Annotated in this window: 52 protein-coding genes, 1 other RNA gene and 1 pseudogene (2 of these 54 running past the window's edge); 8 read left to right on the top strand and 46 right to left on the bottom strand. The window is 43.0% G+C overall.

All coding sequences use genetic code 11. The features are described from left to right. Both V7K44_RS12860 and surE read right to left on the bottom strand, forming a co-directional pair. A protein-coding gene (locus tag V7K44_RS12860; RefSeq protein WP_334931955.1) for a hypothetical protein crosses the window boundary here: on the bottom strand, window positions 1-32 show its 5' portion. The gene continues 592 nt to the left of window position 1, outside the view; the window shows 32 of its 624 coding nt (coding positions 1-32); the start codon lies at window positions 30-32; the stop codon falls past the left edge of the window. 179 nt (window positions 33-211) lie between these two features. After that, on the bottom strand, window positions 212-892 hold the full coding sequence (gene surE / locus V7K44_RS12855; protein ID WP_334931953.1) for a 5'/3'-nucleotidase SurE: 681 nt from the start codon (window positions 890-892) through the stop codon (window positions 212-214). Between the two features lie 627 nt (window positions 893-1,519). Here surE and psb32 point away from each other — a divergent pair. Next, complete coding sequence (gene psb32, locus V7K44_RS12850; RefSeq protein ID WP_334931951.1) at window positions 1,520-2,257, top strand: photosystem II repair protein Psb32; 738 nt, start codon at window positions 1,520-1,522, stop codon at window positions 2,255-2,257. An 89-nt stretch (window positions 2,258-2,346) separates the two neighbouring features. On the opposite strand, the gene V7K44_RS12845 is transcribed toward psb32, so the two are convergent. The 4 genes from V7K44_RS12845 to V7K44_RS12830 all read right to left on the bottom strand — a co-directional run bounded on the left by V7K44_RS12845 (window position 2,347) and on the right by V7K44_RS12830 (window position 5,443). Then, window positions 2,347-2,730, bottom strand: coding sequence for a DUF4346 domain-containing protein (locus V7K44_RS12845; protein WP_334931949.1), 384 nt, complete (start codon window positions 2,728-2,730; stop codon window positions 2,347-2,349). Window positions 2,731-2,869: 139 nt separating this feature from the next. Then, on the bottom strand, window positions 2,870-3,352 hold the full coding sequence (locus tag V7K44_RS12840; RefSeq protein WP_334931947.1) for a pentapeptide repeat-containing protein: 483 nt from the start codon (window positions 3,350-3,352) through the stop codon (window positions 2,870-2,872). Window positions 3,353-3,416: 64 nt separating this feature from the next. Continuing rightward, a complete protein-coding gene (locus V7K44_RS12835; protein WP_334931945.1) occupies window positions 3,417-4,598 on the bottom strand; it encodes a GNAT family N-acetyltransferase in 1,182 nt (393 codons plus the stop codon). A 104-nt stretch (window positions 4,599-4,702) separates the two neighbouring features. Next, window positions 4,703-5,443 (bottom strand): RibD family protein, encoded by a 741-nt coding sequence (locus V7K44_RS12830; protein ID WP_334931943.1) that lies wholly within the window; start codon window positions 5,441-5,443, stop codon window positions 4,703-4,705. Between the two features lie 293 nt (window positions 5,444-5,736). On the opposite strand from V7K44_RS12830, the gene V7K44_RS12825 reads away from it, so the two are divergent. Further along, complete coding sequence (locus V7K44_RS12825) at window positions 5,737-7,854, top strand: ATP-binding protein (protein WP_334931941.1); 2,118 nt, start codon at window positions 5,737-5,739, stop codon at window positions 7,852-7,854. A 22-nt stretch (window positions 7,855-7,876) separates the two neighbouring features. Here V7K44_RS12825 and V7K44_RS12820 read toward each other — a convergent pair whose 3' ends face one another. The 3 genes from V7K44_RS12820 to V7K44_RS12810 form a co-directional block, all read right to left on the bottom strand. Beyond that, on the bottom strand, window positions 7,877-8,995 hold the full coding sequence (locus V7K44_RS12820) for a Gfo/Idh/MocA family protein (RefSeq protein ID WP_334931939.1): 1,119 nt from the start codon (window positions 8,993-8,995) through the stop codon (window positions 7,877-7,879). Window positions 8,996-9,111: 116 nt separating this feature from the next. Further along, entirely contained in the window at window positions 9,112-9,831 is a 720-nt protein-coding gene (rnc, locus tag V7K44_RS12815; protein WP_334931937.1) for a ribonuclease III, read from the bottom strand. Window positions 9,832-9,920: 89 nt separating this feature from the next. After that, window positions 9,921-10,103, bottom strand: a complete 183-nt coding sequence (locus V7K44_RS12810; protein ID WP_099104126.1) for a hypothetical protein — start codon at window positions 10,101-10,103, stop codon at window positions 9,921-9,923. A 127-nt stretch (window positions 10,104-10,230) separates the two neighbouring features. On the opposite strand from V7K44_RS12810, the gene V7K44_RS12805 reads away from it, so the two are divergent. Continuing rightward, a complete protein-coding gene (locus V7K44_RS12805; protein ID WP_334931935.1) occupies window positions 10,231-10,614 on the top strand; it encodes a hypothetical protein in 384 nt (127 codons plus the stop codon). Window positions 10,615-10,736: 122 nt separating this feature from the next. Here V7K44_RS12805 and rnpB read toward each other — a convergent pair. The 4 genes from rnpB to groL form a co-directional block, all read right to left on the bottom strand. Then, an RNA gene (gene rnpB / locus V7K44_RS12800) (RNase P RNA component class A) lies at window positions 10,737-11,157 on the bottom strand. Window positions 11,158-11,203: 46 nt separating this feature from the next. Then, on the bottom strand, window positions 11,204-11,902 hold the full coding sequence (locus tag V7K44_RS12795; protein ID WP_334931933.1) for a hypothetical protein: 699 nt from the start codon (window positions 11,900-11,902) through the stop codon (window positions 11,204-11,206). A gap of 65 nt (window positions 11,903-11,967) precedes the next feature. Then, entirely contained in the window at window positions 11,968-13,110 is a 1,143-nt protein-coding gene (gene corA / locus V7K44_RS12790) for a magnesium/cobalt transporter CorA (protein ID WP_334931931.1), read from the bottom strand. Window positions 13,111-13,390: 280 nt separating this feature from the next. Further along, on the bottom strand, window positions 13,391-15,064 hold the full coding sequence (gene groL, locus V7K44_RS12785) for a chaperonin GroEL (protein WP_334931929.1): 1,674 nt from the start codon (window positions 15,062-15,064) through the stop codon (window positions 13,391-13,393). A 156-nt stretch (window positions 15,065-15,220) separates the two neighbouring features. On the opposite strand from groL, the gene V7K44_RS12780 reads away from it, so the two are divergent. Then, a complete protein-coding gene (locus tag V7K44_RS12780) occupies window positions 15,221-16,303 on the top strand; it encodes an MraY family glycosyltransferase (protein ID WP_334931927.1) in 1,083 nt (360 codons plus the stop codon). A 62-nt stretch (window positions 16,304-16,365) separates the two neighbouring features. On the opposite strand, the gene V7K44_RS12775 is transcribed toward V7K44_RS12780, so the two are convergent. From V7K44_RS12775 to fabG, 3 genes and pseudogenes are all read right to left on the bottom strand, one after another. Beyond that, the gene (locus V7K44_RS12775; RefSeq protein WP_334932025.1) at window positions 16,366-16,635 is read right to left on the bottom strand and encodes a DUF4351 domain-containing protein; all 270 of its coding nucleotides are present in this window, start codon (window positions 16,633-16,635) and stop codon (window positions 16,366-16,368) included. 6 nt (window positions 16,636-16,641) lie between these two features. Next, a pseudogene (locus V7K44_RS12770) lies at window positions 16,642-17,235 on the bottom strand (Rpn family recombination-promoting nuclease/putative transposase); the annotation flags it as partial. 95 nt (window positions 17,236-17,330) lie between these two features. Continuing rightward, window positions 17,331-18,077 carry a 3-oxoacyl-[acyl-carrier-protein] reductase gene (fabG, locus tag V7K44_RS12765; protein WP_334931925.1) on the bottom strand — a complete coding sequence of 249 codons (747 nt, stop codon included), beginning with the start codon at window positions 18,075-18,077 and terminating at the stop codon, window positions 17,331-17,333. A 466-nt stretch (window positions 18,078-18,543) separates the two neighbouring features. On the opposite strand from fabG, the gene trxA reads away from it, so the two are divergent. After that, complete coding sequence (gene trxA, locus V7K44_RS12760; RefSeq protein WP_094352713.1) at window positions 18,544-18,861, top strand: thioredoxin; 318 nt, start codon at window positions 18,544-18,546, stop codon at window positions 18,859-18,861. Window positions 18,862-19,091: 230 nt separating this feature from the next. Then, window positions 19,092-19,256, top strand: a complete 165-nt coding sequence (locus V7K44_RS12755; protein WP_334931923.1) for a hypothetical protein — start codon at window positions 19,092-19,094, stop codon at window positions 19,254-19,256. Between the two features lie 366 nt (window positions 19,257-19,622). Here the strand turns inward: V7K44_RS12755 and V7K44_RS12750 are convergent, their stop codons facing one another. The 24 genes from V7K44_RS12750 to V7K44_RS12635 form a co-directional block, all read right to left on the bottom strand. After that, window positions 19,623-21,542, bottom strand: coding sequence for an iron uptake porin (locus V7K44_RS12750; protein WP_334932023.1), 1,920 nt, complete (start codon window positions 21,540-21,542; stop codon window positions 19,623-19,625). Between the two features lie 556 nt (window positions 21,543-22,098). Continuing rightward, window positions 22,099-22,608, bottom strand: coding sequence for a hypothetical protein (locus V7K44_RS12745; protein ID WP_334931921.1), 510 nt, complete (start codon window positions 22,606-22,608; stop codon window positions 22,099-22,101). A 232-nt stretch (window positions 22,609-22,840) separates the two neighbouring features. After that, entirely contained in the window at window positions 22,841-23,587 is a 747-nt protein-coding gene (locus V7K44_RS12740) for an isoprenyl transferase (protein ID WP_442940683.1), read from the bottom strand. A gap of 20 nt (window positions 23,588-23,607) precedes the next feature. Beyond that, on the bottom strand, window positions 23,608-24,546 hold the full coding sequence (locus tag V7K44_RS12735; RefSeq protein ID WP_334931919.1) for a ferritin-like domain-containing protein: 939 nt from the start codon (window positions 24,544-24,546) through the stop codon (window positions 23,608-23,610). A gap of 846 nt (window positions 24,547-25,392) precedes the next feature. Beyond that, window positions 25,393-26,787, bottom strand: coding sequence for a mercuric reductase (locus V7K44_RS12730; protein ID WP_334931917.1), 1,395 nt, complete (start codon window positions 26,785-26,787; stop codon window positions 25,393-25,395). A 161-nt stretch (window positions 26,788-26,948) separates the two neighbouring features. Continuing rightward, window positions 26,949-27,440 carry a hypothetical protein gene (locus V7K44_RS12725; RefSeq protein WP_334931915.1) on the bottom strand — a complete coding sequence of 164 codons (492 nt, stop codon included), beginning with the start codon at window positions 27,438-27,440 and terminating at the stop codon, window positions 26,949-26,951. A gap of 221 nt (window positions 27,441-27,661) precedes the next feature. Then, window positions 27,662-28,066 (bottom strand): DUF302 domain-containing protein, encoded by a 405-nt coding sequence (locus tag V7K44_RS12720; RefSeq protein WP_334931913.1) that lies wholly within the window; start codon window positions 28,064-28,066, stop codon window positions 27,662-27,664. Window positions 28,067-28,118: 52 nt separating this feature from the next. Beyond that, window positions 28,119-28,598, bottom strand: a complete 480-nt coding sequence (locus tag V7K44_RS12715) for a nuclear transport factor 2 family protein (RefSeq protein WP_334931911.1) — start codon at window positions 28,596-28,598, stop codon at window positions 28,119-28,121. Window positions 28,599-28,770: 172 nt separating this feature from the next. Beyond that, on the bottom strand, window positions 28,771-29,229 hold the full coding sequence (locus tag V7K44_RS12710; RefSeq protein WP_334931909.1) for a DUF6130 family protein: 459 nt from the start codon (window positions 29,227-29,229) through the stop codon (window positions 28,771-28,773). A 243-nt stretch (window positions 29,230-29,472) separates the two neighbouring features. Further along, on the bottom strand, window positions 29,473-30,468 hold the full coding sequence (locus tag V7K44_RS12705) for an alpha/beta hydrolase (protein WP_334931907.1): 996 nt from the start codon (window positions 30,466-30,468) through the stop codon (window positions 29,473-29,475). Window positions 30,469-30,598: 130 nt separating this feature from the next. Further along, entirely contained in the window at window positions 30,599-31,486 is an 888-nt protein-coding gene (locus V7K44_RS12700; protein ID WP_334931905.1) for an alpha/beta fold hydrolase, read from the bottom strand. A gap of 57 nt (window positions 31,487-31,543) precedes the next feature. Continuing rightward, window positions 31,544-32,194 carry an MOSC domain-containing protein gene (locus tag V7K44_RS12695; protein WP_334931903.1) on the bottom strand — a complete coding sequence of 217 codons (651 nt, stop codon included), beginning with the start codon at window positions 32,192-32,194 and terminating at the stop codon, window positions 31,544-31,546. Window positions 32,195-32,213: 19 nt separating this feature from the next. Beyond that, the gene (locus tag V7K44_RS12690; RefSeq protein ID WP_334931901.1) at window positions 32,214-32,963 is read right to left on the bottom strand and encodes an SDR family oxidoreductase; all 750 of its coding nucleotides are present in this window, start codon (window positions 32,961-32,963) and stop codon (window positions 32,214-32,216) included. A gap of 153 nt (window positions 32,964-33,116) precedes the next feature. After that, window positions 33,117-33,656: an SgcJ/EcaC family oxidoreductase gene (locus tag V7K44_RS12685; RefSeq protein ID WP_334931899.1), complete on the bottom strand. Its 540-nt coding sequence runs from the start codon at window positions 33,654-33,656 to the stop codon at window positions 33,117-33,119. A 145-nt stretch (window positions 33,657-33,801) separates the two neighbouring features. Then, window positions 33,802-34,227 (bottom strand): hypothetical protein, encoded by a 426-nt coding sequence (locus V7K44_RS12680; protein ID WP_334931897.1) that lies wholly within the window; start codon window positions 34,225-34,227, stop codon window positions 33,802-33,804. 108 nt (window positions 34,228-34,335) lie between these two features. Next, window positions 34,336-34,713, bottom strand: a complete 378-nt coding sequence (locus tag V7K44_RS12675) for an SDR family NAD(P)-dependent oxidoreductase (protein ID WP_334931895.1) — start codon at window positions 34,711-34,713, stop codon at window positions 34,336-34,338. Window positions 34,714-34,818: 105 nt separating this feature from the next. Then, a complete protein-coding gene (locus V7K44_RS12670) occupies window positions 34,819-36,396 on the bottom strand; it encodes a GMC family oxidoreductase (RefSeq protein WP_334931893.1) in 1,578 nt (525 codons plus the stop codon). A 227-nt stretch (window positions 36,397-36,623) separates the two neighbouring features. Beyond that, window positions 36,624-37,433 carry an alpha/beta fold hydrolase gene (locus tag V7K44_RS12665; protein WP_334931891.1) on the bottom strand — a complete coding sequence of 270 codons (810 nt, stop codon included), beginning with the start codon at window positions 37,431-37,433 and terminating at the stop codon, window positions 36,624-36,626. Window positions 37,434-37,738: 305 nt separating this feature from the next. Continuing rightward, the gene (locus tag V7K44_RS12660; protein WP_334931889.1) at window positions 37,739-38,299 is read right to left on the bottom strand and encodes a DsbA family protein; all 561 of its coding nucleotides are present in this window, start codon (window positions 38,297-38,299) and stop codon (window positions 37,739-37,741) included. Window positions 38,300-38,587: 288 nt separating this feature from the next. Further along, window positions 38,588-38,872 carry a hypothetical protein gene (locus V7K44_RS12655; RefSeq protein WP_334931887.1) on the bottom strand — a complete coding sequence of 95 codons (285 nt, stop codon included), beginning with the start codon at window positions 38,870-38,872 and terminating at the stop codon, window positions 38,588-38,590. A 244-nt stretch (window positions 38,873-39,116) separates the two neighbouring features. After that, on the bottom strand, window positions 39,117-39,746 hold the full coding sequence (locus V7K44_RS12650; protein ID WP_334931885.1) for a response regulator transcription factor: 630 nt from the start codon (window positions 39,744-39,746) through the stop codon (window positions 39,117-39,119). A gap of 8 nt (window positions 39,747-39,754) precedes the next feature. Continuing rightward, on the bottom strand, window positions 39,755-45,745 hold the full coding sequence (locus V7K44_RS12645) for an AAA family ATPase (RefSeq protein WP_334931883.1): 5,991 nt from the start codon (window positions 45,743-45,745) through the stop codon (window positions 39,755-39,757). A 68-nt stretch (window positions 45,746-45,813) separates the two neighbouring features. Then, on the bottom strand, window positions 45,814-46,179 hold the full coding sequence (locus V7K44_RS12640) for a transposase family protein (RefSeq protein ID WP_334932019.1): 366 nt from the start codon (window positions 46,177-46,179) through the stop codon (window positions 45,814-45,816). 118 nt (window positions 46,180-46,297) lie between these two features. Further along, window positions 46,298-46,507, bottom strand: coding sequence for a helix-turn-helix domain-containing protein (locus V7K44_RS12635; protein ID WP_334931881.1), 210 nt, complete (start codon window positions 46,505-46,507; stop codon window positions 46,298-46,300). A gap of 332 nt (window positions 46,508-46,839) precedes the next feature. Between V7K44_RS12635 and V7K44_RS12630 the strand changes: the two genes are divergently transcribed. After that, a complete protein-coding gene (locus V7K44_RS12630; protein WP_334931879.1) occupies window positions 46,840-49,248 on the top strand; it encodes a tetratricopeptide repeat protein in 2,409 nt (802 codons plus the stop codon). Between the two features lie 225 nt (window positions 49,249-49,473). Here V7K44_RS12630 and V7K44_RS12625 read toward each other — a convergent pair whose 3' ends face one another. Beyond that, window positions 49,474-51,021, bottom strand: a complete 1,548-nt coding sequence (locus V7K44_RS12625; protein WP_334931877.1) for a hypothetical protein — start codon at window positions 51,019-51,021, stop codon at window positions 49,474-49,476. Window positions 51,022-51,221: 200 nt separating this feature from the next. Between V7K44_RS12625 and V7K44_RS12620 the strand changes: the two genes are divergently transcribed. Then, the gene (locus V7K44_RS12620; RefSeq protein WP_334931875.1) at window positions 51,222-51,932 is read left to right on the top strand and encodes a Uma2 family endonuclease; all 711 of its coding nucleotides are present in this window, start codon (window positions 51,222-51,224) and stop codon (window positions 51,930-51,932) included. An 85-nt stretch (window positions 51,933-52,017) separates the two neighbouring features. Here the strand turns inward: V7K44_RS12620 and V7K44_RS12615 are convergent, their stop codons facing one another. The 5 genes from V7K44_RS12615 to V7K44_RS12595 form a co-directional block, all read right to left on the bottom strand. Then, on the bottom strand, window positions 52,018-52,203 hold the full coding sequence (locus V7K44_RS12615) for a hypothetical protein (protein ID WP_334931873.1): 186 nt from the start codon (window positions 52,201-52,203) through the stop codon (window positions 52,018-52,020). Between the two features lie 221 nt (window positions 52,204-52,424). Then, complete coding sequence (locus V7K44_RS12610; RefSeq protein ID WP_334931871.1) at window positions 52,425-53,615, bottom strand: RNA-guided endonuclease InsQ/TnpB family protein; 1,191 nt, start codon at window positions 53,613-53,615, stop codon at window positions 52,425-52,427. A 184-nt stretch (window positions 53,616-53,799) separates the two neighbouring features. Next, entirely contained in the window at window positions 53,800-55,791 is a 1,992-nt protein-coding gene (locus tag V7K44_RS12605) for an ATP-binding protein (protein WP_334931869.1), read from the bottom strand. Further along, entirely contained in the window at window positions 55,788-57,059 is a 1,272-nt protein-coding gene (locus V7K44_RS12600) for a DUF4255 domain-containing protein (RefSeq protein ID WP_334931867.1), read from the bottom strand. Before V7K44_RS12600 ends, V7K44_RS12605 begins: the two co-directional genes overlap by 4 nt. Window positions 57,060-57,344: 285 nt before the next feature. Then, window positions 57,345-57,671: the 3' portion of an EamA family transporter gene (locus V7K44_RS12595; RefSeq protein ID WP_334931865.1), read on the bottom strand. The gene runs 105 nt beyond the window's last position; only the last 327 of its 432 coding nucleotides appear in the window; the start codon falls outside the window, past its right edge; the stop codon is at window positions 57,345-57,347.

Here is a 57,671-nt window from a genome sequence, read left to right as displayed (position 1 = left end):
AGAGCGACAAGAACAATTTTGAGAAATTGCATATATTTCTCCTTTTTTGAAATTAGTGTTCAGTACCATTGAAACTTTACCAGATTTCAAATCCTTGAAAATTTCGATCGCGATCGCACCACATACCCATAAGATTAATTAATAGCCCTGCAAGCTCTCCTCAATATCCACTAAAAGGTGGTAGCAGTTAACTAGTGACTGATGGCCAATGTCAAACTCTTAACTGGGTGACGGCGATATTGCCAGAAAAACATACATCTACATCGCTGCCAGGAGTGCGATCGCGTTTGCCATATTCCCCTACATAATAAAAGTTATCGCCTTCAATTCGATAGTTCACGGGCAAAGGTTTCGTACAGGCTTGGCAAAATACTACATCAGGATCTGGTTCTCCTGGTTGCAGATGCGGCAGATTCACATTCCAGAAGCTTCCTGCCTCTAAGGGACGCTTGAGTAAATCCGCTAAAACTTCAGCAGTGAATTTGGCAGCCAGATCCCAATCAAAATCCTGTTTGGCTTTGCGATACTGAGAAATGGCAATTCCGGGAATCCCATGCATCGCGGCTTCTCGCACGGCGGCTACTGTGCCAGAAATATAGGCATCGACTCCCAAATTGCCCCCAGCGTTAATACCTGAAAGGACAAATTTGACATCTGCGGGAATTTGTGTTATTGCAATTCTCACACAATCAGCAGGAGTACCTGCGATCGCATATTCAGTCTCAGAACGTTGCTGGAGGTTGATAGCACGAGTGGTAGTAACTTGATGTCCACAGCCAGACTGATGATCGGCAGGAGCCGCGATAATAGAATTTTTGCCATTTACAGCTTTGAGCAGCGCTTGGATACCAGGGGCATCAATGCCATCGTCGTTAGTTAAAAGTATAGTCATGTATATATGATATTGATTTAGCTAAAATATCAGAAAAATGCAGATATCAACCATCACATAGACATTTATATAAACTAAATATGCCTTGTCTAGAACCCTTGTAGAGACGTAGCAGTATAACGTTTTGACATTCTTTTTCAGGCGTTGCTGAATCAAGGGATGATTCTTGTAGGTGGGCGACACGAGCGCCCTGAAATACAAGGGACGCTCATGTTGCCCATCCCACAAAACTAGCAAAATCATCCCGCAAATATGCAACGCCCTTTTTCACTCAGATGTCTAATGAGTACGTCAGGAAAAGCTACTCGCAGATATGAAAAAATATGGCGTTGCTGAACCAAAATATGAATCATACGATATGATTTCTAGATGGTTTGCAAATTCCGCCCTCAGCATTTGGGTTAATTCCCAAAATGGGCGGTATTTCCTGTCACTAGCAAGACAGTTAGTGTCAGGTTAATTGTTTGCACCTGCTCTCATAAGAATTTTGTGTAATCAAAAATCCCGTACAATATACATATTTGCTGGGAATATCAGAAATTTTACACTGAAGAAAATCGGGAACGAGGTGATTTTTGCAGTGGTTCTGTAGTATTTTTGGTGCAAGTCTGTCTTAGGGATCACACGATGAAACAGCTCCTCAAACAAGTTTTTAGCAGTCAAAGACACCTCATACGGCTAATTCTACCTTTGGTGACGGTTATTTTCGCAGCCTCGCTGTTTGCCACACCTGCTTCAGCCACAGGTGTATATCAAATACCTAGCCTGACAGCAGGAAATGACACCTGGGTTTTGGATCAAGGTGAAGTTATCAGCCGTATAAATGAAGGCAAGATTAGCAGCGCTTTTAAGGATTTGGCAAAGCAAACAGATAAGGAAGTCAGAATTGTTACTGTTCGCCGACTAGACTACGGCGAAACACCAGAAAGCTTTACTAAAGAACTGTTTGAAAAATGGTTTCCGACAAAAGCAGCCCAAGCTAATCAAACTTTATTGGTTCTTGATACAGTTACCAATGGTACCGCCATTATTACTGGGGATCAAGTCAAGCCAATTCTTACTGACTCTATTGCCGAGAGTGTAGCTACTGAAACAGTAAGTGTGCCGTTACGCAATGGTGACAAATACAATCAGGCATTTCTCGATGCAAGCGATCGCCTTGTCGCCGTTCTCTCTGGCAAAACCGATCCAGGGCCACCCCAAATAACTGATAATGTGCAGGTTGGAGGCACTTACAAGAAAGCAGAAGAAACCAACCAAGGTAATGCTACTGCTTGGGTAGTAGGATTGTTAATTGCTGCCACCGTTATCCCAATGGCAACTTACTATATCTATCAGATAAATCAGCCTTCATCTAATGGGTAATGGGAGAGTTGTTCAATTTTAGATTTTTAATTTTGGATTTTGGATTGAAAGAAAAATCTAAAATCTAAAATCTAAAATCTAAAATTGGCTTAATCTTGAACATACTCTTGCCCTGTAACTAAAGCTACCTCAGCCCGGACAAATTCTCGACCCAAATAAGCTGCATGATCTAATTGAGTTACAGGAGGGGGCTGAGTTTCTTCAAAAATTTTCACGCAAAGTTCTTTCGCCGTCCTTGCGCTAAAAACTGTCATGTGAGTTCGTTCTACCTTTTGTCGCGCCGGAATTACCTTTCCCGTTTCGGGATCGACAGCTAAACCGCGATCGTCAATCACATTTGTAAAATGCTTGGCATAAATTAATCCTGCGTCTCGATCTAAGTAAATAATGAAATATCCACCGGGATCGAGGTCAATATGGCGCTGGGAAAGCTTATCATCAATTGCGGCTAAATCTTCAAGTATTAAATCCATAAGCATTATAAAAAGGAAATTTCTTTTTTCAGGGTTTTTACACTCTATATCAAGTGTAATTCCTATCTTCCTTAGTCTTCTTGATATCTTTCAGATATTTTTGATTCCTTTTACTTAAAAGAAAATTAGAGAATTAGACTCAACTATTCCGAATAGTGCCATCTGGCATAATGGTGTTACGAAAATTAGTATGATGCAGACTAGATCCTTCCAAATTGGCTCCAGTCAAGTTAGCTTCCCAGAAATCGCATCCCCCCAAATCAGTTCCGCTCAAGTTAGCTCCTATCAAATTAGCCTTATAGAAGCTAGTGTTATGAAATCTCGCTCCTCTTAGGTCGGCATAAGTCAAGTTAGCAACATTGATACTGGCACGTCGCAAGTCTGATCCTCTAAGATCGGCTTCGGTCAAATCGGCACTATTCAGACAAACTTCAAACAATCTGGCATTAACTAAACTAACTGCCTTCAAAATAGCACGAGCAAGATAGAACTCCTCCATATTATTCCCAGTCAAGTCAGTGCCACTCAGGTCAATCCCGTCCAAGCCAGGATCGGAAAATTTAACTAGAGCGAAGTTACGTTCTCCAGCAGCATATCTTCTAATCAACTCATCGCGATTCATAAATATTTTCCTGAACTTATTTACAACATCAACGCTGTGTTGATTATCGATTAGTTCCTTTTTCTCAAGCATTTTTCTCACTAAACGGCAACTCTGCATTAATTGCCTCAATCTGCTCCTGTTCGAGTTGATTCACTTCCTTAATATAGGGACGAATAATTTGTCCTAAACGATTATTGTAAAAGCGGTGCAAGCTGTGATTGGGCATAGCGGGGAAACCACGGCGTTTTTTGTGGCGCCCGCCCGCGCCAGGATCAAAAATTTGGATGCCGTTAGCGATCGCCCACTCAATCGGTGCATAATAGCAAGCATCAAAATGTAAGCAATCTATTTCTTGAAAACTTCCCCAATAGCGTCCATACAGTTTGTCATCTTTAAATAAACAAAAAGACATTCCTAAAGGATGAGAATTATCTTCCTCGCTATATGCGGCAACAAACAAGACTCGATGGCGATAATCGGTGTGTAGCTGCTCAAAAAATCTCCGTGTGAGATACTTGCTACCCCACCAGCCAAACTTATCACAGGTGTCAGCATAGAATTGGTGCATCAAGGGAAACAAAGACTGAGGAATTTGATCCCCACTCAGCGGTTGCAATCGTAAACCTGCTTTCTCCACAGCTTTGCGTTCCCGCTTGATATTGCGCCGCTGATTGGCGTTGAAAACTTTCAAGTAGTCATCAAAAGTTTTAAAACCAGCATTTTCCCAGATGTAGCTGTGGTGTAGCCAAGTTGTAAAACCATGCCGTTCCAGCATCGGACGCCATTGGGGATCGACATAGAGAAAATGACACCCAGAAATCCGATTTTTGGAGCAAAAAGTGTCAATTTCATGCACCATCATCGCCGTGATTTCATCCTCATCTTCTCCTGGGGCAATTAAGAACCGATAACCTTCAGCGGGAGTAAATGGTGTCATCCCCAGCAATTTTGGGTAATATTGGACTCCGATGCGATCGGCTAACTCTGCCCATTGGTGATCGAAAACAAATTCACCAGAACTATGTCCTTTGAGATAAAGTGGCGCAGCCGCAATCAGCGTTCTATCTCGCCACAATGTCAAGTGATTTGGCAACCAACCAGCTTTAGCTGTAGCACTTTGAGAGGTTTCGAGATTGTTCAGCCACTCCCATTCTAAAAACGGCGTTTTGAGTGGCATTGCCAAAGCATTCCAGGCATTTTGGGGTACTTCAGCGATTTTGTTCGTCCAAACGACAGAATAGCGAGGCTTAAGTTGTTCCACCATCTTAGGGGAGTAGGGAGTAAGGAGTGGGGGGAGCAGGGGGGCAGGGGAGTAAGGAAGAAATAACTAATGCCCAATGCCCAATAAATAACTTAACTTAGCGTAATCTAATCTGCTGGTCGTTGCAGACGATAGTGCAAAAACACTTCTTGCTCAACTGTATGAACTTCTATAAGTTGTAACTTAGGAGCCAAATGGGGTAAAAATCCTTTCCCTTCGACCGGTGTGGGTGCGGTATTACCACCTAAAATCAGCGGACATACAGTTAGCCATAATTCATCAATTAAGTCTAATTCCAGCAAAGAAGCGACTAATTCACCTCCACCCAAGATCGCCAAGCGTGTTATATGTAGAGTGGCTAGATACTTCAAAGCTGCGCAAATGTCAATTTCTCGCGTTGGCGTTTCAAAAACCAGAATCTTCTCAAATTCTGAAGGGTACTCCTGTACTCCGATTCCCAGAGTTGAGTGAAGCGTCTGTAAGCGTTCTTTCCACGAAAATTCTCCTGCTGTTGTCGTGAGTAGCCAGCGTCTAACTGGTTGCTTAAAAAAGTGAATTTCCGGATTAAGGTTTGCAGAGTTTGTAATCACTATATGAACTGGTTGCCGAGGCTTCCCTCCTTGCGCCCGAAGTTGCACTAGAGTTGGATCGGTTACAGTAAGTGTTGTTCCATAAGCGTCCAGAGTCCCAGCACCGAACAAAACGGCATCAGAGGCAGCAATTTGTTTTTCTAAGTGTGCTTTATCAACCCTTGAGCCGAACCGAGCAGGCGATCGCTTAAAATCTGCTATCTTGCCATCTGCACTCATTGCTAAAACAACTGTAGTATGAGGACGATGTTGCAACATTAAATTGATTTGATAGTTTTAATATTTACTTTAGTCGTGTGTAGATTTTCAAAAAAACCATACCTGCAAGCTACTTTTTTATAATTTCACCACTGTATTGATATGCAACACAAATCGCTTCTACATCTAGCATATACGAGTTTTGGTATACCACGTTTCTTTTTGAATTATAGTAATTTGTTATTTTTAAACATTGAAAATAAAATTCTGATAATTTAATAAAATGTCTCATCTAGCTGATTTAATTGCATATCTTTGGTGTTGTAGATTGCAGGTGCAAAGTGAGACACTTGATGACTAATTCCCGCCAATCTTCCTTTCGTCGAATTTTAGTAACGAGAATATTGCTGCTGTTTGTTCCAGTTTTACTAGTAGGGGAACTTGTTGCCTTGAATAAGGCACGTACTAGTATATTGAGAACTGCACGGCAAAACTTAACAGAAAGCGCCATCAGTAAAGGAGAGAGAATTGGTGATGCGATCGCAATCTTAAAAGCTAATTTGCAGAGTGTAAGCAAAACAACGGTTATTCCGTCGGGTTCGCCTATACAAGAGCAAGAAATTATTACGCAGTTAAGGCAACAACTTCCAGCCAGTATTGAGTGCATCCAACTAACAAATATCCTAAACCAGAAGATCATTGCTAGTAGCTGTGGGGATCGAGAAATTGGAGAATTGAGATTACCTTTGCCCAGTGATGGAATTGATGTCAAAGCAATCTTTCCGCCAAAGGCAGGAACGACTGGAAAAAGAAATGCACAAAATCAACTGCAAGTAGTTTTATCTGCACCAGTTTCCGATAGCCGAAAAAATTCAATTTACAGCTTAAGTATTCAGTCTGCATTGTACCAACAAACCAGAAATCCGCCGGGATCGCTCACGGGCGCTATGGTAGTGATTGCTGAAGATGGCACAATTTTGGCACACCCATTCACAGATTGGGTGGGAACTAATATCACTCAGCACCCTCATGCTTCCCAAATCAAGAGCATAATTAAAAATGCAATTACGGGAAAAAATGATTCGATAAATTTGTCTTTTAGACAGGGAGAAGAATTAGTCGCTGGCTATACAGTTATTGCAAATCCACTTACTCAACAGCAACAGCAAAAATGGATAGTTTTAGCTGTTAGTAGTGTCGATAATGCGCTGTTTGGTTTAGAGGAAATCAAATTAATTCTTATCGTTCTGACAGTTGGTTTGATTGGTACAAGTTTGTTAGCATCCCTATATTTAGCTCCTTACTTGGCCCGTCCTGTAGAAGAATTGCGAGACTATGCTCTCAATATTCACTCTCACCATGCCGCACAACCAGTTCCGCATAATTTTCAAATTCGGGAATTCAATCAACTGGCCCAAGCCTTAGACCAAATGGTAGAACGTCTAAAAGCTGGATCGGAAGAATTAGAAATAGCTTGGAAAGAAGCAAAAAGCGCTAACCAAATTAAAAGCCAGTTTTTGGCTACGACTTCCCATGAATTGAGAAACCCATTAAATATTATTATTAACTGTATTCGCCTAGTTGAAGAAGGCTTATGTGATGACCGAGAAGAAGAAATGGAGTTTCTTAAACGTGCCGATGAAACAACGATTCACTTGTTAGGTATTATTAATGATTTACTCGACATTTCTAAAATCGAAGCAGGTAAGCTTTCAGTTGTTTCCACGCCTATTGACCTCCGACAACTATTGTTAGAAGTGATTAATTTACAATCAGTTAATGTCCAACAAAAGGGCTTGCAATTGAAATGTGAGTTAGCCTCCAAAGCGATCCCAATTAAGGCAGACGCGGGAAAACTGAAGCAAGTGCTGATTAATGTTATCGGCAACGCCACCAAGTTCACCGACACCGGCAGCATCACCATTGCTACAGAAATTCAATCTAGTAGTGTGGTAGTAGCTGTCAAGGATACAGGTATAGGCATCGATCCGACTCAACAGCACAAACTATTTCGCCCCTTTGTAATGGTGAATGGCACTACAACGCGTCAGTTTGAAGGTACTGGACTGGGACTAGCAATTTCACGAAACTTAATCGAACTCATGGGAGGTAGCATTACTCTTGAGAGTGCGGGACTTCATCAAGGTACGACACTGAAAATTACCTTACCTTTGATTGATATCTCGCTGTTAGCTGTTCCAAATAAAGAAGCAAATGTCGGGGATTTGGGGTTCTCCTCTGGGAATGAGCCAGTAAAGGCAAGCCGCTACCCCAACCTACAGGAATCTGGGGGAAGTTCTTCTCTGGGGATCAACAAGTCTGTGAAAGTAGAGGTAGACAAAGAAAAGCTCCCGAAGTCCCAGTTGCTATTTGGAAATGAGACTTGCGAGATTCGTCTTTCGCCTCTGCAAAGTATTTTGGTAAGTCTTCCAAAAGGAGGAGTTTGTGCAAATGGGACTTTCAAGAAGTAATTTAGTCAAAAGTCCATATTCATCAGTACTCCTGAAACTTTTGATCCTTGACGATGCGATCGCTCAAAAAAACAGGTTTACCGCCTTGGCTAAGAGATAATGTTAGAGCAGCAAGAATTTCTACTAACTCAGTGCCTACCCAGCCAGATGAAATCTCTGAGGGAGTATTGTTGAGAATAGAGGCAACAAAGGAGGAGCAAACCCGCCCCAATGGTTCTCCTGGCTCTAATTCCAGCACTATCTGTCTTTGATTCACAGGAATAAATTGATTCCCTTGCTGTTCAAACTCACCATGTAGCAGGGTTAGAGGTGATGATATTGACATTTCATCAAAAATCAAGCTGCCAAGGCTCCCCACAATCCCCAGCCGTCGCTGTTTATCAGGATTGAGCCAGCACAAATGAATATAAGCTTGAAACCCATCTGGGTATGTGAGTGTCAGCCATACTAGATCAGCCAAACCTTGAGGCACAGCAGAATCTGTATATGGACTCACCTCTGCTCCCCTGCCCCCCTGCTCCCCTAGCTCCCCTACTCCCTGTAGCCATACAGTACCCGTTGCTTGTACTTGCACAGGAATTTGATCCAGCCAAGCGTTAAAGATAGCAATATCGTGAATAGCTAAATCCCACAGTGCATCAACATCTTGGCGGACAGGCCCCAAATGGGTGCGTGTCGCATAGCCATAGCGTAAATCACCTAATTTACCCGCTTGTACTACAGTTTTTCCTCGCTCAACCGCTGGGTGAAATAAATAAGTGTGGTCAACCATCAGTATTAAATGATGCTGCTCTGCTAACTGGCAAAGTTCCTGACATTCTGCTGGATTGAGAGTTAGGGGCTTTTCTGCCAAAACATGGTATCCCTGTTGGAAAGAGTCTTTAATTAAAGCATAGTGGGTGGTAGCAGGAGTTGCGATCGCCACTCCTGTCAACCCTGGCACTTTTTTTAAATCTTCCCACTGGGTTGTCAATATTACATTTTCATCTAAATTAAACTGCTGTTTAACCGCCGCTAATCGTTCTGGATGGGGATCTACTACAGCAACTACATCTACTTGAGGATGTGCTAAGAAATTCCGCAGCAGATGCACTCCCCAACGCCCAACTCCGATAACAGCAATTTTAATTTGGTTTGTCATTTGTCATTTATCATTTGTCATTTGTTATTTGTCATTTGTCATTTGTATACAAAGGACTAGGGACAAATGACCACTGACAATCAACTGATTATCGGCTAATTGCTCTTATTTTAAGCTCAGGGTATTTGCGGGTTAGGTATTGCTAAAAAAGCCACCTTAGCTGCGGCTTGTTCAGCAGTTTTGATCGATCGCCCTTTACCTTCTCCGAGTTTATTTCCGTGCAGCCACACTTCAGCCAGGAAACGTTCTTGATTGCGGTGCGGTTGAGTGACTTCCACAACGCGATATTCTGGTAAAACTTTAAATTGCGCCTGAGTCCATTCTTGGAGAGCAGCTTTGTAATTAAGTCTGGCAGGATCGAGGCGAATTTCTGTTGCTAGTTGGTGAAAGTGGGGATCTAGCCAAGAGCGAATCAATTCCAGATTTTGAGTACTTAAGTAAAGCGCACCCAAAACTGCTTCAAAAGCATCTGCCAGTCGTGACTCTAGACCAACTTTATCAGCGGTAGCACTGCCAGCGACTAGTAAGTATAACTCCAAACCATAAACTCTGGCTAATTGGGCGAGGATGCGATCGCTCACCAACACCGAGCGAATTGCCGCAAAATCCCCTACTGGACAATCGGGATAATTTTCCCATAACACAACAGCCGACACCAGCCGCACCACTGCATCACCAACAAATTCCAGCTGTTCATAATTTGCCGAATCAGAGACAGTGGGATGAGTGAGCGCTAAATCCAGTAGTTCCCACTTTATAGGTGCTTCTAGCGACAAACCAAATTTTTGGACTAAACTTTCAAGTTGCCGTTGACGGCGTGGATAGGCAAGGGGCATTACGGGAAGGGGGCAGAGGGGCAGGGGGAGCAGGGGAAGCTATCTTTATATATCTAAATCTCTTGGACTATTACTTTAACAACTTTTTGCTACTTCTCTCTATCTAGCTTCTCTTGGATAGCTTGACGGCAAAATTCAGGAGGATCGTCTTTAGCTTTCACTTCTTCCTTCATTTCTTTAGTGACACGCAAATGTAGATATTCAGTTAGTGGTCGCTCTCTGTCCGTGGTGAATGGCTTTAAGTTATCTGGATTACCTTTATTTTTAGACATTGTATAGAAATACAAATAGATTTATTCTCCACGTGTATATCAGTGGATAATATTAAATCGATGGGCATTTTAGCCTGAGAAACTTGTTGCCCACCGATTCCACTTTTACAAGAGGTAACTCTATTTTATGTTTACGCGCACAGAATTAGAAGTTAAAAGCTTGAGAGCGTTACGCGATTTATGTCTGATACAGTATGGCATCCAAGCAATAGGAAACCCTGCTGATAAGGCATCATACATTAATGCACTCCTGACTTTTCCTGTTATAGCCTGCAAGCAAGTGTCAGAAAATAAAGGATTGAAGTCTCCTATGCTTTCTCAAGTAGAAGCGCTAGAAGGGACACTAGAAGTTATGGGAACACCGACACCAGAGCAGTCAGCATTGCTCAAGGTGACGATGGAGGGGAGGAAACTAGAGTACCCAGCACGGTACAGTCAAGAGAAACTGTTTGGACTCTATCGAGTTAAATGGCATTTGGATACAGCATTAGAGATATTGGGAATGCTTTAAATGATGAATTAGCGATGTCTACGACGAGCTTCTCTACGAGACGCTACGCGAACGCTTACGCATAAAACCCGTACAAAAAATAATAGAGTACAAACCGTCAAAGGTTCATACTCCATTAAAGGGGAGAGAGCAGGACATAAGCCGGGTTCTGTTCTCTTGCGAGGGCAGTTATCTATCTGGGACGTTTGTTACCAAACGCCTCAAGCGGCTCTCATTGAGCGGAACTGGTAAAAGACCAACCGTAGTTCCTATCGCCTTGCTCCCAACCGGGGTTTACCGAGCCAGCACCTCTCGATACTGCTGGTGCGCTCTTACCGCACCTTTGCACCCTTACCAAACAATTTTGAATTTTGGATTTTGGATTTTAGATTCAATCCAAAATTTAAAATCTAAAATCTAAAATTGTTTTGGCGGTATCTTTCTGTGGCACTATCCTCACGATCGCTCGCACTGGACGTTATCCAGCAAGTTTGGTCTTTCGGGAGTCCGGACTTTCCTCAAACCAGTAACTATGACTGATCTGCAACCGCCTGCGCCTACTCTCTCCTTAGATCCAGTGTAATCTTGGATGGCATAGTGTGTCTGGTTGCTATTGCTTTTTTTTATTCCAAGGTAGAGCGTAAGTCCAAGGTAGCTTCCTGACCGTGAAAGGACAATTGATAATACTAATGGGAGGAAAATCACGACCTGGGGCTAGACCTAAACGCACCTCAGATATCCTAAGCACCAGTTGCAAGGAAAAGTCCAACTCCTTTTTTCTACTAATAAAGTCGTTGTACAACTTTTTTTGCCCTTTTTGTAGCCCATTGATATCAATTAGTGGTTTTTTTGCTGAATAGGTTCCAGCTACTTGATCGCGCTCGAAAACATCTTCTGCTGTCACTGTTTCAGAAAGTGTTTTCTTGGGAGCAATCAGGCTAGGACTTTGGGGTACTGCTAAATCGCGGGTTAAGTCTGGTGATTTCCGAATTACGCGGCGAGATTGCTTACTATGTTCAACAACTAAAGAACTATTATCCCAGTCAACGTATACGGCAACATTATCTGATTTATTTTCAATGCTAATTCCTAAATCTTTCAAATCATCAATTGGGTATGAGGGTTTGAGTTTAAAGGAAATTCCAATTTTATCGTCTAGATTGTGTTCTTTGAGTTGCTCGTCAACGGTTCCTTTTTTAAACTCAAATTTCACTTGGTCATCGATGGATTCAATCATGCGGTTGAAAACGTATGAAACACCGATAATATAAATCGTCAAAACTACTAAATTCTGGTCGCTACTCCTCATAACTCAAAAATCTTAACTCCCGGTGCTAATGAATATATATTTGACTCATCGCTACTCTACAATTTTTAATTGCGCTTGATTACTACAGAATTTTGTAGCCAGCCTCGCTGCCAAAAAAAGAATAGTAAACTAAGTGCGATCGCTAACATTACTGCCCAACAAAGCGGATAACCCCAATACCAATTTAACTCAGGCATATTATATGGTGATTTCTCAGTATTGAAATTCATACCATATATTCCGGCCACAAAAGTCAGGGGAATAAAAATTGTTGAAACTATCGTTAGTACCTTCATGATTTCATTCATTTTATTACTCACTGCCGAAAGGTACACATCCATTAATCCAGATGATAGTTCTCGGTAAGTTTCTACCATATCCATCACTTGCACTGTATGGTCATAACAATCTCGCAGGTAGATTCGCACTTCTTCACAAATCAAATCGGGAGCATCTCGAATTAAGGAATTAATTGCATCCCGTTGGGGCCAGATAGCACGACGTAGTTGCAGTAATTCTCGTCTAATTTGATAAATATTTTGCAATGTTTGGGGAGTAGGTTTAACTATTACTTCCTCCTCTAACTCTTCGATTCGTTCGCCATAAAGCTCCAGCACTGGGAAAAAGCCATCAATAATTGCATCTAATAGAGCATAAGCTAAATAATCTGCTCCCTGTTTACGGATGATACCTTTGTTTTTTTCAATTCGCGATCGCACCGCTTCAAAGCAATCATGTTCTGGTTCCTCTTGCACTGTCAGCAGATAATTTTTTCCTAAGATCAAACTCACTTGTTCGCTATAAAAACCACATGTTCTTTCTTTTGGCACTACCATCCGGGCAATGAAAAGTAATTGATCTTCATAATCCTCTGTTTTGGGACGCTCCGGTACATTGACTACATCTTCTAAAACTAGAGGATGTAACTTAAAAACGTTACCCAATCGTTGTAATATGTCTTGACTACCCAAACCTTGTACGTCTACCCAAGAAACCGATTCTGCTTCCAGATAAGAGACACATTCCTCTGGGGTTTCTATTTGTTCGCGGATGAAATTAGTTTGGTTATAGTCAATCAAAAAAATTATTGGTGGTGGAGCATCTGCATCAATAAAAATGGTTCCAGGTATAGTCCCTGGTTGGTGATGGAATTCGTCTTCATACAGCTTGGTGAGTATTTTAGGAAGGCGACGTAGTTTTCGTGCCATGCAATATTACCTAATAGTCATTTGTCATTGGTCATTTGTCATTAGTAAATAACAAAGGACATAAGGATAACTTACACGTTATTTTACAAAAATTAATATAAAGACGGTACTTTCTAAATTAAGCAATTATTTAGGTTGCTAATTTGGTCATCACCCAGATTTAATCTGACGAATTACGAATTGGTATAACATATTGCCTCTGAATGAGCAATGTTACAAAAAAACAGTTTGCCTTGGCAAGACAAACTGTTTAAAAAATATTTATCTGGGTCAGCAGAAATTAGAACATACCCATGCCGCCCATGCCGCCCATGCCGCCCATACCGCCCATGCCACCCATACCGCCCATATCAGGGGCAGCAGCAGCAGATTTCTTCTCTGGCTTTTCAACAACGATCGCTTCGGTGGTTAAGACCAAACCAGCAATGGAACCAGCGTTTTGCAAAGCTGAACGCACAACTTTGGCAGGGTCGATAATACCAGCAGCAATCAAGTCTTCAAATTCGCCAGTAGCAGCGTTGTAGCCAATGTTGAAGTCGCTCTCGCGGACTTTCGAGACAATTACAGAACCTTCAGCACCAGCGTTGTCTGCTATTTGGCGCAAGGGGGCTTCTAGCGCTCGTTCGACAATATCAGCCCCAATTCTTTCTTCGTCATTTTGTAAGGTCTTTTTAATCGCTTCTACTGCCTTAGCTAAGTGAATCAAGGTTGTCCCACCACCAGGAACAATACCTTCTTCCACAGCAGCTTTAGTAGCGTTGAGCGCGTCTTCAATCCGCAGTTTACGGTCTTTGAGTTCGGTTTCGGTTGCCGCACCCACTTTAATCACTGCCACGCCGCCAGCGAGCTTGGCGATGCGTTCTTGGAGTTTTTCTTGGTCGTATTCAGAATCAGTTTCTTCTAACTGTCTGCGAATTTGACCAATCCGCTTTTGTACTTCTGGCTTGGTGACACTGCCAGCGACAATTGTGGTGCTTTCTTTGTCAATGGTGATTTTGCGGGCAGTTCCCAGCGCTTCTAAAGCAGCGGTATCCAAGCTTAAGCCGATTTCTTCCGAAATCAACTGTCCATCGGTGAGAATAGCAATATCTTCTAACAAAGCTTTGCGGCGATCGCCAAATCCAGGTGCTTTAATGGCAGCCACAGCCAGTACACCCCGCGCTTTGTTCACCACCAAAGTTGCCAAAGCATCACCTTCGACATCTTCAGCGATAATTAGCAAAGGCTGACCAGAACGGGCAACTTTTTCCAAAATCGGTACTAAATCTTGGATGCTGCTGATTTTTTTATCAGTAACCAAGATTCGGGCGTTTTCAAATTCGACGATTTGCCGTTCGTTGTTGGTGACGAAGTAGGGAGAAATATAACCCCTGTCAATCTGCATCCCCTCAACTACTTCTAGTTCGGTGGTTAGGGATTTGGATTCTTCAACGGTAATTACACCATCTTTGGTGACTTTTTCCATTGCTTGAGCTAACATTTGGCCAACTTCTTCATCGTTACCAGCAGAGACAGTAGCAACTTGAGCGATCGCACTTCCTTCTACTGGCTTGGCTATTTTGGCAATTTCTAGTACCAATGCTTCAATAGTTTTGTCGATCCCGCGTCTCAAGCTAACAGGGTTACTACCTGCCGCGACGTTCTTCAAACCTTCTCGAATTAAGGCTTGTGCTAAAACGGTGGCGGTGGTTGTACCATCCCCAGCGACATCTTTAGTTTTTGAGGCCACTTCCTGGATGAGTCTTGCACCAGTATTTTCCAAAGGATCTTCTAATTCAATTTCCTTGGCAACAGTGATACCATCGTTGACAATTTGAGGTGCGCCAAATTTTTTCTCTAAAAGGACATTGCGACCTTTAGGCCCCAAGGTGATTTTTACAGCATCGGCAAGGGCGTTAACACCCCTTTCTAGAGCTCTCCGAGATTCCTCGTCAAATGCAATAATTTTCGCCATGTTTCATTTCTCCAGCGCTTCCATTAGACAATTTAGCACTCACAGCGCCAGAGTGCTAATCTCTCAAGTGGCTCAAGTTACAAATGGAAATAAAAAATTGATTAATATACAGGTGATGCTCATATTAGATACAGGCAGTAATGCTTGAATTGGGAGATGAATCTAGACAACTCCCTTAAGTCCCTTGGTATTGCCGACCCTAGCGGCACCGGCTGGTTGGCAGTAGTATTTACGTTCCTTTTAGCTTGGGTTGTAACTTGGCGTTTAATTCCGACAGTACGCAAATTCGCCTTGCGGGTAGGTTGGGCTGACCAACCCAACGCCCGGCGACTCAACCGAGAACCTTTACCCAATGCCGGGGGGCTGGCTATCTACGCGGGCGTGATTGCCGCGCTGGTATTAGCTAGCCTTTTACGACCGATCGAACTCCAAAACGTATTGGCTCAGGTGCTCACTATTCTGTTGGGGGGTTCGATATTAGTCCTTGTAGGTTTTATCGACGATCAATTTGGCTTACCGCCCTCTGTTCGATTGTGGGCGCAAATTGTCACCGCACTTTTGCTGGTAGCTAATGGCATCAGCGTCAAAGTCCTGTTTGGCACTCCCATCGACTCGCTTCTGTCCATGTTGCTAACAGTACTATGGGTAGTAGGGATTACCAACGCCATCAACTTGATGGATGGTATGGATGGCTTGGCAGGAGGAATCAGCTTTATTACCGCCATGAGTTTGTTGGGCGTTGCAGCTCAATTTAACAATCGTGCCGCGGCAATCTTAGTACTTGCAGCTTTGGGAGGTGCTGCACTAGGATTTTTGCGCCATAATTTCCATCCGTCACGAATTATTATGGGTGATGCCGGGGCATACTTTTTCGGCTATGTCCTGGCAGCAACTAGTATTTTAGGAAAACTGCAACAAAACACAGTTTATGCGCTAATTCCTACGGTTTTATTTCTGTTGTTACCGGTGCTAGACACCACTCAAGTATTTGTGCGGCGGCTACTAGCAGGAAATAACCCTCTCAGTACTCCTGGCAAAGACCACCTGCACCACCGCTTACTTGCTTGGGGACTCTCCCAGCGCAATGCTGCGTTTACGCTTTGGTCAATTACCTTAGTTTTCAACTTGCTGGCGATGAGAATACAAGGTATGAGTTTGGCTGTGATGCTGGCTACCGCCAGTAGCATTATCCTTCTTTTAGCCTTTACTGTCTGGCAAAGGATACGCCAACAGCCTTAGTTGCTTGTAGGGTGAGCATTACAATGCAAGCCCTACTATGGTTTATTCTGTCCACAAAAAATTCAAGCTTGAGTTAAATTGTCTTGCAGCCAAACAACTAAATCTCCTTGTGTGGAAAAATCTAACAGTGCTTCGGCTAGATTTTCAAGCTGTTCAATAGATAACTGACTGATGCGCTCTGACAATTGCGGACTCAAATTACCAATGCGTCGTCGCAACAGACGTATGACTACCTCTAGAGTCTGTTTTTGCCTGACTTCATCACGAACTTCCTCATGGAGTTCCTCATAAATTCTGGTAGTTTTGATATCAAAATCACCGAGTCCAAACATTTTTATCAACTCCTGACGACTGATACGCGGTAGTTTGTAAACTACAATTGTTTCTATTAAATCTAGCACTTTTTGTTGAAGTGCTTTATCGCTCACTTCCGAACGTGTCTTTGTAATCAAACTTTTGACTAATATGGGAGTTTGTTTTTTATTTACAACTACTAATTTGATGATACCAACTCCCAAAGAATGTTCAGTTAATTCTCCAAGCTCGTTTAAATATAGCCTCGTTACCAATTGGCTTTCAAGTAAGACTCGATACGGTTGTATTTGGCTTGGTTCAAGGCTGCGGCGAGGGAATATAACTACTGCTCGTTAATCTGTAGTAGGTGCGTAAAGTCGTAAATACAGAAATATTTCTGAAAATAAACGAGCGTAAAATTCGTTATCTTTTTGAAATTGAACCTCCACAAAATAAATCGGCTGACTACTAGTATCAGCAACAGGAAGAAAAACTCCATCAATGCGAAATGCTGTTTGCTTTAATTCTACTGAACTGAAATTATATGCATTTGCTTCTGATGCTTGCAGATTAATTAATTCAAAAAAAGCACTGGGAAAAGTTTGAAATAAACGATAAAAAATAGAGTCTGTTTTCATAATTAGTCTGTCAAATTTTATTTAATAAGTTCGTAGTTGGCGCTTTAGCTCCAACTACGAAAAATCGCTACCCCTCAATTATTTAGCTCAACGATTTAAGCCATTACCATACCGCCATCGACGTTAAAAACTTGTCCGGTAACGTAGGCGGCGGCGGGATCGGCAGCGAGGAAGCGTACCATACCAGCGATTTCTTCCGGCTGACCGAAGCGACCGAGTGGGATGTATTTGAGAATATCTTCGGGGTTGTTGAGATCGCTGGTCATGTCGGTGGTGATGAATCCAGGGGCGACGGCGTTAACCGTGATGCCGCGAGTAGCTAGTTCTTTGGCAACGCTTTTGGTGAAGCCGATTACACCTGCTTTGGCGGCGCTGTAGTTTGATTGTCCTGGATTGCCCATTAGCCCAGCAACGGAGGTAATGTTGATAATCCGCCCCGATCGCTGCTTGAGCATAATTTTACTGATGGCGCGTGTACATAAGAAAACACCAGTTAGATTAAGGTCTATCACGGCTTGCCAATCCTCTGTCTTCAAACGCAAAAGCAGATTGTCGCGGGTAATACCTGCGTTGTTGACTAAGATATCCACACGGCTGAACTTTTCGGTGACAGTCTTAACTAGTGCGTCTACTTGATCGCTTTTAGAAACGTCTGCTTGGATAGCGATCGCCTGACCTCCCGCATCTATAATTTCTGTAACAACTGCCTCAGCCGCCGCACTCGAACTGGCATAATTGACAACTGCGATCGCTCCTTGTGAGGCTAATTCAATTGCGATCGCGCGGCCAATTCCTCGTGATGCACCTGTGACAATTGCGACTTTATCTTGTAATAGTGTCATTTAATGTTCCTCAATCTTAGAAATACCGCGCTAATTATCTTATGGTGATTTCGGGAACATCTGAATATTGTCTGAGTAAAATCCCACTCTTGCGGGATGACAATCTTGCTGTCATGCTCCAAATTAGATAGTTATTTCTCTGTGAATAGATGAATAACTTGAAGCAATATATTCACCTGGCTGGATAAACTAGAAAGTGTTGCAGCTACACCCTTCGTAGATATCACTCTCGTGAACGCCTTTATAATTATTTGGTTGGTCAGGATAGGTTTAAATACATATATAATGCAGATGCACAACCTCAAAAAAATACGTATTTTATTATAATAATTTAATATTTTGGGCTACTAAATCGTTCTATATTAACTAATTTAATCTTTTCCCAACAAAAACCCATGAACCTATACCTATTTTATTTTCTAAGAATTACTATTGAAACAAACAATTGAAAATCGGTGTGTGTCACATGGCAACTAAAAAGCAATTCAACAGCTTTGAAGAGATGCTGTCTGCTTCTGATGTACCTGTATTAGTAGATTTTTATGCTGACTGGTGTGGTCCCTGTCAAATGATGGTGCCAATTTTAGAGCAAGTCAATGCCCAACTTAAGGATCGCTTAAGGATTGTCAAAATCGACACAGAAAAATACACCGACTTGGCTACTGAGTATAAAATTGCGTCTCTCCCAACTTTAGTACTGTTTAAGCAGGGTAAGCCTGTGGATAGGATCGAGGGAGTGATGCAAGCACCGCAGTTAGTTCAATATCTACAAACAAAGGTTTAAGCTAATACTTAGAATTTTGATTTTAGTTCTTAGAGGCGCGAAATATCGCGTCTCTTTCAATAGACCTAATTTCAAAGTCCCTTTCCCACGTTTGGAAGAGGGCTTTTGATTCATAAAACCTTAAGTAAATGTTAAGCATATTTACTTATATATCTAGAGAAAGTAGTTTAGAAATTAAGAAGACTATATTGTATAGATATAACAAAATATATTGACAAGTAAAACAATATATGAATAACAATCGGGAAAAACCTGATAAAGCCTATATTTGGGTAAATATTGATTTTGATAAGGTTAAACATAGAATAGATGCGGTGACTTGCCAGATTGAGCAGGTTATACAAAAGCACCACCTTTCAAATCAAACCGGTAAATCAGGCAAAAGAAATAATTAGGTTATCTGTAGGGCGATATCTACGAGAGGGGAAACGCATCTAATTTGTTTTGACAAAATGTAATACAAACCTTAGTGGGGTTCAGCATCGAGTAAAGATTTTTTTGTCACGATACTAGTAGTCTGTCAAGAACTAATTGACGGGTAAGTAAATCTTTCAATTTTTCTTCTTTCCTTCTTCCTTAGCGCTCTTCTCTGACGAGACGCTGCGCGAATACGTCCTTTGCGGTTCGTTCCTTTATCCATCAAAATGTATTTGACAGACTACTAGTGAGACAGGGCAATATTGTTATTACCCTGAACTTTGTTACCCAATCTCTAAATCCCCCAATTTTTTGGGGGACTTTGACTTCCTACTCCCAATCTCTTAAAAGGTAAAAGTAGTCCGAAGTACACCTACAGTCGTAGTCTCATTGTTGCTGTTACCTTCTGGGTTAAAGAGAACAAACGCACCAGGGGTAATGCTGATATTATCGCTAACTTGAAGGCGGTAATAGGCTTCCAAATGGTAAGGAGTCGCCCGATTCTCGCCTGCGGGCGTTAGTTGAGCAGAACCACCAGTATCACTACGGAAAAGCGGCTGACCAAAAAGAATCCCGGCAGTGTTCCCTGATTTGAATAAATCTTTGAAGTGAATTCCCGCCATCCAACTTGTAAAGGTGGTGGAAGCATCCACGCTATTTGAAGCAGCATCAACAAATATTGCTGCACCGTAGCCAGATAAGGCTATCTTGGGAGACAATCGCCATGTTACCGTACCGCCAACAGAGTTGAGTGTGAGCGGTGTTCCAGTTGCAACCCCTGATAAAGCACCGATATCACTACTAACTAATCCTGTAGCCAAAATATTGATTTCGTGATAACTGTGGGCATAGTTTAAACCAATATCCACAGCAGAACTTGGCTTGAAGGTTAACTGTGTAGCAATAATACTACTACCACTAAATAAACCTGCTCCCAAAGGTGTAGTAGAAACTCCTGGTACTGCTTCATTAGCAGATTTTTCGGGTAAATTTGCATTTACACTGCCGTATAAAGCTCTTAAATCAAAATTTGGCGAAATGTTAAAAATAAATCCCGCCGCCGATGCTAAACCAGTACCCGAAGTTCCACCAGAAACCCGTAGCACAGGATTCAAGTTGCCAAAACGAGAAATTGATTCTTGTCCTTCACCATAAAAAGGCGTAATTGCTGGGAAAGCATCTGATGTTTCCGCCGCAGTTCCCGCAAACAAGGTTAATTTATTAGCGACGGGAAAGATATACAGCAATTTGTAAAGCTGAACGCTGTTTGCGCCAACACCCGACAAAGTATTGACATTTAACCCCGGAAATTGCGGCTCAAAACTGGTACGAGCGCTACTTGCACTTAAAAGCGGCGAAGCTAATCCTAAACTTTGTTGTAAGCTACCCTGTCCATCGGCTCCACCCAAAAAGTTATAGGCTTGCAATCCAGTAATTAATGAATCTTTACCAGTAAAGCTAGTGGTGAGATTTAACCGCACTCTATTGACTAGGATGATGTTCGGGTCACTCTGATTAGGAGCGCCGCCGCTAGCACCAACACCAGCAATAATTGCCTCTCCACTGAGTTTGGTCGTAGTAGAAAACCGATTTGCTTCTAGTTCTGCTGTGCGAGCTTCTACAGCATCTACTCGACCCCGCAATGTTACCAATTCCGCCGCAAATTGTTCTTGTAGTTTCTGCAACATGGCTAAATCTTCTTTCTTGACCAAATCACCAGTTGCAGTGGCAATCAGTTCGTTGATACGCTCTAAACAAGCATTTAAGCCAGCAGCAAATTCATAGCGAGTCATCGCCCGATTACCGCGATAGGTTTGATTGGGATAACCTGCGATACAACCATAGCGCTCGACTAAAGATTGGAGTGCCTGAAAAGCCCAATCGGTCGGCTGTACATCAGACAATTGGGATACGGATGTTACTTGTGCAAGTTTGTATGAAGTTGGAGATGAACTTGCAGGTTGTGGTGTGATTGGCTGCCACAAGTTAACAGCAGAATCTACTCCTATATCTTGATTTTTTTGCTGTTCATTGACTGAGGATAATTTTTTTTGACTCTCATTAGCTATCAGCAATTTACTGGAGATATTATTTGCTAAATCGCTTTGATGAGAATCATTTTTTTGATAGCTGCTATCGTCTTGATTAACAGCTACGTTTTTATCTGCAATTTTTAAACTAGGAAGGGCTTGCACAGGTGATAACCCGGCAATTAAACATAAAAATCCCATCCCACTAGCAAAAGCTAGTAGATATTTTGCCATCATAACTCCCAACACCTATAAAATACTGAAAAAATTGATTGCGATTTTAAAATTGATTGATAAGTAAATTTAAAGTAGATTTAGCAAGAGAGTCTTGTTAACTTTAAATTTTGGATATCAGGATTTTTTCTGAATTGACTTATCAAAACATCAGCTTATATCGCAAGTATTAAATTATAGTAAATACTATTTTTGGAAAGAATTAACAATACATCATATTGATAGTTTTTATAATTACGATAGTAATCCTAAATGGTTTTTGAGCAATGGATTGCGTAAAATACTTGATTCATAAGCCTTCTGAATTTTCTCTGTTCAAATATAAATGGGATTGCTATATTGAAAAAATAATAATTTACATAAGTCTGATTTTGTGATAATGAATATAGATATTGAGCCGAAATTTTCGGCTCAATACCTAACAAAGAATAATTTACTCAAAAAAAATTAAGAGACTGCGATCGCTGCTCAATTTGGGTGTAGGCTAAGATTCGGCAAGAAAACAGCATATTGTAGTCCACGATTTTTCTGATTGAGATATTTCAAGTATTCAATCCTACCAATAGGCAACAACCACCGCATCACAATCCTGGTGAACATCCTCACCCCATAACGCCCCTTCCAATCTAGTTCTCAGTCGCCGCTTAAGCCGCAAACCATAATCTTCATTCGTGCCATCACTTACCTCTACTGAATCAGCTCGCCACTTTTTGCCCAAGTCTAAAAGCTCTGACACTTTTGTGTCTTGGTTCTCTGCAAGGATGTATAGTGTATCGGCAGGATAGGCAATGAAATGGATGATGCTGGTTTCAGGCATGGGACGATAGTTTGCCATTGCAAGTAGGGTATCGACCATACCACCAAAGCTTAAACCGTTTTCATCTGGTGCAAATATTGGTTTTGTGAACAGAAAGCTGGCCCATAAATTTCTGTGATTGGAAAGGTCAGTAATTACTTCTTCGCCATCAAACTCATTGAACCGACGCTGCCAAACCAAGGCAGCGAAGAGTTCTTGGGGAGAATAGGATTCCGCAATCGATTGGATTTTGCCTAAATCAAGGATCATATTGACGGTAAGTAATATTTTTAACAAAACATTTGTAACTACCCTTGCAGTTTATTTACCCAGTGCCTGCTATTCTTATAGTTACTTCGGTCTGTCATAGCAGATAGATTATCCTCGATAATGTTTTATTTGTGAGCGCTCATATACCATCCTGGTAATATGGGTGCTTTTACTTTATCGCTGATGGCAAAAATCCGGTTTAATTTTGAGAAGATGTCTGGTGTTTGGTACACTAAGCTGACACTGAAGCTTTGACTTGACCAAAACGGCGATCGCGATTTTGGTAGCTCAACAAAGCCTGATGAAATGCTTCTCTATTAAAATCTGGCCAAAGAATATCGGTGAAATACATTTCTGTATAGGCCATTTGCCACAAGAGAAAATTACTCAATCGCATTTCACCGCTAGTACGAATCAGTAAATCGGGTTCTGGAGTGTCTGCGGTGTAGAGGTGTTGTTCTACAAGACTTTCATTCACTTCTTGGGCGCTGAGTTCGCCCTGTTCCACGAGTTGAGCTAGTTGACGGCAAACTCTGGTAATTTCGTTGCGGCTACCGTAATTGACTGCAACAGTAAAGTGAATTGCTTGATTGTTCAATGTCTCTGTCATTGAACGTTCCATTTCCGTTTGTAGAGACTTGGGTAAAGCTGATAAATCTCCAATAAACGAGATTCTTACTCCTTCTTGATGCATCTGAGCCAACTCGCGGTGTAGTAATCGCTCAAACAAATGCATCAGAAAATCTACTTCTTCAACGGGACGCTGCCAATTTTCTGTGGAGAAAGCATAGGCTGTCAACGCTTTGACTCCCCAATCCTTGCAGCAACGCAATAGTTCTTTAAGCGTTTTTGCTCCTTGGCGATGTCCAGCAATGCGCGGTAATCCTCGACTGGTTGCCCATCGTCCGTTACCATCCATGATGACGGCGATATGTTGGGGTATTTTTTGGGGATTTAAATCGGTGGGTAATTTTGTCATTTGTCCTTTGTGATTTGTTATTACTGATGATTCATTTCAAATAAATCTTGCAAATACTCTGGGGTTAGGCTATTGTTCCAACTCCACAGACGATGCATTGTGTAGGTGAAGGTGAAAAGGAGAGTTGTTTTGTTAGTCAATGACCAAGCATTCCAGTTGAGTGTACCCATCATGCGGCGGAGAGTACGCATAAGGTTGTTACGCTGATAGTTTTGCGATCGCGTTTTAATCAGTGTGCGTCCAATTCGCATCAACCCAGTATCAGGAAAACTCCAGACTCCAAACCCCCAAAATTTGGTCATGTGATTGATTTCATCCTGCGCTAGTTCCTCTAGAACATCCTGGAGTGCGCCTGTGGTGTGAGCCATCAACCAAATGTAAAGACAGGTTGCACCGTATTCTGTGGCAATGCGGTGTAAGCCGTGGCGATATAGGTCTTCGTGAGGATCATCTGTGGGAAGATAGCTTCTAACAGTCCGAAGTTTTGGGGTAATTTTCTCGCCTGTTAATTGGGTGTAGATTTTGATTAATGCAGGTGTGTGTTGACGTTCTTCTTTTTCCCACAAACCAAGTTCTAGCAGTTCGCCATCTTCACCGATAGTTCCACCAACAAACCGAGCCATCTGAGGATGCAATTCCAAATACTGCCGACTGGTTTGGGTATAACCGCGAATCGGTGCTTCTGTATCCATCGCACCTATCAAGATAGATAAAAATACCTCTGCGTCTAAGCCGATAATTTGATTGCGGTTAATCGTCTGCCAATCGATGGGTTTCCAGGGACGCGGTTGGGGATTGGCAAACTGTATCGGTAAATCTTGCAGACGGTCATGTAGTTTTTCGACTGCAATATATCTGTCTAGGAGTGAGCGAATGCGGCGCTGTGTTTGCAGGTAGTGAGGACTGGGATAGCTTTGATCTGCTAAGTCTTCTGTGATTGGGCTGAGGGTGTTAAGCATATTTTTATACTTAAATTTTTATCTCTATGCCCAATAGCCTAAGCGATCGCACTATTGTTTGTCAGTCGGCTGAAGTCGGCAGTTTTATGTGATGGAGTTGCAAGAGTCGGGGAAAAAGTTGGTTATAGAAAATAGGATCAGCCCTTTCAAGGTGTCTGTTTTTAGCCCACATTCCGCACTTCATTTTGTCATACATGTATCAGTAATAAGTAACACAGTTTTATTAAAGTATAAATACACAAGCTATTTAGTAATTAATATAAACAGTATGGTGAAAATACCAACTGTTTGAAATTCTCATGATATTGATAGTAAATGCCGGAAAAAAGATGGGAAAATTAGTCGGAATTAAGTAAATTTATCAAAAAAATGAATTACCTAACAGAAGAGTTTGAAAGTAAAAACTTGGATCGCTTAAGAATCATAGCCGGAATAATAGATGAGATAGGAATTGTAGAAAAAATCAATGAGATATTTTTCTCTAATTCAGTATTGCTTAATCTGATGTTTTCCTAACTGATTGCAAAATCCTAATTAAATATTATTGAATAACCAGCTTTTTTATGGTGTAAAAATCTAGAATTTGTATCTGGATAATTTATTTATTTTCTGGTTACTTGATTGTTCAAATTCTCATCAGCCCATTTTTTTATGTAGTTTATTTATGCTACTTATTGAAGTGCGGAATGTGGGGTAAAACTAAAGCATTTGCAACGTCTGCACCTACATTACCTGCACCAATAATACCGACTTTAGATGTTTTACTAATCATGCTATATCTACTTGACCTTCAAGAATGAAATGTCGTTTGTTTGGTAAGTCCTTGGGTCTGCAATTGCTGTCTTTTTACAACTTGGAAAACAATATATTTAACCCTTCGGTCATCGTGGGATGAGTCAAAATACCATCGCGCAGAATGGTGTAGGGCATTTGAGCTTGCATCACCATCTGCACTGTTGAAATCACTTCACCTGCTTCATGACACAACAGGGAACACCCTAGAATACGACCTGTATCTGCATCCACGATCGCCTTTAGCAGTCCATCGGTTTGACCGAGCGTTTTCGCTCTGGGAACAGCTGACGCATCCACTTTCGCCACGCGGATGGCATATCCTTGTTGCCGTGCTTCAGTTTCAGTCAAACCCACATGAGCCAGTTCTGGATCGATGAACAGACAGGATGGAACCAGGCGATCGCTTGTACTCCGGTTGCCCCCATCAATTAAATTAGCTTTGATAATGCGATGATCGTCAAGCGATATATGAGTGTATTGCGGACCGCCATTGATATCGCCTAACGCCCAAATTCCGGGTACGTTCGTCTCTAAGCGATCGCTAACTTGAATAAATCCGCGTGTATCGGTTGCCACACCAGCAGCAGCTAAATTTAAGCTCTCGGTATTGGGCGCACGACCAACGGCGACGAGCAAATGCGAACCCTGGAGGGAGATTTCACGATCGCCAACTTGGATTTGCAGGATGGTTTCATTATCAGTGCGATCGACTCTCAACACCTTTGCCTTCAGCAAGAATTCAATCCCATCTTGTTCCAGTAATGTTTGAACTGCGATCGCTATATCTGAATCTTGCTGTGACAGGATTTGCTCACTTTGCCCAACGACAGTAACGCCAGAGCCAAAGCGCCGAAACATCTGGGCAAACTCTAAACCAATATAGCCACTACCGAGAACGATCAGGTGTTCAGGCAGGTATTCTAGCTCCATAATCGACTCACTCGTTAAAAACTCAACTTCTGTGAGTCCGGGAATGGATGGAATTAACGGTCGTGTGCCTGTATTAATAAATAACCGTTCGGCGGTAAGTAAGCGATTGTTCCCCTCAATCGTCGTTACTTCAATTGTTTTAGGAGCAACAAACCTTGCTTCCCCGATGATCAAGTTGTTATGGAGAGCCGTTTCTAAATTGTGCAAGTTCATTTCACGCGCAGATTGCACAACCGCTCGTTTTCGTTGGATCACCTCTGCTAAATTAACGGTGGGTGTGTTGCTTTGAACCCCATAAGCGGCACTGTTTCGCACTGTGTTTGCCACATTGGCACTCGCCACCATAGTTTTAGTAGGAATGCAGGCAATATTTATGCACCCACCACCAATCATATTTAAACTGCGTTCAACCAGAGCGGTTTTACGTCCGTCAGCGACTAACGCTGGTGCTAGTGTTTTACCCGCTTTGCCGCCACCGATAATAATATCGTCATAGTGTTGAGCGTTCACTTCCATATCCTTTGAGTTTGATAAGGTGAATACGATTTCTAGAAGGTGTTATGAATTTCAGAAAAAACTGACTAAGAGGGTTTTAGCGATAATGTATTTGGCGAGCGTAACTCAAGATGCTTGCCCTAGCTGGGTTTCCAAAAAGTATATAACACCTGCTAGAAGATTCAACTTTTTCTACAAGCTTGCTTCATCAAGATACGGTTGTTTTTATACACCTCTAAAGTTCCAGACTGCGGGTTATCCAACGTGCCATCCCACACCCAGTATTGATAAATTCCACTCCGAAACTTATACACTCGAACACCTTCTGTCGCTTGGCTAGTTCCTTTGCCCAAACTTAAATTACCGTTGGGACTAGTGGCGCGATAAAGCAGTTCACCTGAAGTATACTTCTGCCAAATATTTACGTTGTAGCCGCCCCGGCATTTCGTACTCAGGACGATGCCAGCAGTAGAATCAGCAGAAGCTCTTAAGGAAAAATTAGCTAAGATACTGATTGGCAGAGCAAGAAGTAAGACAGATTTTTTCATGAGTGTTACAAAATTAATGAGTTTGACATTCTTACCTACCAAATCCCAAGAAACCCTTTTTTCGTTCAAGACATCGTTTTGCGGATCGATGACGACTACTGCGATGTCATTCTTGTTGATGTTCATGGTTTTTCTCCTTGCTGGTTGATTTTCACTGTTCTCTTTCTTAAAAACCACCCGCGATATGCAGCGTTTTCCCAGTGATTCAAAATCAGAATATCTTGGTTGTCAGGGCGATCGCGGTGGGCGAATTATCTGGCAGTAGTCGCCCTATTTCAGACTTTGACACCACTGCCTAAATGCTGTTTCTAAAACGCCAATGTGCGATCGCGTGCTAATTCTGCAACTTATTTGCGATCGGCGGAACTAAGTGCTTGATAGATTAAAGGTGCAATGATAGCGATATTTTTCACCAATTCATCGGAGAGAGAAAATCGCTGTTTTAAGTAATTAGGATCGTTGTAACTCACCCACACCTTGCCGTCAGTCGCTTCCCATGCCAGTACTTTCAGGGGTAAATCCAGGGCGATCGTTGGTTCTGCCACCATGAGGGAAGTTCCGGCTTTCGGGTTGCCAAACAGCAACAACTGTGTAGGACACAGGCTTAGTCCGACTTTTTCGGCTTCAGCCTGTTGATCGATGCGGGCAAAAATGGTGATGCCTTTTACTTCAAGGACGGCTTCTAATCGATCAATGGTTACAGGCACTGAATATTGACTAAGCTGGCTAATGATGCCGTTGTTTGCATTCATAGCAGTGGACTTCTTGTAGGATAAAAACTGGGTGATATGGTCGTTGGGCTTTTCAAAGATTGAGGTCTGACAATCCTGGATGCTCGTCAGGACGACGACCTAGTATCCAGTGGTATTTGCGTTCGGTTTGATGAATTGGCAGATCGTTGATGCTGGCAATACGCCATCGCATGAATCCATGTTCGTCAAACTCCCAATTTTCATTGCCATAGGAACGAAACCAGTTGCCAGCATCATCATGCCATTCGTAAGCAAATCGAACAGCAATGCGGTTGTCTTGAAAAGCCCAAAGCTCTTTTATCAAACGGTAGTCCAATTCTTTAAGCCACTTACGTGTTAAGAACTGGACGATCGCCTCACGACCAGATAGAAATTCTGAGCGGTTGCGCCAAATGCTATCCGACGTGTAAGCGAGTGATACTAGTTCCGGGTTACGTGTGTTCCAAGCATCTTCTGCAATTCTGACTTTTTGGATGGCGGATTCATTATCAAAAGGCGGCAGGGGTAGTCGAGAATTTTCAGGGTTGTTCATAGTATGTAAGCGGTGGAATTGCGATCGTTTCAGTATGATTTAATTGGCATTAAATCCGTCCCGACCGAATTACCTTAAAAGCAGTTTAATACAGATCAATGACTACCATCCGCGATGTGTAGCGTTTCCCCAGATGTCCCCGTCACAACTGCGATTTTTCCCTCTAGTTTTTTCATGATGATTTCTTAGGATCGGGCAGCGTGAACTCCACAGTTTCGCGAGTGATTACTTTGTGCGTGGGGTCAGCTAGTTCGATCAGCACCTTGTGTACGCCAGGTTCCAGTCCGACCAGGATGATCGTTTCCCCACTGGAATCTACAAAATGCCACGGCGCATCGTCAACGGTGATGTGGATATGACCGATGCGCGGCGATACTTCGAGGGCACTTTTGCCGAACACCGGCAACACGCGCAAATTCTCCGTCCGGTACTGGATGAAGACGCGTCCCTGTGCTAGCGGTTCGGGAAGCGGTGGATCGACAATCAGCTTGGGTGGTGCTTCGTTTTCAATCGCAATCAACGGTGATGATCCGATAATGTCCCTAGCGCTCGGTGTGTGGCTGTTCATAGTAGGTAAGACCATTTCACGAAAAATCTGATACAGATGTAAACCCTGAAAGCTTTGCTGCATCTAAGTTTTTTAATTGCGTTAGCGATCGCGTAGCGTCTCGTAGCCCATTGTGAATTGGTATAATATCATGTCCGCCTAATTAGTTATAATTCGGTGCATCTGTGCAAAAACCAGGAAAATCTCTTTCCCCCCTGCTCCCCTGCGGTATTAATGATAAGTCTTTAACCGGACATGATATAACTCGGTAAGCAGCAAAGCGATGGAAGACCATCTTTTTCCTTCCCCAAAAACATCGATCGCATCCTATTGCAGATATTTCTTCAACTCAGCAGCAGCTTGAACAAACAGAGAGCGGACTTCTGGCAACTCTGCTAAACCATTGAGCAGTCCAAAGTCATGAATCATACCGTTGTACTGCACAGTTGTCACCTCGACCCCAGCTTCATCGAGCTTGCGTCCATAGGCTGTGCCCTCGTCATGCAAGATATCGCTCTCTGCAACCACAATTAACGCCGGAGGCAAGCCTTTGAGTTGCTCAACCGTCGCCTGTAGGGGAGAAGCATAGATGTCTTTGCGCTTTTCTGGGTCAGCGATGTACATGTCATACATCCACTTCATCGTTGGTACTGTCAGAAAACGCTGATCGCCAAATTGGTGATAAGAATTCGTTTCAAAATCAGCATCTACGATTGGCCACATCATGATTTGCAGCTTGATGTGTGGTCCTCCTTTTTCTTTCGCCTTCAAAGCAGTGACAGTTGTCATGTTACCGCCAACACTGTTGCCAACGACTGCCAAATTCTTACCATCCACCCCAATCTCCTCACCATGCTCGGCAACCCATTTAGTCGCAGCATAAATCTCATTGATTGCCTGTGGGTACTGAGCATCTGGCGTGCGAGTATAGTTGACAAAGACACCTGCAAACCCTGAAAGCACAACTAGATCGCGAACCATGCGCTTGTGTGTTGGGTAATCGCCCAGCACCCAACCACCACCATGAATAAAGATGAAAACAGGTAATGTGCCTTTGACCCCTTCAGGTCGTACAATATTAAGGGTAATTGAATAACCATCAGTAGTAATCGTCTTTTGGGACTCTTCAATACCTGAAAGGTCTACTGAAACGGAAGTCTGTGCATCTACAAGGACTTGACGTGCTTCGAGTGCAGTGAGTTTATCCAGCGCCACACCCCCTGAATTCAGCACTTTCAAAAATTCCTTTACTCCTTTGGAAAGACGTGGATCATCCGCAACTTCCAGAATTTTTGCTGCTTGCGAGTTTGCTTGAGCAACCATGACATTCTCCTTTAAATAAGTTGTAAACAATCTGTTGAGATGTTAAGTTAATTGATTTAACACTGCTGTTTGATCAGTAGTAATTGTAAAATCACAATCACTTTTTATCGACATCGTTTCTCAGCCAAAACTATTTGTTACTAGTGGTTAGCTTGGTATTCTCTACAACGTGAGTGGTCAGAAAGCGGTGAATATGGTCTGCGATCGCATCCCCATCCTCTTCTAGGGCAAAATGTCCGGTATCGAGTAGATGGAACTCAACGTCTTTCAAGTCACGCTGATACGGATAAGCACCGTCGGCAGGGAAAATGTAATCGTTCTTGCCCCAAACAATCAGGGTAGGGGGTTGATATTGGCGGAAATACTCTTGCCATTGAGGATAGAGCGGTGGATTCGTACCATAGCTATACAGCAGTGCCAGTTGAATCTCACCGTTGCCGGGGCGATCGAGGAAATGTTGATCGATAGTCCAGGTATCGGGGCTGATTGCTTCTAAATTGCGAACACCATTGGTATATTGCCACTTCGTTGCTTCCAGAGTGACAAGATATTCGAGCTTTTCAGCATTCTCAGGCGATCGCTCTTGCCAGTATGCCTTAATTGGTTCCCAAAATTCGCGCAGACCTTCTTCATAAGCATTGCCATTTTGAACAATCAGAGATTGCACGCGCTCTGGATATTTAGCGGCAATCCGATAGCCAATTGGTGCGCCATAATCCATCACATAAAGGCTGTACTTTTTGAGAGCGATCGCAGCAATGAATTTCTCTACAATCTCAGCCAAGCGATCGAACGTGTAATCAAATTCATTTATAGTTGGCATCGAACTGTTGCCGTAGCCAGGGTAGTCAGGAGCAACGAGATGGAATTTATCAGCGAGGGCAGATATGAGATTGCGGAACATGTGGGATGAGGTTGGAAAGCCGTGCAATAGCAGGATCGTTGGATTATCGCGAGAACCAGCTTCACGGTAAAAAATGTCTAAACCATCGATCGAAACTGTGCGATATGTAGTCATGGGATTATTCCTTGTAAGTGATAAAAGTGACATAATGGCGTTTTACGCCAGGTTAATCTATCTCACATCCTGACGATGGATCTGCTCCTGAAAGTAGTCCCGCCAGCTTTCGGGTAACGCTTCCAGTTGAGCTGCACGATGCAGTAACTCTAGATTGTTTTGCTCGCGAACATAAAGCTGAATGATATTAGCAACAGTAATATTGTTGGTATCTCGACTCACCAACTCTAAAGTGTCTCCGACTCCAACTTCGCCCTCTTGCAAAACCCGAAAGTAAAATCCGGTGCGACGACTGGCGAGAAATCGTTTCACCATATCCGGTCGCCCAAAGCGAATCCCTAGTTTGTAGCAGGGTAAGCGTGGTTGAGTCACCATTAGTTGCACACTGCCGATTTTGAAGCGATCGCCAATGTTCAGTTCTTCTTCTTTCAATCCTGTGACTGTGAAGTTTTCACCAAAGATACCAAGTGTTAACTCTGTGTCAGGCAATTCGCTTCGCCAGTAGTCATAATGCTCAAAAGGATAGACATATACAGCTTTGTCAACTCCGCCATGAACTGTGAGATCGGCTTGGCGATCGCCATCTAAATTGAGTTCACGCACCATAACTCTCGAATCGATCGGCTCTTTGAAAATTCCAGTGCGGACGGCTTTTCCTTTCCAGGTAACATCACGCGGCAGTCCGACATTAACAGAGATCAGCTTCATCTTTAACTCCTTTTGGACTTCAAATCTGTGCCATACCGCCATCGACAAACAACTCAATGCCGTTCACAAAGCTGCTGTCATCTGAAGCGAGAAAGACAACGGCTTTGGCAATCTCATCGGGTGTGCCGACTCGTCCCAGTGGGATGGTGCTGGCTTGGCTGTCCACGAATTCTTGTAACTGCTGGTCATTCAATCCCAGATGATCGTAACCAGGAGTCGGAACCACACCAGGGCTAATGGCATTCACTCGGATCTTGCGTTCTCTGAGGTCGAGTATCCAATTCCGAGCAAACGATCTCACGGCGGCTTTGGTGGCGCTGTAAACACTGAAAGCTGGCGTACCTTTTATAGAAGTAATCGAAGCATTCAGGATAATAGAAGCGCCCTCTGGCAACAGTGGCAGTGCCTTTTGTACAGTGAACAGCAAACCTTTAACATTTACGTTGAATGTTTTGTCAAAGTGTTCCTCAGTGATTGCTCCAAGTGGGGCAATTTGTCCACCGCCAGCATTAGCGAAGATGATATCGAGGTGTCCTTGCTCTTGCTTAATGATGGCAAACAGACGATCGAGGTCTGCCAGATTAGAAACATCACTCTGTACAGCCGTAACATTTTTACCAATGGCTTCTACAGCAGCATCCAGTTCGACTTGGCGACGACCCGTGATGTAGACATAGGCACCTTCAGCAACAAACTGTTTGGCTGTAGCAAGACCGATACCACTGTTGCCACCCGTGACAAGGGCGATTTTTCCTTCTAGTTTTTTCATTATGTTAATCTGATGGGGATTCTAGATTTGTGTGAACCATTGAAGTGTTATCGGTTCTGTTGCATCACAACTTTGAGAATAGCAGATTTAACCCTTCAGTCATTGTTGGAATCAGTTGGGGCAAGGGCTGTATCTTAACAAGCGTGCCATTCCTTACATCTCCTTTGATTGATCTGCTTGATGAGGCTGCTTGAGACTTGAAACGAGGTCGGTCACTTGACGTTGAGCCTCTGCGCTCAGTGAGTCAAAGTCGTCTAAGAAGAATTGACGTTCTAGCGTTAACTTCCGGGTATTGAGCAACCCTTCGATCTGCCAACCTTCGTCGCGTTTCGTTACGACGTATAGCGGCAGCGAATCTCGTGACGGTGAAGTTTCAGTTTGTCCGGGCAGTATTACCCTGATAACTACGAGCATGAGCGCGAGTTGCGAGTTCACGAAGCGGACAAAATCCACCTCACCCTCCAGGCGTGTTCCTTTGACAACTGTGTCGAACGCTTGCTGATGAAATGCAGCGATTTCTTTTCGACCCTTGAGATGCGTGCCCTCGAACGTGATGAAATCGGCAGTTTCGCTGAACGGGGCAGCGAAGCCTTCGCCGCTACCTCGATTCCAAGCATCAATCATCTGGCGATGGAAAGCACGGATTGCCGACTCGTTAGCAGTAGTGGTGGTTTGAGCTGTTTGTGAATTCATAGTTTTGAGTTTGACTTTTAAGTGATAGACCAGTTTTCAAGCGGCATCGAGGGTGTTATGAACTCTGAAAATCATCGGCTCTGTGAGCTAGTTCCAACCATTCCTCGAATTCATCAACAGCGTGAAGCTCACTGTTACTGCCAGGTCAAGCGAGCAGGCGCAACGATTCATTCCAGAGCCGATCGGCATTGTCTGGGTTCAGGGCGTAGGGGGCAACTCCGCTCATATAGCCGTTCCCGTTGGTGACGAGAGTGGCTTCATTGCAGTCCTCGAAATAGCGTCCGCCAACGCCCTTTAGTAGCAAAGAGGTTGCCAACAGAACGGAAGTTGCTGCACCCTGCGCTATTGTCTTCTGTCGCTCAGGTGGGGTTCTAAGACTGCCCGTATGACGCTGGAGGTTGGTTGCGATCGCCCCAGGCATCAGGGCATTAGCGGTAATGCCATCCTTGAACCAGCGCGCAGTAGCACCCACAGCAAAGAAGATGCTTGCGGTCTTGGACTGTCCATACGCCAACCACGGATCATAAGGACGGAACATGAAGTGAATATCATCGAACACAATGGGCGACATCAGGTGCCCGCTAGAACTAACCAACACGATACGGGCGGCACCCTCTGCTGCGAGAGCGTCGTGTAGTCCGAGCGCTAGGGCAAAGTGTCCGAGATAGTTAGTGGCAAATTACATCTCCCAGCCTTCGGGTGTGCGCTGTTCGGGCAGTGCCATGACCCCTGCATTATTAACGAGGATGTGGAGCGGCTCACGCCAGGCAGCAATGAACTTGGCAATTGAGTTGCGATCGCTTAAATCAAGCAAAGCAACATGAATATTCCGGTTCCCAGTAGTAGCCATAATGTCAGCCGCAACTTGCGCTCCAGCATCGGTATTACGCACAGCTAGGGTGACGATCGCTCCAGTTTGAGCCAGTGCCCGCACCGTTTCTACGCCGATGCCCGATGCGGCTCCCGTAACGATCGCCCGCTTGCCGGAAAGATCAATTCCTTCTACGACCTCGGCGGCGGTGGAATGTCGTCCGAATGGTGTTGTAATCAGTGCCATTGTGTATTCCTTTACAGAGGCCGAGTGTTCTGTTTGCCTAACATCGACTGATAAAAGCTCAACAGGTATGATAATCTGAGATTGATCAAAGACGATCGCCCGTTTCTAAATAGATGAATACGCCGGATTTTGGACGTTAGATTTGCTGAGAACCGTTCGTGCTGTGCGACCTGCTTTAATTAAATCCGCTGCCTTCTCACCAATCATGATGGTCGGTGCGTTCGTATTTCCCGTGGTGATTGTTGGCATGATGGAGGCATCAACAACTCGCAATCCTTCAACCCCATGTACCCGCAACTCAGGATCGACCACTGCCATTGAGTCAATTCCCATTTTGCAAGTACCAACCGGATGCCACACTGTACTGCAATTGTTGCGGATATAAGCAATGAGTGCTTCATCACTCTGAACCTCAGCACCTGGAGCAATTTCTGCACCACGAAACTCATCAAAGAAGTTGCTATGAAACAATTGCCGCATTAATTTAATTCCCTCAACCAGCTTCTTCACATCGGTTTCATTTTGCAGATAGTTCATTCGCAACATCGGTGTGTCTTTAGGATCAGGCGAACGCAAACCGACACTGCCAATATTTTGCAGATGGGTCAAAGCGACTGCACCCGTAAATCCAAATGCCGCTGGAGCATAGCCAGGGGGTAAGAGCTGAATGGAACCGAATAGAAACTGTAAATCGGGTGCAACCGCTGAATTCCACTTGCTATGCAAAAATAATCCAGCTTCCCCGATACTACTGGTGCTGGCAAAGTGTAAATCTTGAGTTGCTTGGTATACCACAGGAGAGAAAATGTGGTCTTGCAGGTTTTGCCCAACACCTGGCAGATCGACGACAACAGGAATCCCTAATGTTTGTAAGTGTGCTGCATCCCCAATGCCGGAAAGCATTAGCAGCTTGGGCGAATCGAACGTGCCCGCACTTAAAATCACTTCCCGCTCAACCCTGACTTGGTGCAGCATTCCCTCGTGCAGATATTCCACTCCAACGGTGCGGGTTCCCTCAAACAACAATCGAGTGACCAATGCCCCAGTCGTTATGGTCAAATTGCGACGCCCGACAATGGGCACAAGGAACGCAGCGGCAGCACTGTGCCGTTTACCCTCCTTGATAGTTTGCTGATAGAGTCCGGCTCCTTCCTGCTGCGTACCATTGAAATCAGGATTGTAGTCAAATCCCATTGCCACAGATGCCTCTACAAATCGTTGAGAAATTGCAGTAGGCGCAATGAGATCGGTAACGCTCAACTCCCCATCAACTCCGTGGTAGGCGGAGACACCGCGTTGCTGCTGTTCAGATTTCTTGAAATAAGGCAAGACATCCTGGTAACTCCAACCGGGATTTCCCAACTCCTGCCAGTGGTCATAATCGTGATGATTGCCTCGGACATACAGCATGAAATTAATCGAACTGCTGCCTCCCAAGACTTTGCCACGGGAACAAAAGATTTTGCGATTATTCAAGAAGGGTTCTGGTTCAGAGAAATAGCTCCAGTCCACCTCTGAGCCTAGTAGATTGACGCACTCCGCTGGGATGAAAATCTCTGGTTTCGTATCTGGATTACCCGCTTCGAGTAGTAACACAGTTGTGTCCTTGTCTTCGGTTAGACGATTGGCAACCACACAACCTGCTGACCCTGCACCGATTACAATGTAGTCATAATTAGTCATAAAGTTCTCTTCCTCTGTTATCTACAATGGATAAATGGAGTCAAGAATGAACTGATTTAAAGAGCGATCGCTGAGATACTGTTAGTTATTTGATTTACAACACCCGATCTGCTGAATTTAACTGCGTACCAATGGTGTATCCACCAAATGTTCTGCCAGAAACCAAACTTGCGTCTCATTGGTTCGCAGGACTTGGCTCACTAACAAATCGTTAAATTGGGATTACTTTACAGAGCCGTGCTTGCTGCTTCAATCACTTTGGCAACCTCTTTTGGATGAGAGATAAAAGGAACATGACTGGAGTTAACTTCGGTTGTCTTAGCACCAATCCGTTTAGCCATAAATCGCTGAAGTTCGGGGTTGATAGCGCGATCGCTTTGAGTCACGATAAACCAAGAAGGAATTTTTTTCCAAGCGATTTCATTCACCGATTGCTCAAAGGCTGCGCTAGCGATTGGCTTTTGGGTTGCTGCCATCACTCGCGCCTCAGCCTCCGATACGTCCTGGGCAAAAAATTCGTGAAACTTCCCGCGATCTACATAGAGAAAGTTTGCGGCATCAGACACGATCGCCGTGCTAATTGGAGGCGCTGCGTACCTTTTATTCAAATCGCTCGTCTTTTCACCCGCATCCGGTGCGAATGCGTTGACATAAACCAGAGCTTTCACCTGTGGATTGCCAGCCGCCGCACCCGTGATTACATTTCCACCATAGGAATGTCCGACTACAACAACAGAACCCTTTTGAGCATCAATCACCCGCTTCGTCGTTGCCACATCATCAGCAAGAGAAGTGAGCGGAATCTGCACAGCAGTCACTCTGTAGCCATCCTGCTCTAACAATGGAATAACGTGTTGCCATGATGTACCGTCAGCATAAGCCCCATGAACGAGAACGATTGCAGGTTTAGAGTTGGACGCTTGAGGTAATTCCTTGGAGGTGGCTGGTGTTGGATGCATTGATATTCCAACGACAATACTTAATGCAAATAACCACAGCAACAATTTTTGAACTTTTTTCCATGTAAAAAGCATCATTGCGATCGCCTCTGTATTCTTGCTAAATTGCTGAAATCTCTAGTTCTTGTCGTCCGTATAGAAATTATCAATAAAGGCAGAGGGCAGAGGGCAGGAGGCAGAAGGAATACTGCCCTTTGTTCTCTGCTACGACCACTCGTGAGTAAGGGTTTAAGACCACCAGCAAATTTTCAATTTGGTGTCCCCATTAAGTACGGTGTTGAATCCCCTTCTAAATGGAACCTTCTGCCCTCTGCCTCCTGCCTCCTGCCTTCTTTAAGAAGTACTCCCCGATGAAATACTTGTTAAGATAAGCATCAAAAACCTTAATCATTTGCAGCAGCAACAACGGCTGCCATTATCTGCTCAACAGTCCAGCGATCGAGATAGCGAATTCCATTAATAAACAGTGCTGGGGCAGCCGTTACTCCACTGTATAATCCACTTTCAATATCTTCATTGATGCGATCGATGTAGACTTTTTTAGATATATCTTGCAGAAATTGGGAAATATCAAGTCCTAGATTATTGGCATACTCCACCAGATAGCCGTTTCCCAACTCTTGTTGATGGCTGAACAGCATTTCATGCATTGGCCAAAATTGACCTTGGACAGCAGCCGCTTCAGCTGCTTCAGCAGCACGTTGAGCATGAGAATGAATCTCTATCTGTGGAAAATGACGGAAGATGAAACACAAATAATTCTCCCCCAAAGAAACACTAAGGTGTCGCCCAATGACTTTAATCAGCCTGTAAACGTCCGCACTTTGAGAACATTCATAGTCCCCATACATCACCAGCACTACTGTGGCATTCAGCACACCTTTTATGTGATCTTGTATTGAAGGTGGGACAAATAACAAACTGCGATCGCGGTCAAAACTCACTGAGACCTCCGAAGGAGAAAATGCTCATCGTCAGCGATCTCTTCTGAAATCCTTGTACTACCTGAGCTAAAATCTAGTTTTTGGAAAGGTCTAAGAGGATGTTTGAAAAATCGTAAAGTATACCAGAAACCCCACTTCCATTCCTCTCCCCGTTGGCGTCAGCCTGCCGTTAGGCAAGCGGAGAGAGGCTTTGAAATTCCCATTCCCTTGTAGGGAAGGGGGGCTAGGGGGGTTAGGTTTCCAAGCTTCAGAAGTTACCAAAAATACTTTTCAAACATCCTCTAAGGCTTAAAAACACGCCATGTGTCGCCCGCAGGCGGCTAGCAAAGTTTTTTTCTTATCTAGAGCAGCATTTCTATTTTGAGATTGAGTTTGTTTGATGCTGTAATTAATTTTCAGGGCATCGTCTCCTAATGTATTATGCTTTTTAATCGCTGTGTTTAAGGTAGGTGCATTGAGATTATTCTCTAGAGTCACACCCTGATTGATTTTGGCGATAGCAGAGTTTCCAGAGAAAGCTATTGCGCCAACGATTACGACTCCTAAACCTTTAGCCAAATTCCAAACATCCATAATTGTATTCTGCCTTTTTTAATTAACTAAAGGATTTCGCCGCCAGCGATCAACTAAACGTTTACATACTTTTGTTAAACCTTTGGTGGCTTTCTGTACAAATATATGCAATTAACTCTAACTTGTCGTCCCCTAAAAGTTGAAACTTTTGCTCAATAAAGTGATTGATAAATCAGTCCATCTTAAAATGGAATGTTGGCTCTCACTAAAGTTTAAATTTGGATTCCAACTTTAGTACAACTTCCTACAAACTGACAATCCCACGCTTAACAGCAGTAATCACGGCTTGTGTGCGATCGTTGACTCCCAACTTACTTAAAATTCGATTAACGTGAGATTTGACGGTGCTTTCACCGATACTCAAAGTAGTGCTAATTTCTAAATTACTCATTCCTTGCGCCATTAAACGGAGTACATCTAGCTCTCGCTCACTCAGTTCAGGATTGCTCATCCTCTGCACCAATTTTGCCCCTACTTCGGGTGGAATATACTGCTGACCGCGATGAATTGTGCGAATGGCACTCAGAAGTTCGTTGGGTTTAGCATCTTTGAGTAAATATCCTTTAGCGCCTGCGTGCAATCCGCGATAAATATCTTCATCACCATCATAGGTTGTCAGCACAACAATTCGAGCAGCTTTAAATTCAGCACAAATAGCAGTAATGGCTTCAACTCCTGGCATCTGGGGCATTCGTAAATCCATCAGCGTTACATCTGGTTGGTATTCACGAAAAAGCGCGATCGCCTGTTGCCCATCTTCAGCTTGAGCGATCGCTGTCATTTCTGGATCGCGGTTAATGATGGTTGCTAGACCCTTTCTGACTATGGCATGGTCGTCAACAATCAGCACCCGAATCGTAGTGGATTGGCTCATTGTAATTTTCACTCTCGATTGATAGTGACAATAATTTTTGTTCCTTGACCCGGTTGGCTTTGAATTGTTAGTTGTGCGCTAATGCGCTCTGCTCGTTCGCTCATTCCTAATAAGCCAAACCCACCGCTCAAAGGAATGCTACCCACTCCAAAGCCCCTGCCATCGTCTTTAATCTGTAAGATAAACTGTGTTTCGTTGTACACTAACTCAACCCGAATTTCGCCAGCACAAGCGTATTTAATCGCATTGGTTAATGCTTCCTGCCCAATTCTGAGTAAGTTATTCTCCACTTCGGTTGGTAAGGAATAGGCTGTACCCTGAGTTTCGCAAATCAGAGCCGTGTCGGTCGTCGATCGCATTTGAGCCACTATACGATGCAGGGCACTCTCTAAATTACCTTCTTCTAGTAGCTGCGGACGGAGTGCTGATACTGATCGCCGTGCCCCTGCTAGCCCAGCGCGTGCTAGTTCCTCAATCATTTCCAGATGTACTTGGGTTGCTTCCGGGTCATCCGCCAGCACTTGTGTTGCTGCTCCAACCTGAAGCAGAATACCCGTGAAGGATTGAGCTAGTGTATCATGAATTTCTCGCGCCATCCGGTTGCGTTCTTCCAGAATTGAGGCGTGTTCGGCTCGTTTGCGATCGCTGATATCTGTGTTTAAAGCATAGTATCCAATGACTTGAGCATTTGCATCGAAATCAGGAATTAAGGTCACACTCAAGTACTTTTTGCCCACTGGCAGAGGCATTTCTACTTCAAACGTGGTTGTTTCTCCCCCCAGCGCCTGGTTAATGTAAGGTTCTATCATTTGATACGACATATGATCTATACGATCTACCAGTTCACGAACCGACTTGCCTAAAATTTCATCTCGGCTACAATTACACCAAATCTCATAGGTGCGGTTGACAAAGCGGTAGCGTTGTTCGGCATCAATGTAACCAATACTAACCGGGAGAGCGTCTGTAATGAGCCGCAATTCGTGTTCATGAGCGCGCAGTTCTGCTTCACTTTGCTGTAAAGCCGCTGTTCGTTCCGCAACCTCCTGTTCCAAAGTGCGGTTGTAATTCGCTAAGAGGTGTTCTGCTTGTTTCCGCTCTGTGATGTCTTGAAAGGCTGCGATCGCATAAACCACATTGCCCTGCTCGTCAAAGACTGGCGTTCCCCATGCCTCAGATGGAATAATTGCGTTGTTTTGGTGAATATCTACATCGTCAATTCTGGTGCGTTCGCCGCTCAACGCTCGGATGATTGGCAGTCTCTCACTCGGATAAATTTGATCGGTTCCCGTCACATAAAATTGATAAGTCTCTGAAAGTTGCTCCTGTGTGGCGGCAGGATCAACGCCTTTACCCATAAGCTCAATTCCTCTCTGATTGACATAGTAAGGGCGACCCGTCGCATCAATGATGCCAATTCCTACGGGAATCGCTTCTAAAAATTGAGCCATCTCACTTTCGCTCGCGCGGAGCTTTGAATAGAGCTTGGCATTTTCGATCGCGATCGCTGCCTGAGTGGATAGTAAATTCAGAACTTGCGATCGATCGGGTGTAAAGGCTCCAGCCGCTAATTGATTTTCTAGATACAACACGCCAACGAGCTTGCTTTGATTCAGCAGTGGCAAACAGAGCAGTGACTGAGTTTGGTTGCGTTGAATGTATGGATCGTTGATAAAATTTCCTTCACGAGTTGCATCATTAAAGATGACAGCTTCATGAGTCCGTATCACATACTGAAGGATTGATTCGGGTAGACGATTTGCAATTGGAACTGATTGTAGCACTCGTGTCGCACAAACCTGTTCACCATCATTAAATTCACAAGTAGCTTCGATCGTCCATTCTCCTGAGTTATCCAAAAGCAGGCATCCAGTTTGTGCCCCAGCATTTTCAATTAAAATCTGCATTAGAGAACTGAGCAACTGCTCCAGTTCAATTTCACTTGAAATCGCAAGGGAAGCTTTCATCACCGTCGCTAAATCGAAAGCGATATTTGGGGTATTCGAGGTAGTTCCAGCAGTAGTGCGGATTGGCGTAGAAGTCACACTGGACAACTGAGGGAAAAACTGTGGATAGCGAGTTTCTAAATCTTTGACCTTTGCTGTTGCACCCCATCGCTCATAGCAGTAGTGGGCTTCCTTCATGTAGAGTTGGGCAAACTTTTCTCTACCACGAGATAAGTAATGTTTGGCGGCTAATTCATAAGCTAACGCCTCTTCCTGGATATATTCATTTTCCCTGGCTCCTTGAATTGCTTGCTCATAGAATTCCTCTGCTTCAAACCACTGGCTTAGAACTCGTGCAGTCTCTGCTTGTACCAGATGATATTTATGCAAACAATTCATTGGCGCATACTGTGCCCATTGCTTCATTTTCTCCTGACTAACCGTAACTTTTTTGAGGAGTTCCTCTTGCACTTGAGTGCTGCTTTCAGAGTATATGGCAAGTCTTGCCAGCGCATCATATAGATAGTAAAAAGGAGCAACAGGTGTGCCTGTTATTCGGATTAAATAACGTTCTGCTATGGTTGAGTTTTCAACTGCCTGAGCATACTCAGAAAATAGGTAGCAGAGGATAAGTTTATTGAAATAGACATCAAACGTTGATGTTCCATCATTTGCTATTTCATGTTGTGGCAATCCACTTTCTTCATTGTAAAATTCGCCAACTAGGTGAGTTAGGCTGACCGAAAAGCCCATCAAATTTGCGCTCGCCTGCTGATATATTTGATTCCAGGTTAGCGCCGTTTTCTGTTTTATTTGACGAATCGCTTCATTGTATTTCGTCATCTCGCGCTCAACTTCTACGAGTTCCTTTCCAACTGCATATAATTGGAAGCAATAACAATGAGCACAATAAGCAGCAAACTCTAAATCTCCAACTTCTAAACCTCTTTGGTAGGCTTCTAGCAAGGGCTGGGTTGTGTTTCTAATATGCTCTTTCCAATGAATAATAAAGTTATTCACAATGAGTAATGTTCTAGCTTTGAGAGAATGAACATTAAGGTGTGACAATAGATTTAGCGCAAGTTGTCCAAACTCGTACCCAATCTCAATGTTCCCACTCGTTCCACAAAGAATTAATCCGTAAAAGGCATAGGCAAAGGGAGATACAACAGCATTACCAGATTGAATTGATAAGTTTACTTGTTTAGACACAAGCAGAGGCATCAAATCAGGAGCTGCAACATAGGCAGCGATCGTGATGCTTGATAAGATTCGCATCGCCGCCAACTTGTCCGGTTCGGTCATTTCTGGCAAATGGAGCAAGTCCTCGATTGGCTTCTCGCCAATGAGTGATGCGATCGCGTCTAGTTCAAGCTGAATGTCTGACTGAGTTGGCGTTTCAGGAAAACTGATTCCCAGTTGCTGTAAAACTTGCAATCCAGTGTTGATTGCTTCTAATGGCTGGTTCTGCGCGATGTCAGTTTGAATTTTGACTTCGTAAACTTTCACGATGTCGAGAACCCTTTTGGCTGCTTGCAGAACGCTCGCTGCCCAGGATTCTACCTGCTCAAACTCGCCACACAAATAGGCGACTTCTGTTGTTTCTAAATATAAATCTAATGTCAAGTCATAGTTTGTTTGCCAGCTAGAAGCTGCTAGCCAAACTCTTGCTGTGGCTAAATAGTTTTGAGCCATACTATAGGCGATCGCAGCTTTTGCTTTCTGTCCTGCGATTAAATTTAATCTAGCAATTTCATTGCGTTCTGGTTGATCTGTAACAAGCTCAATTCCATGATTAAGATGATCGACAATTTCAAACAGTCGGTCTGATAGTCTCTCTAGCAAAGTTTTTCCGAGGAGATTGCGACCAATTTGTAAATGAACAATTTGTTTTTGCGACTCATCGATTAAGGTGTATGAGGCTTGCTGCACCCGATCGTGCAAGAACTTATACTCTTGAATTAACAAGTTTTCATCTAATTCAGATAGTGGTTGAATTAATCCAACTTGTATGGCTGTTAGTAAATCTTGAAAAATCGTTTCAGGTGGTTGATCGCAAACAATCGATAGAGTATCTAAATTAAACTCAGCGCCGACGCAAGCAGCTAACCGGAGAATTTGCTGTGTATTTTCTGGCAGTTTCTTCAACTTGTGAAGCATCAACTCCACAACATTATCAGTGATATCTTGGGCTTGGATCTGAGCTATGTTCCACTCCCAGTTTAAGTATTGGGCATCAAAGGTCAATAAATTTTCGCTATGCAGCATTCTCAAAAATTCACTGACAAAGAAGGGATTGCCCTCAGTTTTACGCAACACCAACTCAGCTAACGGACGAACGGTGTCTGCATTTCGATGTAGCGTCTCGGCAATCAACTGACTCAACGGCAAGAGCGTTAAGGGTGCTAAGATAATTTCTTGAAGCACTGCCCCTTGTTTTCGCAGTCTCTCTAGCATTAATGCTAATGGATGCGTTGGATTTACTTCATTATCTCGATAGGCTCCAATTAAAAATAGTGATTTGGTTTGCTCATCCAGCAGCATCAACTCGATTAACTTCAGCGTTGCTGAGTCTATCCACTGCAAATCATCTAAGAAAATCGCCAGGGGATGTGATTCTGAACAAAACACCCGCACAAACTGCCCAAAGATTCGATGAAAGCGATTTTGAGCTTCAATTGCTCCCACTTCTGGTACGGGTGGCTGCTTGCCAATAATTAATTCAACTTCCGGGATCGCATCAATGATGATTTGTGCGTTGTTTCCCAAAGCTGTGAGTAAGAGCGATCGCCACTGTTGCACTTGTTCGTCTGGTTCACTGAGCAATTGCTGCACCAATTTTTGCAGAGCATCTGCGATCGCGCTGTAAGGAATATTGCGCTGAAATTGATCGAATTTACCAGAGATAAAATAGCCGCGCTTTTGGGTAATTGGTTTATAGATTTCTTGCACTAACGCAGATTTCCCAATGCCAGCATAGCCAGATACCAACATCATTTCGACTTGGAATTTTGATTTGCTTCTTTGTTCGCTTTGTGAAGTTGTTTCTGAATTGTTTGGTAAAGAAGCAACGCAATTTGACTCTGGACACGCTACGCGAACAAACGCCGCCAGTAACATTGCAACTTCCTTGTCCCGTCCATACAGTTTTTGGGGAATTTGAAACTGACCCGAAACGTCTTGAAGCGCCAGTTGAATGCTAGAGATTTGACCGATTTCTTTTAATTGTTCAGCACAGATTTCTAAATCCGCTTTGATGCCCCAGGCACTTTGATAGCGATTTTCAGCATTTTTCGTCATCAGTTTGAGAATGATATCTGAAACTGGCTTGGGAATCGTTGTATTTATTTCATTAGGCGGAATAGGATGTTTGGCAATATGACAATGGACTAGCTCCAGCACGTCTGTGGTGGGAAATGGTAGTTGTCCGGTGAGCAGTTCGTAAAATGTCACACCAAGAGAGTAAAAATCGGTGCGGTAATCGAGTAAACGGTTCATCCGCCCGGTTTGCTCTGGAGATAGGTATGCGAGTGTCCCTTCTAAAACATGAGGACTTTTGAAAGTCGGATTCGTGCGGTTAAATTGGGTAGCAATTCCAAAATCAATAATTTTGACAACGCCAGTATCCAGATTGAGGACTATATTTCCAGGGTTGATATCTTTATGAATGATATTGGCTGCATGGATTCTGCCTAGAATATCGCTTATAGCGATCGCAACACTGAGAAAAGTGGATAAGGGCATGGGGCAGAAAATATCTGGACGCTTGTGCATCCATTTCTCTAGGGACTCTCCGCCAAAATCTTCTAAAAGAATCACCAGAGTGCGTTGATAGTCTTGCTGGCTGTATGCTTTGATAACTCCTTCTAATTTTAGGGAGCGGGTAATTTTATATTCCTGTCTGTAGCGAGTCAGTTCTTGGGGAGAAGGATAATCAAGCTTTAGTATTTTTACGACGATCCCTACTCCATCGTCTCTGATGCCCCGATAAACTAGAGAGTTAGAACTTTCATATATCTTGTTTTGAATGGCAATACCAGGTAGAGTAATCATAAAGCAACTCTTGAGAGGATAATCTGGCAATAGCTCAAACTATACAGTAGACCTCTTGCAAAAGTCACTCAGGAAGATTTGATTTTGGGGAGAAAAAGCTCGTAATTGTAGAGAGCAGCAATCAGATTAAAACGCAAACTAAGTCTTTCTCGGCGATTTCTATAAGTAAGAGACAAAACTTTAAATATCTTTAACCTGCGATTTACATGCTCACCTAAAACTCTAATTTTGGCTAATTCTTGATTACTCTTTTTATCTTCGTAACTTAATTTAGCACCCCTGGGTTTTTTCTTGGGAATCCGACTATTGTTATGCATTTTTTGAATACCTTGATAACCTTTATCTCCCAAGCACTCAATGTTTTCTCTTAACCTAACTTTACTATTTTTAAATATTTGAAAATCATGCTCTCTACCAAGACAAGAGCGGTACAGATGATTTGACCATTGGCTTGGTCTACTATTACTTGTGACTTCAGTGTATGCTGTTTATTTTTACCACTGTAGAAGTTTTTCTGTTTTTTTAGGACGTTCAATTGGACTTTCTGTCACATCAACCACTACCACTTCTAACTGAATAATTAGAACTAGCCAACTTTTTCTTCCCAGGAAGAGTAAAATCTCTGGATTTAACCAGTGTATCTTCTATTTTTCGGATAATTCGGTATGCTGTAGACTCGTTTACTCCCCAAGTTTGACCAATATGAAAGTACGTGCGGTATTCTCTCCAATATTCCAATGTCATCAACAATTGGTCTTCCATGCTGAGTTTACCTGGTCTTCCTGTTTTTTGTTTTGTTGCCTTTTGCGGTAAGCGAAGCCATGCCGTTAGGCTTATCGCACGATCTTTAGCATCTGGTTAAAAGTCTCTGGACGTACACCACACAAGCGTTTGAAGTCTTCCGGCTTTAAGCTCTTTACTTGTTCGTAGGTCATTAATGCTACCCAACTCTAACTTATAGATGAGAAAGCTTTATTCTGAAAAGTCGGGAAAAAAGTCGGATTTACAGAATCTTATCCGAAAACTCCAGCAACATAACTGTAGAGTGTATTTATAGTTGTCCCTAAAATCTGAACTCCCCTCGTCGTTACACAATGGACGCTGAAGCAGCATTAGCATGGTTAGATGCCACAATTCCCCCTCAGACTGGGGAACGGTTGAGCGATTTGCAAAAAGTGATTCTTGTGCAAGTTTGGTTGGGTAGAAAATACTTGGATATCGCTCATTCTTACGGTTGTACGGAAGGACACGCCAAGGATGCTGGTTCTCAGTTATGGAAGCTGCTTTCTAAAGTATTGCGAGAAAAGATAACCAAAAGTAATTGTCGTGCTACTTTGGAACGGGTTTTGAGAAAAACTAGTGCGATATCATCAAGTCTGATTGATTACTCGCGATCGCACCAACTCACCCCAAAATTAGAGGATACCAATTTTATTGGACGAACAGAAGCGATCGCTCACCTGAATACTTTGGTAAATCAGGGATCGAAAGTTATTGTTATCCAAGGTGAAGGTGGTTTAGGCAAAACTACTCTAGCGCAGCAATATCTCCAGCAGGGGTTTGACTTGGTTTTGGAACTGTTGATGGCGAAGGAAACTCAAAACATCACCCCCGCCGAACGAGTTGTAGAGGAATGGCTCAAACAAGATTTTGACGAAGAACCTGGAGTAGAATTTGGGGTAACTTTGGCGCGACTCAAGCGCCAACTCCACAATCGGCGCATTGGGGTGTTAATTGATAATCTCGAACCTGCATTAGATCGACATGGTGGGTTGATTGCTTCTCACCGCAACTATGTAGAATTATTGCGGGTTTTGGCTGATGCTAGGGTGCAGTCTGTTACCTTGATTACTAGTCGCGATCGCCTTTGTGAACCTGGGTTAAATGTGAATCACTATCGGCTTCCTGGTTTGGATGAAAGCGCGTGGCAACAGTTTTTTAGCAACCGTGGATTAAGCATCGACTTGCCAACCTTGCAAATCATGCATCGCACTTATGGCGGTAATGCTAAAGCAATGGGAATTCTCTGCGGTTCGATTCAGGAGGATTTTGATGGTGATATGGCTCTTTATTGGCAAGAAAATCATGCCGATCCTTTAGCAGCAACCGACTTAAAAAATTTAGCCGTTAGTCAAATTAATCGTTTGCAAACTCTTGACCCCCAAGCTTATCGCCTACTTTGCCGTTTGGGATGTTATCGTTACCAAGATATACCCAGCATTTCATCTCAAGGGTTGTTTTGTTTACTGTGGGATGTCCCAGCCGATCAACATCGCCAAATCATCGCCTCCTTGAGAAATCGGTCTTTGGTGGAGTGTGAAAAAGGTGAATATTGGTTGCATCCGGTGATTCGGAAAGAAGCGATCGCACGTTTACGCCCCAGCGATGAATGGGAAATTACTAACCACAAAGCCGCAGAATTTTGGACAGCTAGTATTAAACAAATTGAAACTTTTAAAGATGCTTTGCAAGCTCTGGAAGCATATTATCATTATATAGAAATTAATGAGTTTGAGTTAGCGGGTAAGGTAATTTTAAAAAGCAGAAATAATCAATGGCAGCAATTTTTGCCTCTTGGTAGTACGTTGTATCGGATGGGTTTAATTCAGCCGATACTTGCGGCAATTGATCGAGTTGTTCAAAATCTGGAAAATGACCAAAATCTCAGCGAACTTTACAATATACTAGGCGATCTATATTGGATAACAGGTAAGATTAGTCAAGCGATCGCTTGTCAAGAAAAGACTATTACACTCGCAACCCAAGCACTCAAATCACTTGTACCTCAGCCAGAAAACAAACATACAGTTTACTATCTGAGGATGCTAGAAGTAGATTCTTTATTAAGTATTGGTCTTTACAAAATAGATTTGTGGGAACTAGAGGCAGCGGCAAAGTTATTTCAACAAGTAATTTACTTAGCTCAAAATACTGAACATCATCGCTGGGCAGAGAAAGCTTCAGTTTGTTTAGCTTTAGTATATTCCTATTTAGGTTTACATGATGCCTCATCTGCATTAGCAGATGTAGCTTATCAAAATATTACGGACGAAAAACTGGTAGAACAAACGGGTAGATTTGTCTATTTCATGCAAATTCTAGGTCAAACCTACGTTAATTTAGGCGAATTTTCCCAGGCAAATCAGATATTCCACCAAGCTTTGACTTTTGCTGAAGAAAGTCATTATATGCAGGTAAAAGCAAAAACACTCAATGGTTTAGCAGAAATCCATCGGCAACAAACAGATTTGGCATTAGCTCTTGTCAATCATACAGAAGCAATCGAACTTTTAGATAAAATAGGTGCTAAATGCGATCTAGCTGAAGCTTATTTTCAATTGGGTTTAACTAATCAAAAGATGGCAAAACTTGATGAAAGTCAAATGAATTTTAATCGAGCGATTCAGCTATTTACTGAAATCAAAGCACCGAAACAAGTTGAAAAAGTTTTAAACTGCGCTGCTCAAATCTGTGTCACCAGTCGTAGATTGGAAATGAAGTAAAATCTTTGATTTAGTAAACGGTTCTGCAAACAAATCAAAGTAAATAATTAAAAGTTGACTTAGAGGTTGTTTGAAAAGTATTTTACTGTGACTTTAGACACTTTCAGATCCCCCCTAACCCCCCTTAAAAAGGGGGGAACCGGAATTAAAGCCCCCCAATTTATCGGGGGGTTGGGGGGATCGATAACGTTTTGCTACCAACAAGAGGACTTTTCAAACATCCTCTTAGGGACTTGGTGCAGTCCATTGAGAAGTGGTTTGATCGTACTTTCCTCGTATGGTTGCAGCGCGAGGACGAGCTGCTGCTAAAGCCGCTAGCTCATCGTCTTCTGAGGTATAGTCTCCAAAATCTACACCTAATAAACCACCATTACCTAAAATCCCGATACTCTTCAAATGATCCTCAATATTATCTAAATCAAGAATGTCAGAGTCATCATTACTTAAAGTTCCCATCCACATAATCCAAATATCTTTTTCTATTTGATCCACTCCAGGTTTAGTAGGGTCATAAGCCAAAATAGAATTACCAAAGGCACTCATCGCAGTTGCTTTTTGTCTCAATTCGCTAAAGACACTTGCCATTCCATTAATGCGATCGTTCATGGTATTAGTTGCTGTTAGTATATCTGCTGGCGAATATGACGATGCACCACCAGCCATTTGTACCCTAATTTCTGCAATTAATCGCTCAAGAATAACAGTATTCTTATGTAAGTTTGCTAATACTTTATTGGTTTGCAATGCACCACGATACATTGATGCAACGTGTTGCCAAATATTACTTCGCAGCATATCAGGTGAAAGACCATTAGGTTGTAAATCACTGCCTCGCGTTGTAATAGCGTCTGATACAGCAAGAGCTACTGCTGAAGATGCAGCTCCTTGTAAAAATGAAGAACCGGCTGCTGTACCTGCATCCGCTAGGGTGAGAGCAAACCATCCAGCAGCGGTAGAAGGAGCAATATAGGCGGCGGCAAGACCTGCTAAAACACCCGTTCCTATTCCTAAAAATATTCCTCTCCAAAGAGTTTGATTTTGTGCTTCTGCTCTTCCTTGACCAATTACTCTTGAGTAATTGCTGTAAGCCATATCGTAATTTATAGAGAAAATTTTTAATTTTGTACTGATTAAATCAGTATTTGCTACAGATAAATCGACATAGATACTACCTAAATTATGACAAGCATCAATTAATCTTGCATTGGCTTCCGTCAGTGGCAGTTTTGTCGAAAGTTCTGTAACTACTGAGTTTTTTGGCGCTCTCTGCAACACATCTCTTTGCAATACTCCACCTTTCTGTTGTACTACATGGCTTAACTCATTATTTCCTGCCGATTTCCTTTGCCCAAAGTAAACATCGAGAGGCTTAGTTTGCACTTCTTCCTCTTGAGTCTGTTCTTCTTGTGTCATCTGCGGTTGCATAGCAGTATTAGGCATTGATATGACTTGATTGGCCACCTTATCGGCTTCCTGCTCATACTGGTCTCCTGGTTCTCCAATCGTCAGTTTTGCTTGTGGACGACGCAACGCTATGCTACTAATGTCGTGAACAGGCTTTTTTTTGATAGTTTGTGATTCCCAGGATTGTTCGCCAGTAGATTGTGCAGCTTGCAGGTCGGTTGATACCTCAGAGGATGTTTGGATTGAAGCTTTATTTGCGATGTCAAAGCCACGCACTGGATTTGCCAGCGTTGGAGTTGTTGCTGAGAGCAGCGACGGATTTGAAGTGGATATACCTGCTTTCTTGGGTTTAAATATGCGATCGCTCATCTCACATCCTCAAGCATATTTTTGAATCAAATTATACAATTTGTTTCGTGGCGATCGCTACCGACTTAAGTAGAAATTATTCTATGCCAGCAGGTGTTTTGTGTGAGCCAGACTTGTAATTCTAGAAAGCTGGGGCGATCGCTTTTGCAGGTGAATGAATTGGGTTAAGTTAGATTTATCTTGTCAAAAGAGAAATTATTATGTCTTCTGCTCAAGATTTAGGAATAATTTTAGAAGACACACTAGAAGATGTTATATTTCCTCCTGGTGATTTATACAGTGATGAACCACCTTTGGAAACAGAATTTCACTTGCGGCAAATACTGCTGTTGATTCAGTGTTTGGAATGGTTGTGGCAGGAACGTCAAGATTTCTACGCTTGCGGTAACATGACGATTTATTACAGTCCCCGTCAACGCAAGTCTGAGCAATTTAGAGGCCCCGATTTCTTTGTAGTTTTAAATACCCAACGCAAAACACGCAAAAGCTGGGTAGTTTGGGAAGAAGATGGCAAATACCCAAATGTGATTGTAGAAATTCTTTCTGACAAAACAGCTGCTACTGATAGAGGATTGAAAAAGGAAATCTATCAAGATATTTGGCGGACTCCTGATTATTTTTGGTTTGACCCGGTAAGTTTAGAATTTAAAGGATTTCATTTATTAGATGGCTGTTATCAAGAACTGCAAGCAAATGAAGCAGGTTGGTTATGGAGTCAGCAATTGCAGTTATATTTGGGAGTTTATCAATCGAAGTTGCGCTTTTTTACTCCCGATGGACAACTAACGCCCACGCCAGAAGAAGTAGCACACCAAGAACAGCAACAGCGTCAACAAGCCGAACAGCAACTTGCCCAAGTGGAGTCTATGCTTGCTCGCTATCGGGAAAGATTTGGTGAATTACCAGAGTAATTTTGTTTGCTATGGTAGTTGGCGTAGGTGCAGCCTGTCCTAGACATCGCTCACAAATTTTACGAACTATCTAGCTACTAGCATTTTATACCAAGTACAGCATTTCATTAATTCGTAGCGAATTAAATTTGGCAAGACCCAATAATCTTAATGCATCGGCTTGCATTGTTAATGCGTCGGCTTGCATTGTTAATGCGTCGGCTTGCATTGTTAATGCGTCGGCTTGCATTGTTAATGCGTTGGCTTGCATTGTTAATGCGTTGGCTTGCATTAGACCTCTTGCATAAGTCGAATAGACCCCCCTTAATCCCCCCGATATATTGGGGGGAAACTTGAAATTTTGCTCCCTCCCCTTATAAAGGGGACGCTTGGGGAGGGGTGATTCAACGATTTTTGCAAGAGGTCTATTGTTAATGCCTCGGTTTTACCAAAAGCTGTACTAGGGTCAAAATTTTGACACTCCCCGCGATAAATCGACGGGGATTCTTGGATCTAAGACATGACTTGCTCATGCAGGTTTTCACCAACAAGAGTAGAAGACTCATCTCCCCAAGCGTTGCTTGCGTCTAGCGCAAAGGTTCCGGTATGCCCTACCGTACCCAATCCTCGACTAAGGATTATTCTCGCTGCGTTTTCATCCCTATCCATCACACATCCACAACTACAAGCGTGTGTTCTGGTTGATAGGGTTTTCTTGACAATTTCACCACAGATAGAGCAAACAGCGCTTGTGTATTGCGGATTTACCGCAACCGTGACACGCTTAAATACTTTCCCAAAGTACTCAACCCAGACACGGAACTGATACCAAGAAGCATCGTTAATAGACTTAGCTAAACAATGATTTTTCACCATATTTTTAATCCTCAAATCTTCGTAGGCTATCAAGTCGTTTGACTGAACTACGCACCGTGCTAATTTCACAGCATGGTCTTTACGTTGCCTACTTATTTTGAGGTGGCGTTTACCTAAAATCTGTCTAGCCTTACCTCTATTCTTTGAACCTTTTACTTTTCTCGAAACTCGACGTTGTGAACGTCTAAGAACTTTTTCACCAGTGCGAATAAACTTAGGATTCTCAACCATTGTTCCATCTGAATCGGTGTAGTATTCCTTTAATCCAACATCTAACCCAACTGTGTTACCAGTAGCTTCTATGTTTTCAGAACGATCTACATCAATACAAAATTGAACATATACACCATCTGCACGTTTTACCAATCTCACCCGTTTTATTTGGTTAATTTGGTAGAAGTGCAAATCACGAGTACCTTTGAGTTTTAAACGACCAATACCTTTCTTGTCAGTGAAAGTTATTGATTTACGATTGTCTGCAAGCTTCCATCCTGATGTTTTGTACTCAACAGAGCGACAATCTTTTTGAAATTGAGGATATCCCTTTAAACCTGGAATACCCTTTTTGCAGTTGTCGTAAAAACGAGAGATAGAAGACCATGCCCGTTCTGCGCTGGCTTGCCTAGCCATTGAGTTGAGTTCGTTAGCAAAAGGGAATTGTGCTGCAAGCACCGCGCAGTATTTCTGCAAATCGTTTTTACCAGTGCCTTTAACGTCCATCCATAGCCGAATACAGCTATTGCGAATGAACTTTGCAGTCCGAATTGCATCATCTATTGCCAATAATTGCGCTGACTTCCCGTAGGCTTTGAACTCAAAAACTAGCATCGCTTTACCTCCTGTCTTATACTACTATAGACGGTATAAGATAGCCAGATGCAGCTAGAATATTAATTTTGACGGTGGTTAAAACCACCTGAGTCCTTTTTAATCCCCTACCTAAAAGGACAGAATGCGGTACTGCGTACCTGTTCTTTAGGGGCTTTCAAAGTTCCCAGTCTTTTTTGTAAAATCACATCCACCCTCCAACTTCCGCATCAGTCAAGGGTTTCTCTAACTTACTATATTCTGTTTGAGCCGCCCGTAATACGTGTTTCATCTGCACTGCTTCCCCGGCATCGGCAGCCAAAAAAGCGGCATTTAAAGCAATGTTACGGATATTACCCCCAGCGACATTGAGCCGTGCTAGTTGTAGAGCATCTAAATCTGCGGTTGGGGTTTCGGCTGGAAAGACGCGTCGCCAAATCTCGGCTCGTTGTGTTGTATCGGGGAAGGGGAACTGCACGACAAAGCGTATCCGCCGTAGGAAGGCTGTATCAATTGCACTCTTCAGGTTGGTAGTCAAAACTGCTAAACCTGGGTAGCTTTCCATCCGTTGCAATAGATAACTAACTTCTATATTGGCATAGCGATCGCGCGCATCTTTAACTTCACTCCGTTTACCAAATAAGGCGTCAGCTTCATCAAATAACAAAATCACTCCACCTTGTTCTGCGGCATCAAATACGCGACGCAAATTCTTCTCTGTCTCGCCAATATATTTGCTGACTACTGATGATAGGTCAATACGATAGAGATCGAGGCGCAATTTCTGAGCCAGAACTTCTGCTCCCAAGGTTTTACCAGTGCCGCTAGCACCTGCAAATAAAGCGCTGATTCCCAATCCCCGCGCACTCTTGCCCCCAAAACCCCAATTATTATATACAGTACTGCGTTGACGTACATGAGCCGCAATTTCCCGGAGAACTTGTTTCTGCGCTTCTGGCAATACTAAATCATCCCAATCGCCAGATGGCTCAATCCGTTGGGCGAGTTCATCTAAACGCGGACGTGCTTGTACGCGGCAAGCATCCCATAAAATACTAGTAATATCGGTTTCTGGTGTTTGTGCTAACTGTCCTGCGGCTTCTGCACAAGCAGCGCGAATGGTTGCGGCACTTAGGTTAAACTGATCCACTAAGGTTTTGACTTGCCCATTCATTTGCGATGCACTCGCACCTAATGCATCTTGCCAAACTGCACCTTGTTCTTTACTAGTTGGTTGATGTACGTCAAAATTAACTACTAGGCGTTGTGATAAGCCGATCCGTTCCCGACTCGTGACTATTAAAAAGCCCTTTGTGCGTTCGATGAAACGAGCGATCGCATTCAGCCGCGCTGTATCATTAGTATCCAGTTCGTTGCAGTCTATGAGTAAGGCACTCTTACTTAAAATTGTCTCGCGAGTCCACAGGCGGATGAGATTATCCAACTCGCTAGGTGCTAGAGGAATGACTTGTGCGGGCATTACCCACAAGCTTAAACCCTGAAGTTGACAAATTGCGGCGGCAATGGCACGTTTACTAGCAGTTTCGCCACTAGATAACTGGACAATTGGCAGACTATTAACCTTGTAAGCTTGCGCCCAAACTGCTGCTACTCGCTCTGCTAAATCTTGGTGCGAGGGTACTAAATCGCTAACCTCTTGTAATGGCTCAATGATGCCAGCTAGCCGTTCATCAAGATATTGAATACCAGTGAGATAATGTAAAATCCGCTCGTCAATTCTCACGGGACTGAGAGTTAGGGCATGACCATCACCAATTTGAATTAATCGCCAATGACGTAAGGGAGCATTTGGAGCGATCGCATCCCAGTGGACATTAGGTAAAGCTGCCAAAGCTAAACCCAAAGTTGGGTAAGCTCGTTGTGATTCATCGTGAACAATAGCACACAATTTGGCAAAATCTCCATTTAATTCCATACCTGCACACAACAGCAACAAATCGCGTTCAAAGGATGAGAGGCGAAACATTTTGCATACTCTCTCCAATGCCGATGGTGTAGGCATAGCAGCAGTAGCTTCCTGTAACTCATGCTGTAAATGCTCTTGGTTGTTCTCTTCAGGTTGATTTTGCTCTTTTGCCGGATGATTTTCTAAAATACCACGCACCACGGCGAGAGCTGCTGATAGGTAGCGGTAGTTTGCCTCATCCCAATTATGATTAATTGTCGTAGTATTCATAAAATTGTCACCTGTGGCGAATCATATTCCCCAAACTGATTCTTGTGCAGTGGACTTTCTGCACCATCTACCCGCACCCGAACAATATAAGTTCCTGGCTTGACGTTTTTGACCGGAATTGCGATCGCATCAGTGTCTTGAGTCGGTGGTGCAACCAAGAAAGAGTAAGCTACCGGACTATCATCTGATACCTCATTGAGTAGCAGAACTACCCGCTGTGCCTTACCTACTTTGGGTTGAAATTTAACAGTAATTTCTGCTGTGCGTAAATTGTCGCCGCTATTTTCCACTTGAGCGACAAATGCTGTAATTGTTGGATGTAAGACAAAAGCCGCCACGTTTGATTCAACTAGATGATTCGTTTGCTCTGCATTGCCCATTGTTAAATGTACAACTTGGACACCCTGTATACTTGCGTATAAATCTGGCGGGACTAATAAACTGATTTGCGTTTCTTTTACTTCTTGAGGTACTAGTAATGTCTCCGTATTACCAAAACGAACTCGTGTGATTTCACCGCGTAACCGTTTACCACGAATTACTAATTTTGTACCTGCAACAATCATTTGTTCAGTTTTGGTTGGAGCTATAACTTGCTCTATATTCGGTTGAGACAAGGGCATCATGTAAAAATTTTCAGACTTGTCATTGGTGCTTTCAATCAATACCATTGATGCCAAATAGGTCGCTGAAGGTCGATAGTGTGTTTGTAAAGCAGACCATAACTTAGAAGTTTCTTCCATGTTAAAAAACTCTGGAGTCAGTTTGATCTGCCCAATTTGTTCAGCTAAAGCGGATACAGACACACTTGCTACAGCTTGCGAAAAAGCACTTGAAGTATTGGTTGTAGATGCATTTATCAAAGTATTTTCAATAATATCAGATGCGATCGCTGGTGTTTTGTGTAATAAATGCATTGCATAGCCCAGTAGAAGCTCTGCCTGAAAATCCTTGGCTCCGTAGGCTGTTAGTAAGTAGTGCAGGTCAAGGGCTAGTGGTGGAGTTGGAGAGCGCGGGTTTCCATTAATATGTGAGTGCCTGCTCCGAAATTCTTGAGATACCCAATCGACATTGCGATTCTGCGTCACTTGATAGAGAAAAAGGTTGATTTGGGCACGTTCGTCAGCTTCAACTGAAATTCGATCCGGCGGTAGGGCAGTTACAATCACATCACCAACACTAGCAGCGATCGGATCGCTGACTAAACCATTTTCCAGCAAGACTTTTAGTACTGCTGTCACGGCGGCTATAGAGAGCACATTACTCATCCTGATTCCTCATGGCAATAGCACATATTAATCATGTACGCCAGAGCACATTAATAGAATATATTTTGCAAAACTTTAAGTATTCTGTAGCAAAGACTATCAGCACGGCAGACAAAAGCGCGTTGTCAACTATTAGTACAGTATGGCGTAAATCCACCTAGTATCTCAATTGAAAAGACTCGGCAACGATCAAAGTCACCTTGTTAGAAGTTGGCAAATTTCCACTTAAAGCTATCTGACGTACTTGAACAGTAGAACTTTTAAAACATCTTTTTAATTAAGACTTTAAATAATTAAAACTAAAGTACCTATGACTACTAACCCCGTTCCTAAAATGATCTTCCAGCTTAATGTTTCTCCCAAGAAAATAACTGAAAACAATAAAACTAATACCAAGCTTGATTTATCAATTGGTGCGACAAGGGAAGCTTTTCCGGCTTGTAAGGCTTGGAAGTAAAAAATCCATGATAATCCTGTAGATAATCCAGATAATAATAAGAAAATCATGGTTTTTTGGGATATAGCTAAGATATTAACTACGTTTCCCTGAAAAAATACAATCCCCCAAGCAACTACTAAGATGACAACAGTTCGGATTGCTGTTGCTAAATT

The sequence above is a fragment of the Nostoc sp. genome, assembly GCF_036917235.1.
Lineage (GTDB): Bacteria > Cyanobacteriota > Cyanobacteriia > Cyanobacteriales > Nostocaceae > Nostoc.
Note: the sequence above shows the minus strand (reverse complement) of the source record. Positions and strands in the feature narration are given on the sequence as shown.

Bases quoted from the DNA above. Each gene is read 5' to 3' on its own strand.
- surE (WP_334931953.1), bottom strand. From the start codon at position 892: ATGACTATACTTTTAACTAACGACGATGGCATTGATGCCCCTGGTATC.
- psb32 (WP_334931951.1), top strand. From the start codon at position 1,520: ATGAAACAGCTCCTCAAACAAGTTTTTAGCAGTCAAAGACACCTCATA.
- V7K44_RS12845 (WP_334931949.1), bottom strand. From the start codon at position 2,730: ATGGATTTAATACTTGAAGATTTAGCCGCAATTGATGATAAGCTTTCC.
- V7K44_RS12840 (WP_334931947.1), bottom strand. From the start codon at position 3,352: ATGAATCGCGATGAGTTGATTAGAAGATATGCTGCTGGAGAACGTAAC.
- V7K44_RS12835 (WP_334931945.1), bottom strand. From the start codon at position 4,598: ATGGTGGAACAACTTAAGCCTCGCTATTCTGTCGTTTGGACGAACAAA.
- V7K44_RS12830 (WP_334931943.1), bottom strand. From the start codon at position 5,443: ATGTTGCAACATCGTCCTCATACTACAGTTGTTTTAGCAATGAGTGCA.
- V7K44_RS12825 (WP_334931941.1), top strand. From the start codon at position 5,737: ATGACTAATTCCCGCCAATCTTCCTTTCGTCGAATTTTAGTAACGAGA.
- V7K44_RS12820 (WP_334931939.1), bottom strand. From the start codon at position 8,995: ATGACAAACCAAATTAAAATTGCTGTTATCGGAGTTGGGCGTTGGGGA.
- rnc (WP_334931937.1), bottom strand. From the start codon at position 9,831: ATGCCCCTTGCCTATCCACGCCGTCAACGGCAACTTGAAAGTTTAGTC.
- V7K44_RS12810 (WP_099104126.1), bottom strand. From the start codon at position 10,103: ATGTCTAAAAATAAAGGTAATCCAGATAACTTAAAGCCATTCACCACG.
- V7K44_RS12805 (WP_334931935.1), top strand. From the start codon at position 10,231: ATGTTTACGCGCACAGAATTAGAAGTTAAAAGCTTGAGAGCGTTACGC.
- V7K44_RS12795 (WP_334931933.1), bottom strand. From the start codon at position 11,902: ATGAGGAGTAGCGACCAGAATTTAGTAGTTTTGACGATTTATATTATC.
- corA (WP_334931931.1), bottom strand. From the start codon at position 13,110: ATGGCACGAAAACTACGTCGCCTTCCTAAAATACTCACCAAGCTGTAT.
- groL (WP_334931929.1), bottom strand. From the start codon at position 15,064: ATGGCGAAAATTATTGCATTTGACGAGGAATCTCGGAGAGCTCTAGAA.
- V7K44_RS12780 (WP_334931927.1), top strand. From the start codon at position 15,221: ATGAATCTAGACAACTCCCTTAAGTCCCTTGGTATTGCCGACCCTAGC.
- V7K44_RS12775 (WP_334932025.1), bottom strand. From the start codon at position 16,635: ATGTTTGGACTCGGTGATTTTGATATCAAAACTACCAGAATTTATGAG.
- fabG (WP_334931925.1), bottom strand. From the start codon at position 18,077: ATGACACTATTACAAGATAAAGTCGCAATTGTCACAGGTGCATCACGA.
- trxA (WP_094352713.1), top strand. From the start codon at position 18,544: ATGGCAACTAAAAAGCAATTCAACAGCTTTGAAGAGATGCTGTCTGCT.
- V7K44_RS12755 (WP_334931923.1), top strand. From the start codon at position 19,092: ATGAATAACAATCGGGAAAAACCTGATAAAGCCTATATTTGGGTAAAT.
- V7K44_RS12750 (WP_334932023.1), bottom strand. From the start codon at position 21,542: ATGGCAAAATATCTACTAGCTTTTGCTAGTGGGATGGGATTTTTATGT.
- V7K44_RS12745 (WP_334931921.1), bottom strand. From the start codon at position 22,608: ATGATCCTTGATTTAGGCAAAATCCAATCGATTGCGGAATCCTATTCT.
- V7K44_RS12740 (WP_442940683.1), bottom strand. From the start codon at position 23,587: ATGACAAAATTACCCACCGATTTAAATCCCCAAAAAATACCCCAACAT.
- V7K44_RS12735 (WP_334931919.1), bottom strand. From the start codon at position 24,546: ATGCTTAACACCCTCAGCCCAATCACAGAAGACTTAGCAGATCAAAGC.
- V7K44_RS12730 (WP_334931917.1), bottom strand. From the start codon at position 26,787: ATGGAAGTGAACGCTCAACACTATGACGATATTATTATCGGTGGCGGC.
- V7K44_RS12725 (WP_334931915.1), bottom strand. From the start codon at position 27,440: ATGAACATCAACAAGAATGACATCGCAGTAGTCGTCATCGATCCGCAA.
- V7K44_RS12720 (WP_334931913.1), bottom strand. From the start codon at position 28,066: ATGAATGCAAACAACGGCATCATTAGCCAGCTTAGTCAATATTCAGTG.
- V7K44_RS12715 (WP_334931911.1), bottom strand. From the start codon at position 28,598: ATGAACAACCCTGAAAATTCTCGACTACCCCTGCCGCCTTTTGATAAT.
- V7K44_RS12710 (WP_334931909.1), bottom strand. From the start codon at position 29,229: ATGCAGCAAAGCTTTCAGGGTTTACATCTGTATCAGATTTTTCGTGAA.
- V7K44_RS12705 (WP_334931907.1), bottom strand. From the start codon at position 30,468: ATGGTTGCTCAAGCAAACTCGCAAGCAGCAAAAATTCTGGAAGTTGCG.
- V7K44_RS12700 (WP_334931905.1), bottom strand. From the start codon at position 31,486: ATGACTACATATCGCACAGTTTCGATCGATGGTTTAGACATTTTTTAC.
- V7K44_RS12695 (WP_334931903.1), bottom strand. From the start codon at position 32,194: ATGAAGCTGATCTCTGTTAATGTCGGACTGCCGCGTGATGTTACCTGG.
- V7K44_RS12690 (WP_334931901.1), bottom strand. From the start codon at position 32,963: ATGAAAAAACTAGAAGGAAAAATCGCCCTTGTCACGGGTGGCAACAGT.
- V7K44_RS12685 (WP_334931899.1), bottom strand. From the start codon at position 33,656: ATGAATTCACAAACAGCTCAAACCACCACTACTGCTAACGAGTCGGCA.
- V7K44_RS12680 (WP_334931897.1), bottom strand. From the start codon at position 34,227: ATGTCGCCCATTGTGTTCGATGATATTCACTTCATGTTCCGTCCTTAT.
- V7K44_RS12675 (WP_334931895.1), bottom strand. From the start codon at position 34,713: ATGGCACTGATTACAACACCATTCGGACGACATTCCACCGCCGCCGAG.
- V7K44_RS12670 (WP_334931893.1), bottom strand. From the start codon at position 36,396: ATGACTAATTATGACTACATTGTAATCGGTGCAGGGTCAGCAGGTTGT.
- V7K44_RS12665 (WP_334931891.1), bottom strand. From the start codon at position 37,433: ATGATGCTTTTTACATGGAAAAAAGTTCAAAAATTGTTGCTGTGGTTA.
- V7K44_RS12655 (WP_334931887.1), bottom strand. From the start codon at position 38,872: ATGGATGTTTGGAATTTGGCTAAAGGTTTAGGAGTCGTAATCGTTGGC.
- V7K44_RS12650 (WP_334931885.1), bottom strand. From the start codon at position 39,746: ATGAGCCAATCCACTACGATTCGGGTGCTGATTGTTGACGACCATGCC.
- V7K44_RS12645 (WP_334931883.1), bottom strand. From the start codon at position 45,745: ATGATTACTCTACCTGGTATTGCCATTCAAAACAAGATATATGAAAGT.
- V7K44_RS12635 (WP_334931881.1), bottom strand. From the start codon at position 46,507: ATGGAAGACCAATTGTTGATGACATTGGAATATTGGAGAGAATACCGC.
- V7K44_RS12630 (WP_334931879.1), top strand. From the start codon at position 46,840: ATGGACGCTGAAGCAGCATTAGCATGGTTAGATGCCACAATTCCCCCT.
- V7K44_RS12625 (WP_334931877.1), bottom strand. From the start codon at position 51,021: ATGAGCGATCGCATATTTAAACCCAAGAAAGCAGGTATATCCACTTCA.
- V7K44_RS12620 (WP_334931875.1), top strand. From the start codon at position 51,222: ATGTCTTCTGCTCAAGATTTAGGAATAATTTTAGAAGACACACTAGAA.
- V7K44_RS12615 (WP_334931873.1), bottom strand. From the start codon at position 52,203: ATGCAAGCCAACGCATTAACAATGCAAGCCAACGCATTAACAATGCAA.
- V7K44_RS12610 (WP_334931871.1), bottom strand. From the start codon at position 53,615: ATGCTAGTTTTTGAGTTCAAAGCCTACGGGAAGTCAGCGCAATTATTG.
- V7K44_RS12605 (WP_334931869.1), bottom strand. From the start codon at position 55,791: ATGAATACTACGACAATTAATCATAATTGGGATGAGGCAAACTACCGC.
- V7K44_RS12600 (WP_334931867.1), bottom strand. From the start codon at position 57,059: ATGAGTAATGTGCTCTCTATAGCCGCCGTGACAGCAGTACTAAAAGTC.